Below are 56,633 nucleotides of genomic sequence, written 5' to 3'. Positions count from 1 at the left end.
GTGTTGTCGTCGAGTTGGGTGGCGCAGGGACTCGCGCACTGCGCGGCGGCTTTTCCTGAGCTCGCCGTGTCCGTCAGGGATCAGCCGCAAAGCAGTGTGCTAACCAGCGTGGAACAAGGCGAGGTGGACTTCGGCGTGGTTTCGATGGCCGAGCCGCTTGCCGGCGACCTGTTGCACGCGCAACTGGTTTTCACGACGCCGCTCCATGCGGTGATGCCACCTGCCCATCCGCTTGCCCGCCACGCGAGCGTTGCATGGAGCGAGTTGCACGAATGGGCGCTCGTCACGCTGAACGCCGACACGGGTGTGCGCGCCGCGCTCGAACTCGCCTTCAACACGAACGGCGTTAAACGACGGCCGGTGCAGGAACTCGGACATGTCGCGGCGGTGCTGCGCATGGTCGAACTGGGGCTCGGCATCGGCATATTGCCCATCGACACGCATTGGCCCGCAATAGGCGCATCATTGGTCAGCCGGCCGCTCGCGCCCGCGATGAATCTGGCGACACTGCTCGTGCATCGCCGCAACCGTTCCCTCCGACCCAACGCCGCGGCGGCCTGGGCACAGTTCTCCGCGACTTCACATGCCACCGGCGTGTCACCGTCCGCTTCGCAGATAGACGCGAAGCCGACCGTTGCGCGCGACGGCGCCGTCCTCCACGAGCCCTAGCGTCGTTTACCCGAACCGGCTCGCAAGCACTCAGCCCACGCAACATCCAAGCAAGGAGCTTCATGATGGAAACTGAAACCGACCTCAGGCGCCATGATTTGCTGATTGACGGCAAGCGTTTGCCGCCCGGCACCGGCGAGTATTCCGTCGATATCAACCCCGCCACCGAAGAGCCGATCGCGCTGGTTGCGCAAGGCAGCGCCGCCGACGTGGATGCCGCCGTGCGCGCGGCGCGCGCCGCATTGAAGGTATGGAACGGCATACGGACGGCTGAGCGGGCCCGCATTCTGATGCGTCTCGCAGGCCTGATGCGCGCGAATCTCAAGGAACTCGCCGCGCTCGAAAGCCTCGACGCCGGCAAGCCGATCGCGGCGGTGATGCGCCAGGACATCCCGGCCGCGATCGATACGCTCGAATACTACGCAGGCTGGTGCGACAAGATCAACGGTCAGGTCGTGCCGGTGCGCCCCGATGCATTGACCTACACGCTGCGTGAACCCGTGGGCGTAGTCGCCGCGATCGTGCCGTGGAATTTCCCGCTGATGATCGGCATGTGGAAGATCGCGCCGGCGCTCGCGTGCGGTTGCACGCTGATAGTCAAGCCCGCGGAGATCACGCCGCTGACCGCGCTGCGCATCGCCGAACTCGCACTCGAAGCGGGTGTGCCGCCGGGCGTGCTGAATATCGTCACCGGCAAGGGACGTGTGGTCGGCGATGCGCTGGTCGCGCATCCCGGCGTCGACAAGGTGACGTTCACGGGCTCGCCCTCCGTGGGGCGCGGCATTCTGCAAGGCGCGGCCAGCAATTTCAAACGCGTTACGCTGGAACTCGGCGGCAAGTCGGCCAACCTGATTTTCCCGGATGCCAGTCTCGACAACGCGGTGCGCGCCGCGGCGTCGGGGATCTTCTTCAATACCGGCCAGGTGTGTTCGGCGGGTTCGCGCATTCTCGCCCATCGCGACGTGTACGACGAAGTGGTCGAGCGTCTCGCCGCGCGTGCGAAGTCGATCAAGGTCGGCGATCCGTCGTCGCGCGAAACGTCGATGGGGCCGCTCATCTCCGCGGCGCAGATGAAGACCGTGCTGGGCTATGTCGAAACGGGCCGCGCCGAAGGGGCGTCGCTCGTAGCCGGCGGCGCGCGGGTGGGCGAGCGCGGCTTCTTTGTCGAGCCGACTGTGTTTGCCAACGTCGAGCATGAAATGCGCATTTCGCAGGAGGAGATCTTCGGGCCGGTGGCGAGCGTGATTCGTTTCAACGACGAAGCCGACGCGATAAGGATTGCCAATGGCACGTTGTATAGCCTCGCGGCGGGCGTGTGGAGTGCGGACATCGGCCGGGTGCATCGGGTTGCGCGCGATCTGAAGGCGGGGACCGTGTGGATCAACACATACGGCTACACCGATGTGCGCCTGCCGTGGGGAGGATCGGGCGACTCGGGATTTGGCCGCGAACACGGCGACGTTGCGATTGAGAACTTCACTGAACCCAAGGCGGTGTGGCTCGCTATCGATCAGTAGCGTTAAAAAAGGATCGAACGCGCGCGGCGTTCGATCCTTTCTTGTTTGCGTTTGACGGTATGCGAGAGAGAGAGCGAGTTTCTGATCGCTCTCTCTCTTTTGAGCCTCAAGCCCCCTGCAATGCCATCCGTTCACGCAGTTTGATGAGCGCCAGCACGACATCGATAGTCGGCGTGGGCTCCGCGACGAGGCGGCCCATTTCCTGCACGACCGTCAGAAGCGGATCGATCTCCATCGGCCGACGATTCTCCAGGTCGACCAGCGTCGAGGTCTTGTGCGCGCCGACCGCGCCCGCGCCATCGATACGCTTTTCCACGTCGACGCGAAAGTGCACGCCGAATTGATCCGCAATGCGCTTGGCTTCGAGCATCATCGTGCGCGATACCGCGCGCGTGCCGGGGTCGCTGGTGAGCACGTCGAGCGTGGCATGCGTCAATGCGCTGATCGGGTTGAAACACAGGTTGCCCCACAGTTTCAGCCAGATTTCGTCGCGGATATTGTCGCGAATCGGCGCCTCGAAACCTGCCGCCTGCATGATTTCGTGCAATTGTTGAATGCGCGGCGTGCGTTCTCCGCTCGGCTCGCCGATCGGGAATTTCTTGCCGTACACGTGTTTGATCACACCCGGTTCGACGATTTCGGCGGCGGGGTACAGCACGCAGCCGATCGCCCGTTCGGGCCCGAGCTTCGTCCATTGGCTGCCGTCCGGGTCGACGCTGGCGAGACGCGTGCCGGCGAATCGGCCGCCGTGCTGATAGAAGTACCAGTACGGAATGCCGTTGACGCCCGTGACGATGGCCGTGTGCTTGCCGAGCAGCGGCTGCATTGCATCGACTACGCCGGGCAGCGAATGTGCCTTTAGCGTAATGATCACGAAGTCCTGCACGCCGAGCTCGCGCGGATCGGACGTGCAGCGCACAGGCGCGCTGAACGTCTCGCCGTCCATGATCAGACGCGCGCCGTGCTCGCGCATTGCCGCGAGATGCGGACCGCGCGCGACGAAACTCACATCCGCACCGGCGCGTGCAAGTTGCACACCCATCAAGCCGCCGATCGCTCCCGCTCCGAAGACACAGATCTTCATGATGCCGCTCCTCTGATGATGAAAAGTCGCTTGCCCGATGCCGTATCTCGCCGTGCACGGTTTGCGGGTCATTGTTCGAGCATACGGGGGCGGGACGATTGCAGATAGTTAAAGTTTGTCGACGAATGCATTAGGGATGGGTTATGGATGACGCGACGCCAGAGAACGCGGGAAGGAAACTGTACTGAACCGGAAAGCAAGGCGGGAAGCGGACGAATGCCGCAATTGATTGGGAAATCTCTTAAGCCTAGGAAATTTACGTGGGCGCAGAATGCGACTTCTTTGAGAAGTTACGCATGCAGGCGACATCGCAAACAGAATGTTGAGAGTGGCGCCAGAAAGTCAAAGGTTGATGTGAGCTATCCCGTCGTGTTCTTGTGTGTGGCGCCCGTGTGGATAACTTTTCAACTGTTCAAAATACCGGCGAATGGCGGTCGCACGTGTTGCCACAAATTAGCCCTGTTAAACACATTGGCGTGGCTCTATTTATTTGCGGAGGATGCCCGCCGATGCGGAATCGGCAGCGGCGGACGCCTTTCCAAACACTTCCGCACTCTCCTTGCGACGACACCGACCGGGTATCGTTCGTTCAAGCGAAAAACATACAAACTGTCGCAACGAATCGTTTAAGGGGCGGGTGGTGTTGAGGCGGTTGCGGCACGTGCGCTTCAAACCAGCTTCCTTGTTGCGGGACATACGATCCTGGCTCGTACGTATGGCGGCTTCACGGCACGTTTGGGTTCTGTCGCATCATCTGCGTCCTGTGCGATGCGCTCGAGCGAAACGGCGTGATTGGCCGCGCCGAGTGCTCAATGTCCAACTCCCTCACCCCCGCCTCACCATCAAAAACCCCACCCCAATCGCCGCCAGAAATCCCCCACAGCAGCGATTAAACCACCGCCTTACCCTGGCACGCACCAGCCACTTCCCAAGATACATCCCGGCCCACGAATACAACGCAATAGCAAACCACTCCAGCACGAGAAAGCTCGCCCCGAGCACCGCAAACTGCGGCAACATTGGCTTCGCAATATCAACAAACTGCGGCAAGAACGCGGTAAACACGAGAATAGCCTTCGGATTGCCGGCGGCCACGAGAAACTCCCTTCGCGCGACCCGCCCAAGCGACGCCTCTTCCTGCTGCGTCGTGTCGATCGTAGGCGCATCGCTCCGCCAGAGCTGAATGGCCAACCAGATCAGATAAGCCGCGCCGGCCAGTTTGATCGCGAGAAAGAACCACTCCGAGGCGTGCAACACAACCGCAAGACCGGTTGCGGCAAGCACGAGCATCACGGCGAATGCGACCAGGCGCCCCATGCCGCCGACGAACGCGGTCATGAAACCGTGACGCGCCGCTACATTGATCGACAGTAGATTATTAGGCCCAGGCGCGAGATTGATCGCAAAGCAGGCAGGCAGGAAGAACAGCCAGGCGGTGATGGACATGACGGCTCGCACGAAGAACGCGGTTGCCACGGAGCGCGGCACGCTATTGCAAATTGTAGCGAACCCGGCCGACCCGATGTCGACGATGCGCTTAATTCACCGCTTTGACAAACCCCGGATCGCCGATCAAAGCGTCGACGCTCAACTTGACGGTATCTTCAATAGCAATGGTGCTGCTGGTGAACTTGGGCGACTTTTGCTTGACCGTCTTGGTGGTCGAATACACGACCTTCTGGGTCGCGGCGTCGGTCACCACATAACGCATTTTCAGCGTCCACAACGCCGGCGAGCGTGTGTCGTCCACAGTGAATTTCTCGATGCTGCCGCTGAGAACGCGCTCGCCTGCGTCGAGATGAAAGCCGGCGATCCGTAGACTGGTCACAATGCCGTTGCGCACGGTTTCATTGATATTGTCCTTGAGCACGATGCCCGTCATCGCCGTGTTTTCAATGCGGTTCGGCGACACTTGTCCGCTGCGAGCGGGCATATAGGCGAAGTCACGGGCAGGGGCCACGCTGAGCCAGCCGGTCGGATGCGCTACCGCGCGCGGCGAGCTATTCAGGCCGAACCAAGACCACGAGCAGGCGGAGAGCATCAACGGCAGCGCGATCGTCCCGCATCCCTTGAGCACGGTCGATGTCAAGGGTGAACGCGTGGAATTGAGCGACTGCGGCAGAGACGCGCTCCGATGCGGCGACTCAGTCGCTGTGCTGGAAAAAGCGGCGGTCGAGGTCAGAGGAGTTGCCCTTTTAAATTGAATCAAGCCGGGGAATAAACGACATGGTAACAGCGGCCCGGACCCGCGCATCTCTTATTCAGGGAGCGCTCTGCCTCTCGCAAGGAAGAAACACGTCAAGCCGTCAGAAGAACCCGGCTTTTCCTTGAGTCATATCCACCAACGCTCGCTGGGCATCATCGACCGCGTTGATGGGCAAACGGATCGTCATTTTCACCAGCATCGCGTAGGCGCTGTCCACGAGCGCATAGCCTTCGGCATCGATCCATCGGCGCACTTTCGCCTCGTCGGCGTAACTCACCTCGACGATCAGTGAAACCTGTGCAATCCGCTCGACGCGCGGCGCATCCAGCAGCGCCGAAGCGATCGCATCCGTGTACGCGCGCACGAGGCCGCCGGCGCCGAGCTTCACGCCGCCGTAATAGCGCACGACGGCGGCCAGCACGCCGTCCAGATCGTGATGCCGCAACACTTCGAGAATCGGCCGGCCGGCGGTGCCGGAGGGCTCGCCGTCGTCGGACATGCCGGACTGGCCGCCTGCCAGCAGCGCCCAGCAGACATGCGTCGCGGCAGGATGCTCGTCGCGCAGGCGCCGCAATTCGGCCATCGCGGCGTCGCGGTCGGCGACCGGTAGCGCGTACGCAATGAATCGGCTTTTGCGAATCTCGAGTTCCGCGCTCAACGGCGCGGGCAGGGTGTAAGTGGGCAAGGCAAAGACTTCGGTGAATGGAAACGCTGACCGCGCGCGGTCTTACGCCCGCCATGGTAACGGATCGACGGCTCGCTAAATGGACAATCTCCGAGACGGCCATGCACGGCTTGCGCGGCGGGTTTGCGGCGTGCGTTGTGCCGGCCCACTCGCTGCGCGTTTATCGCATAAGACACGACATGGCGATGCGCCGGACGGCACGCACGGCGCGCGCCAATCAGAAATCGCCCGTTCGTCTACAATCTTCCGCTGAACACGCGCGGCTGTCCGTCGAAACCCGCGCGTCAAAGGAGACGACATGCTTGACCTATCCACGTTAGGGACTTTCGTAGCCGTTGTACTCGGGCTTTTTCTGATTCCGGGTCCGGCGGTGCTGCTGGTGTTGACGCGCACCGTGCATGGCGGCCGCAAGGCCGGCATTCTCACCGGCCTCGGCATTGCGGTTGGCGATTTCATTCATACGCTGGGCGCCTCGGTCGGCCTCTCGGCGCTGCTGATGACCTCGGCGCTGGCCTTCAACGCGGTCAAGTTCGTCGGCGCGGCCTACCTCGTTTATCTGGGCATTCGCGCGTTGCGCGAGAAGCAGGCGAGCGCGCATATGCCGACCGTCGCGCCGGTGTCGGCCTCGAAAGCCTTCTTTCAGGCCATTCCCGCCGAAGTGCTGAATCCCAAGACCGCACTGTTTTTCCTCGCGTTTCTGCCGCAGTTCGTTCGTCCCGAACACGGTTCCACGTTTCTGCAGTTCACCACCCTGGGCCTCATCTTTGTCGGCATGAGCGCGCTCTACACGACGCTGATCGTGTTGACGATTCGTCCGCTGGGCAAATTCGTCAAGCGTCTGACATGGCTGACGCGTTGGCAGAACAAGATCATCGGCGTGCTGTTTATTTCGCTCGGCCTGCGCGTGGCCACGCAAACGCGTTGATCGATCCGCGCGGCCTCGCTTCGTCACAGAGGCAGCGAGGCCGCATTCCCGCTAGATATTGCGGCGCTGGCGCCTGAGACGGCCTTCGCGCGCGTACTCCATCTGACCTTCCGTGCGGACCGCGAGCCTTTCCTGCTCGGCGCGGCTCATCTGCCGCGTATCGTCGATGTCGCCGACACGCAGCACTTCTTGCGCAATCCTGATGCGCAGCGTCATCAACGGTTCGCCGCGTTCGACCAGCGTGCGGTCCGCGGTGCGCGCCTGCTGAACGCCGCAGTCGATCAGGTTGCGCAGTTCCAGCAGCGTGAGCCGCTGCCGCTGGATTTCGAGGATGAGCCGCTGGACGGCCTGCTCGTCGCGCGTGCGCCACCAGGCGCGCAGCTCGGCGAGCGTGGGAGGTTCGAAGGGTGGAAGGCGCATTGCTCAGACGAAAAAGTACTGTATATATGTACAGTATATCCCGTCTTTTTACGGAGACGCGTAGAGCGCGTTCGCGGGTTTACCGGCTCCGCGGGAGAGGGCGTGAATAGCTCAGGACAGCGCGAGCATGATGGACGTGGACACCACGATGATGAAAAGACACGCGGCGGTGAGAATGTCGTAGGGATAGTTCATGTTATGAGCATCTGACGTAGCGGTGTGAAGGGCCATCATAGGGATAAGCGCGCGGCACGACTGTTAAGCTTTGCAAGACCTAGGCGCTGTCCGGCTACGTATGACTGGAGGGAAAGATGAACGAGGCAGCAACGCGCGTGCCTACGCATGCACCGGAGATCGAGTTCTGGTTCGACTTCGGCAGCAACTACAGCTACCTCAGCGTCATGCGCATCGAAGCTGAGGCTGCGGCGCGAGGCGTGCGGATTCTCTGGCTTCCGTTCTTGCTGGGGCCGGTCTTTCGCGACCTCGGTTTCGACAATTCGCCGTTCGTGCTGCAGAAGGAGAAGGGCGCATATGTGTGGAAGGACATGGAACGGCAATGCCATAAATACGGCATCGCCCTGACGCGTCCCACCACGTTCCCGCGCGCGGCGCTTCTTGCAATGCGCGTGGCGCTGCTCGGCGCGGATCGCGAATGGATTGCCGCCTACTGCCGCAAGATCATGCAACTGAACTTCGCGCATGACCGCGATATCGGTTCAATGGAGGTGGTGAGCGAAGCGCTCGATGAACTGGATTTGCCGGCGCGGGAGATCATCGCCGAAGCGCAAAGCGACGCGAACAAACTGCGCTTGCGTGAACAGACCGCGGCAGCCGTGGCCCGAGGGATTTTCGGCGCGCCGACGTTCTTTGTCGGCGATGAAATGTTCTGGGGCAACGACCGGCTGGACGATGCGTTGGACTACTGCGCATCGCTCGCCACGCGCGGCTAACGTGACGAATGGTGACGAATGGTGACGAATGCGCGGCGCGCGATCGGCGCGCAAGCGTGTTATTCGTTGCCGTCCTGACAAAAACGCCGGCCCGGCACGTGCGAGACGACAGCCTGAGCGATTTCAAGCGGCGTACTCTCGGCGGGCACCACCCGGCGGCTCGATTCGGGCGTGTGCTTCATGGTCCATTCGACGAGCCGGTATGAGCGCCCCCAAGGATGCTGCAGCGGGTCCGAGACCTTGCATGAGTGAATCTGGCTGACCCATTCGTTGCCGGGCATGGTGCGCAGATGCTCGAATACCGTGTCTTCAACCATGGTTTGACTCCTTCTTCGCGGGCCTGCAGCCCATCTTCTGGCGCGTCGTCGACACCCCGGGGAAAAAGCGCCGCCGATGTTCTGGCGGCTTCAACAGGGGATGTTGTGCCTCATGGTTACAGCAAAGAATTAAGCCAGACTTAAGAAGGCGCAAAAGCGGATCGCGTAAAAGCGTGGTCGCCGCGATCGGGCCCTCAAGACCTCGCGAAATCCGCCGTTATTACAGCGATTGGGGGTCGCCAACCCCGCTTCGCCTTCGGGCCCGCACCTATAAAGTGACGAACCTCGCCCAAACGCCGCTTTCCGAGCGCCTTCGTTCGCTCGTCGATACCGTGCAGCACAACGAGCGCACGCTGCGGCGCTTCCAGAACGTCGAGTTGCGTTTGATCGGCGCTCAGGACTTCGCATCGTTTCTCGACACGCTGTTCACCCAGTTGCCGCGGGAATTTTCGCTGACGGGCGTGACGCTCTGGCTCGACGACCGCGCGCCGATGCTGCGCGAGCTGCTCGAACCGGTCGCCTTGCGCGCACTCGATCAGTCGAAGCTGCGCACCTCGCGCGAAGGCGGTCTTGCCGCACAAGGTCTGTGCGAGGAGGGCAGGCCGTGGCTCGGCAAGCCGCACGACATGGATGACGCGGCGCGACGCGCGTTCTTCGGCGACACCGAAGCACCGGCAAGCGCGATCCTGTTGCCGCTTGCCGCGGGCGACACCGTCAGCGGCTATCTCTGTCTCGGCAGCGACGACCCGGCGCGTTTCGGCCAAGGCATGGCCACCGACATTCTGGAGCGCTTCGCGAGCATCGTGACAGCGAGTCTCGACAACGTGGCGCATCGCGAGCGGCTCAAACAACTGGGCATGACCGATTCGTTGACGGGCCTCGCCAATCGCCGCTATTTCGACGAGCGGCTGCGCGAGGAGATCATGCGCGCCGTTCGCTATTGCGTGCCGGTGGCGTGTCTGTTCATCGATATCGACAGCTTCAAACGGATCAACGACACCTACGGCCATCAGACCGGCGACCGCGCGTTGGCGGCGGTGGCGGCTTGCGTGCGGCAACAGGTGCGCTTGGGCGATACCGTGGCGCGTTATGGCGGCGAAGAATTCGCCGCGCTGCTACAGGGCGACCGCGCGGATGCGCTCACGGTCGCCGAGCGTGTGCGCCTCGCGGTCGAGCGACTCGCTTTGCAGGACGATCATGGCGAGCGCATCGCCTTGACGGTGTCGATCGGTGTGGCGGCGCGCACGATCAGCGGCACGCCGACCGAGGCGGCCAAACTAGGCGGCGCGATGATGGAAGAAGCCGATCGCGCGATGTATCAGGCCAAACGCAACGGCCGCAATCGCATCGAGGCGCTGGTGAATGCGGGCGGCGAGCAGATGGCTCGTTGATGTGAGCCGCTGAAGCTCGCATCGAACTTGTGTGACCGGCTGCTCGGCGCGCATGCCGCTTAAGGTTCTCAAGTGCCTGGCGCATCCGGCGGCACACCCAGCAACTGCAGCGCTCCGCCCGTCACACCACTGAACACCGGACCGGCCACCGTCCCACCATAAAACGCCTTGCCCGCCGGGTCGTCGATCATCACGGCGACGATCAGGCGCGGGTCGCTCATCGGCGCCATGCCGACGAACAACGCGCGGTAGCGGTTTTTCGCGTAGGTCGCGCCGACCTGTTTGCGCGCCGTGCCGGTCTTGCCGCCGATCCGGTAGCCTTCCACTGTCGCCGCTCGTCCTGTGCCGCCCACGCCGGTCGCCATTTCCAGCATCGAGCGGATGGCGCGCGCAGTGGCCGGCGTCGTAACCGCCTGGCCCTTGTCGTCGGATTGCGCGGCCGCGCCCGCTCCATTGCGCAACAGACTCACGCGATGCATCGTGCCGTCGCCGGCATAGGCCGTGTAGACCTGCGCCATTTGCAGTAGCGACGTGGACAGTCCGTAGCCGTACGCCATGGTCGCCTGTTCGATCGGCCGCCAGCGTTTATACGGACGCACCTTGCCCGACGCCACGCCTGGAAAGGTCAGCTCGGGCCGCACACCGAGCCCGTATTCCTGATACTTGGTCCAGATCTTTTCTGCCGGCAGATTCAGCGCGAGCTTGGCGAGCGCGATATTGCTCGATTTCTGCACCGCTTCGGCGACGGTCATCACGCCATGATTCGAGGTGTCGTGGATGACGGCCGGCCCGATCTTGTACCAGCCAGGCGCGGTATCGATGACACTTTGCGGCCGCACCTTGCCCTCGTCGATCGAGAGCGCGACGACTACTGGCTTGATCGTCGAACCCGGCTCGAAGGTGTCGACCACCGCGCGATTGCGCAGTTGGCGGCCGGTCAGACGGGCGCGGTCATTCGGATCGAAGCTCGGGTAGTTGGCGAGCGCCAGAATCTCGCCGTTGCGCGCGTCGAGCACCACCACGCTGCCGGCTTCGGCGTGATGTTTGGCAATCGCGTCCTTCAGTTGCGCATAGGCGAGCTGCTGAATCCGCCGGTCGATCGTCAGGTGGATGGTCTCGCCGTTCTGCGCGGGCACGAGCGGCCGGGTCTCGGACACGACGCGGCCCAGACGGTCGCGGATCACTTCGCGCTGGCCGGGCACGCCGAGCAGTTGCTCGTTGGCCGCGAGTTCGACGCCTTCCTGGCCGTTGTCCTCGATATCCGTGAAGCCGACCACGTGCGCCGCCGATTCGCCTTCGGGATAAAAGCGCTTCGAATCGGCGATCTGCGTGATGCCGGCGAGGCCAAGCTTGGACAGATGCCCGGCGGTCTCGGCGTCCACCTGGCGCTTGAGCAGGACGAAGGTCTTGTCGCCGTTCAGACGCCGGCGCAGTTCCGCCAGCGGCAGATCGAGCAGCATCGAGAGCGGCGCGATCGCGGCTTCGTCGATCAGTTTGGGCGAAGCCCAGATCTCGTAAGTCGCGAGGCTGACGGCGAGCATCGAGCCATTGCGATCGACGATCCGCCCGCGCGTCGCGTCGAGTTCGATGGTGCGCTGATAGCGCTTTTGCCCTTGGTCGACGTAGAAGTCCTGGTTCACCACCTGCACCCAGAACGCGCGCCCCGCGAGCGAGGCGAACGCGCCGAACACCAGCAGGACGATGAATTTCGAACGCCACATCGGCAGGCGCGCGGCCAGCAACTGGTTCTTCGCGACGGGCGCGTAGGGGTCGTGCGGCTGCGATTTCTTCTTCTGGATCATTGGGTGCGGATAACGAACAGCTCGATTAACTTGCGCCGCCCGAATCGGCGGCGGTGAATACCTTGAGTTGCCAGCGGAATCGCACGGCCAGCATGCGCACCGCGAAACCGCCTGCGAGCACCACGACCGACGCCGGCCCCGGCGCCACGCCGCAGGCTTGCAAGGCCACATACACGGCGCCGGCGCCGAGGGCGATGCTGGCGTACAACTCCTGACGCAACACCAGCGGCATCTGGTTGCACAGCACGTCGCGCAACATGCCGCCGCACACGCCGGTGATCGCGCCGGCCAGCACGACAAGGGCGGGGCTTACGTCCAGCGTCGCGGCCACGTCGCAGCCGATCACCGTGAAGGCGATCAGGCCGATCGCGTCAACCGTGACGAAGAGCCTCTGCCAGTTGCGCAGCCACTTCGCGCACGCCGCGGCAACCGACGCCGCCCCGATTGTAATGAGAACGTAATCTGGATGCGAGATCCACGCAAGGGGATAGTGACCGAGCAGGACGTCGCGCACCGTGCCGCCGCCGAGCGCGGTGACGGTGCCGACGAGGCACAGACCGAAGCGATCCATGCCGCGGCGCATGCCCATGAGCGCGCCGGACATGGCTTCCGCGACGATCGCGAGCAGGTAGAGGAGATGGAGCAGCATGACGGCGAGCCTCGATGAACGGCGCTCGCGGACGGCTCCGACGTGGAGCGCATCTGCGCGGCGGGCGTTAAAAAAGCGGCCATTATCGTAAGCGTGCCGTTAGCATGAAAATGCCTTAAGCAAAATTCGGCGATGCCAAATTCGGCTTAACCTGGTTGCAGTTTGGCGCGTGGTAAGCGTTTGCTGAGCAAGGCGACACCAGGTGCGCCAGAGGTGGTCCAAGGTGGACCGAGGCGCGCGCGGGCGTAAAAAAAACCGCGCGGACTTAAAAAATCCGCGCGGCTCTTTCGTTCGATTAATGCGTCGACTCCGACGCGGCGTGTTAAAGAGGCGCTCCCTGCCTGTTGAGCGCCTTCTTTTTTGTGTGCTGCTTGCTCCGGTTTCGGCCGGTCTGAAAACGCTCAGGCCGGCAGCGCGAAGCTCGAAATCGCTTCGCGCAACACACCCACCTGGTCCTTCAGCGAATGTGCCGCGGCGGCCGCCTCTTCGACCAGTGCCGCGTTCTGCTGCGTGACCTGATCCATTTCGCCGACCGCGCGATTGACCTGCTCGATGCCCGCGCTCTGTTCGCGCGAGGCGTTGCTGATCTCTTCGAGAATCTCGTTCACGCGACGCACCGACTGCACGATCTCGCCCATCGTCGAACCGGCGTTGGCGACCAGCGACGCGCCAGCTTCCACCGTATTCGTCGAGGTCTCGATCAAGGCCTTGATTTCCTTCGCCGCCGTGGCCGAACGTTGCGCGAGGCTGCGCACTTCGGCCGCGACCACCGCGAAACCGCGACCCTGTTCGCCCGCGCGGGCCGCTTCGACCGCCGCGTTGAGCGCGAGAATGTTGGTCTGGAAGGCGATGCCGTCGATCACGCCGATGATGTCGCCGATCTGCCGCGAGCTGGCGGTGATCTCGCCCATCGTGCGGACCACGTCGTCGACCACGCGGCTGCCGCGCGTGGCGACATCCGCGGCCTGGCCGGCGAGGTGCGCGGCCTGCAGCGCGCTGTCCGCGTTCTGCTTCACGTTGACCGTCATCTGATCCATGCTCGACGCCGTTTCGACGAGCGCGGCCGCCTGTTCTTCCGTGCGTTGCGAGAGATCCGTGTTGCCGGCGGCGATTTCGGTCGCGCCGATATTGATGTTCTCGGTGCCGAGACGCACGCGCGATACCGTCTCGACGAGACCGGCCTGCATCGTCTGGAGCGCATGCAACAGGCTGCCGGTGTAATCCGACTGAACCGGCACGCGCGTGGCGAGATTGCCGTGCGCCATCAACTGCGCATGTTCCACGGCTACTTCGAGATCGCCGCCGAGCGTGCGGCGAATACTGCGCAGCACCAGCAGCATGACGGCGGTGGCGATCGCGCCGAGCGTGACGGTGATGGCGAGCCAGCGCAGCAGATTGGCGTAGAACGCGCTTTGCACGTCGTCCATATACATGCCGGTGACGAGATACCAGTCCCACGGCGCGAAGTGAATCGAGTAGCTGGTTTTGGCGACCGGTTTGTCGCTCCCCGGCTTGGACCACAGGTAGTCGACAAAGCCGCCGCCCTCGCGATTGCCCGCGTTGACGATATCGACGAACAGATGGTTGCCCGCCGGATCGGTGAACTGCGCGAGATTCTTGCCGACCATTTCCGGTTTGATCGGATGCATCAGCATGGCGGGCTGCGAATCGTTGACGGAGATGTAGCCGTCTTTGCCGTAGCGCATGGCCGCGAGGCTTTCCAGCGCCTGCTTCTTCGCTTCGTCTTCGGTAATGGTGTGCTGCTGCGCGAGCGCGTAGTAACGGCCGACGATGTGGTTGGCCTGGTCGATCAACGATTTCAGCTGATCGCGGCGGTCCGAGATCATCGAGGCACGGTTTTGCCATGCGCCGAAGCCGCCGATCAGGATCAGGCCGATCCAGAGGACGGCGATCATCGAGGCCAGTTTTCTGTTCAAAGTCATAGCGGTTTTTGCTTTCGCACAGTGGTCGGTCAGGGATTGGATTCGCTTGTGGCGAGTGGCTTGTCGCTGACTGTGTTTACGGCGCGGCGGCATGCGGTCCGCAGGGCAGGGGAAACCCGCTGTTAAACATTTTTATTCGTCTGACTAAAGAGACCTTTTACCGTTGGAACGGCATTTCTTATGTTTCGTTAAGTGGATTTAATAATTTTTTGATCATTCAATCAGGCTTTCTCGCTATTGCCAACTTAAAATGTCGGTGTTGATGAATCGGCATTAATAATTAAGGCTTTCCGTAATTAAAAAACGAATATTAAAACCTCAACATCGCCACAACTGTTGACGACCAAAACGAAGGGACGCACCGCCCATCAAAGCGCCGCCATACGATTGCGTCAGGATTCCACAAAACGCCAATAAAATCCAAGTCACGGTTCGCATTAGTGAATCGCAAAAAACGACACATTTTTCCACTTATCCGCAAATGGAGATAACCGCTGTCACGAAAAAGACGAATAAATAAAAATTCCGCTATAGTCGCCATTTTCCAGTCGTCAGTCGGGCAAAAGAAGAGCACCAATAAGCCCGCCACCAGGAGTACATAAAATGAACGCCCGCGAACCCGCTTTCGTCTCCGCTTCCCGCAGCGCGCGCCTGCGCCAGATGCTCGTCAGCAACGAACTCGAATTCATGATGGAGGCCCATAACGGCCTGTCCGCGCGGATCGTCCGCGAAGCCGGCTTCAAGGCGATCTGGGGCTCGGGCCTCGCGATCTCCGCGCAGTACGGCGTGCGCGACAACAATGAAGCAAGCTGGACGCAAGTCGTCGACACGCTCGAATTCATGGCCGACGCCAGCGATCTGCCGATCCTGCTCGACGGCGATACCGGCTACGGCAACTTCAACAACGTGCGCCGCCTCGTGCGCAAACTCGAACAGCGCGGCATTGCCGGCGTGTGTATCGAAGACAAGCAATTCCCCAAGACCAACAGCTTCATCAACGGCGAAGCGCAACCGCTCGCCGATATGGACGAGTTCTGCGGCAAGATCAAAGCCGGTAAAGACTCGCAGTCCGATGAGAATTTTTCGATCGTCGCGCGTGTTGAAGCGTTGATCGCCGGCTGGGGCATGGACGAGGCGCTGCGTCGCGCGGAAGCCTATCGCCAGGCCGGCGCGGATGCGATCCTGATTCACAGCAAGCTCTCGCGTCCCGACGAAATTCTCGAATTCGCGCGCGAATGGGCCGGCCGCGGTCCGCTCGTGATCGTGCCGACCAAGTACTACAGCACGCCGACCGAGGTCTTCCGCGAAGCCGGCATCAGCACGGTGATCTGGGCGAACCATCTGATCCGCGCGGCGACCTCGGCGATGCAGGCCGTTGCCAAGGAAATCCACGCGAGCGAAACGCTCGTCAACGTGGAAGACAGCATTGCCGCCGTCAACGAAATCTTCCGCCTCCAGGACGCCGACGAATACTCGGAAGCCGAAGACCGCTACCTGTCGAGCGGCCGTGCGGCCGGTTCCGCGGTCGTGCTCGCGGCGAGCCGCGGCAAGGGCCTCGAAGCCGTCACCGAAGACCGTCCGAAAGTGATGCTGCCGATTGCCGGCAAGCCGCTCTTGCGCTGGCTCGTCGATGCGTTCAAGAAGCAGGGCGTGAACGACATCACCGTGGTCGGCGGTTATCGCGCCGATGCGATCGACACGGCCGGCATCAAGCTCGTCGTCAACGAACAGCATGCGCAAACCGGCGAACTCGCGTCGCTTGCCTGCGCTATCGACAAGCTGGCCGGCGACACGGTGGTCTCGTACGGCGATCTGCTGTTCCGCAGCTATATCCTGCGCGATCTCGTGGAGAGCGAAGCGGCGTTCAGCGTGGTGGTCGATTCGTCGCTGACCGACGCGGAAAACGCCAGCGTGCGTGACTTCGCCTGGTGCTCGGCGGCCGATGACCGCGGTTTGTTCGGCAACAAGGTCGTGCTGCGTCACGTGTCGAGCGGGCAGGACGCCACGTCGGCCATCGCGTCGCAAACGCCGCATGGCCGTTGGGTCGGTTTGCTGAACGTGCGCGGTGAAGGCCGTGAGCGTTTGCAGGCGGTCATGAGCCAATTGCAGGCGCGCCCGGATTTCGCGTCGCTCGACATGCCCGCGTTGCTGAACGCGCTGATCGAAGCAGGCGAGTCGATCGAAGTGCAATACGTGCACGGCCACTGGCGCGGCGTGAACGACCTCGAGGACTTCCGCCGTGCGGGCGACTTCGCGCATGCACAAGCGCCGTTCGCGGCCGCGGTCGGCCGTGCGGGCAAAGGCGCGGCGGACGCAGCGAGCGGAGCCGCGCAATGATCGAGGCAGCACAGTTCGTCGAGGCGGCGCGTGAACGCGGCTTCGACTGGTATGCGGGCGTGCCGTGCTCGTATCTGACGCCGTTCATCAACTACGTGTTGCAGGACGAGTCGCTGCATTACGTGTCGGCGGCCAATGAAGGCGACGCCGTCGCGTTGATCGCGGGCGTCACGCTCGGCGCGCAAAACGGCCGGCGCGGCATCACCATGATGCAGAACTCCGGGCTCGGCAATGCCGTGAGCCCGTTGACCTCGCTCACGTGGACCTTCCGTCTGCCGCAATTGCTGATCGTCACGTGGCGCGGCCAGCCCGGTGTCGCTGACGAACCGCAGCACGCGCTGATGGGTCCCGTCACACCCGCGATGCTGGAGACGATGGAGATCCCCTGGGAAACCTTCCCGACGGAAGCCGACGCAATCGGCCCGGCTCTCGATCGCGCCATCACGCATATGGATGAAACCGGCCGCCCGTACGCGCTCGTCATGCAGAAGGGCAGCGTGGCGCCGTACGAGTTGAAGGACGGCGGCGCGAGCGAGCGCCGCGCACCCGTCACGCCGCAATCGCAGTTCACGAACGTGGCGGCGAGCGAACTGGCTTCGCGTCACGACGCGCTGAACAAGGTGATCGCGCACACGCCGCTCGACTCGACGGTGGTACTCGCGTCGACCGGCTTTTGCGGGCGCGAACTCTACGCGATCGACGACCGGCCGAACCAGTTGTACATGGTCGGCTCGATGGGTTGCGTGACGCCGTTCGCGCTGGGTCTTGCGCTCGCGCGTCCCGACCTGCACGTGGTCGCGCTCGACGGCGACGGCGCCGCGTTGATGCGCATGGGCGCGTTCGCCACCATCGGCGCGTACGGTCCGTCGAATCTCACGCACGTGCTGCTCGACAACGGCGCGCACGATTCCACCGGCGGTCAGGCGACGGTGTCGTCACAGGTTTCGTTTGCGGGCGTGGCCGCGGCGTGCGGTTATGCGTCGGCGGTCGAAAGCGACGACGCGAACGTGATCGACGCCCTGTTCGAAGCGGCGCCGCTCGACGGCCCGCGCTTCGCGCGTCTCATCATTCGCCGCGGCACGCCCGACGGGCTGCCGCGTCCCACCATCACTCCGCCCGATGTGAAGACGCGTCTGATGCGCCACATCGGCGCCGCTTAAAGTCAAGGAGCGCTCATGCTGCTGCTCAATCCCGGCCCGGTGACGCTCACCGAACGCGTTCGCAATAGCCTGTTGCAGACGGATCTGTGCCACCGCGAAAGCGAGTTTTTCGATTTGCAGGAAGAGGCGCGCACGCGCCTCGTCGATCTGTACGGTCTCGACGCGAGCGAATGGCAAGCGGTGCTGATGACCGGCTCCGGCACGGCGGCCGTCGAAAGCATGACCGCCGCGCTGGTGCCGCAAAACGGCAAGCTGCTCGTCGTGGAAAACGGCGTGTACGGCGAGCGTATTTCGCAGATCGCCACGCAGTACGGCATCGCGCATGAATCGCTGAAGCACGACTGGATGCAGGCGCCCGATCTCGCGAAGATCGCCGAACGCCTCGATGCGGATAAGGCCTTCACGCACGTCGCCGTGATTCATCACGAAACCACCACGGGCCGCCTGAACGATCTGGCCGCGCTCGGCGCGTTGTGCCGCGCACGGGGGCTGCGTCTGCTGGTGGACGGCGTGAGCAGCTTCGGCGCGGAAACGATCGATTTCGCCGACGCCAGTCTCGACGCGGTGGCCGCCACGGCGAACAAATGTCTGCATGGCGTGCCGGGCGCGTCGTTCGTGCTGGTGCGCCGCGCGGCGCTCGCGCAGGCGGCGAGCCGCACGTACTACCTCGATCTCGGCCGTCTCGCGAAGTTGCAGGATCAGCGCAACACGCCGTTCACGCCGTCGGTGCATGCGTACTACGCACTGGTCGAAGCGCTGCGCGAACTCGCCGACGAAGGCGGCTGGCGCGCGCGTCACGCGCGCTACGCGGCGCTGGCTGAACAGGCGCGGGCGGGTCTTGCCGAGCGCGGTGTCGGCAGCGTGCTGCCGCCGGAAGAGTCGTCGGTGGTGCTGCGCGCGTACCGCTTGCCGGCAGGCATTGCGTATCCGCAACTGCACGACGCGCTGAAGGCGCGCGGCTTCGTCATCTACGCGGGGCAAGGCGGTCTGTCGGCCGAACTGTTCCGCATTTCGACGATGGGCAACATTCACGCCGCCGACATCGACCGCCTGTTGCAGGGCTTTACCGAACTGATGCGCTGATTCGCGCGTCCGGTGGCTGGCCGCGCAACGCGGTCACACCGGGTCTTTGTCCGGCGGCCCATCGGGCCGCTGCGGTTCCTCGGTGTGATGGCCGGGCGACGGCGGCACTAGCGGATCGGCTTCCGGGTCGCGATTCGGATCGGCGTTGGGGTCGGGAATCGGACTGGTATGCATGTCGTAGCTCATGGCAGCACCTTTGAGTGGAGAAGAGGCCGGTGCGGCGACGGCGTCGAACTCGCGCCGGCCGTGCTCTTCAAGCGTAGGCCTTTCCGGCGCGCCGCGTCTCCTACTTTTTCACCCGACGACCCACGCTGAGCTGCCAGTAACGCTCAGTCGCGAAGATGTCGTCGTAATTGCCCGCGCCGAACGCGCGCAACTGGCTTTGGTAAGCGTTGACCGCCTCGCGTTTGAGTTGCGCGCGGCGCTGTGCATCGATCGTGTGGCCGGCGCTCGGACTGGCCGGCGTTGCGACGATGCCGCGCTGCGCGAGATCGGCGAGCCGCGCCTGCACCACGCCGGGCGTGCGCCGGTGAATCGCTTCCTCGTAACCGAACCAGGTCAGATGCGACAGGCGTGGCAGGATTTCACAGCAGGCTTCGAAGACGCGCACGTGATCGTCGTGATACAGGCCGAGCGGCATCAGCAACGTGTTGGCGGTGCTGCGGTAGATAGTTTCCTCGAGCGCCGCCGCCATTTTGCTGATCGAAGGCGAGTCCAGATACTGGCTGTCGCGAAACGGCATGCGCAGCGGAATCGCGTCGAGTACTTCGAGTGCGCGGTTGTCTTCCAGCGTGCGTTCGTGGATGGCCTGATGGGCGTCCGTGAAGCCCGACTTTTCATCCCACTCGGTATGCATCGGCTGTTCGGGTGGGGCGGCGAAGACCGTGCAGACCGCGGCGTCGGGATGGGCGGCGAGCAATGCGCCGCAACTGAAGACGGCGTCGTCGAAATGGGGCGAGACAATGAAAAGGCGTGGGCTGGTTTCGCTCATGGGACGTGTGATGGTTCGCAACGCGCGGGCCGTTGGCGAGGCCGTTCGAGGCTCGAGCGTCGCGCCGGTGCTTGGAAAAATGCGGCGTCACATCAGCTTAGGCGGAATCGTCGCGGCTTGCGCGGCGGGTTTATGGTGCGCAAGCCGCGTGCCTGATCGTGATGGTCGTGCTGATCGGGTCGAGGGTTCCCGTAGAGGCTCACCCTGGTGGGACGGAGGCTTCCTGAATTGGCTCACGATTCGAGGCAAAAAAGCTACGCTCCTTCCGCCGTCAACCCCGCCGCGCGGCTGAACGCCGCCACCATGCCCGCGACGATATCCTCGCGCAGCCGGCCGTCCATCATTTTCAGCGCATACGACGGATGCCACGTCGGCACGATCAGCCGCCCGCCGTGGTCGATAGTCTGCCCCAGATATTCGGACAGATTGACGTGCGCGCCCGTCAACGCCTTCAGCGCCGTCGCGCCGAGCGTGACGACCACGCGCGGCGCGATTTGCGTGAGTTCGTGTTCCAGCCAGTACTGGCAAGCTTCGACCTCGCGCCGCGCGGGCGTGCGGTGGACGCGCTGCTGCTCCAGCGTTTCCCACTTGTAATGCTTGACGGCATAAGTCAGATAGAGCGCCGCGCGTTCGAGGCCGGCGCGCGCGAGCACCGTATCGAGCAGTTGACCGGCGGGCCCGGTGAAGGGCGCGCCGTGCTGGTTTTCGTGCTCGCCGGGTTGTTCGCCGACCACCATGAGCGCCGCCTGAGCCGGACCGGCGCCCGCGACGGCCTGCTTCGCGTTGCGCCACAACGCGCAGCGCCGGCAGGTAGCCAGCGGGCCGGTGGGCTCGCGCAGCGGTGGCGTCACCGCCGAATATTCGAGCGGCGGCATCTCCGGAACGGTGACGGTGCCACTCTGCGCGCCGAGGCGGCTACGCTCGCGCGCAAGCTGTGCGGGCAGCGGCGGACCCACAGGCGGCGTTCTCCAGTAACGCAGCGGCACGGGCGCCGGCGCTCCATTGAAGGCGCTGGCGTAATACGCGAGCCAGAGCGCCTCGGTGGGTTCGCTGGTCGTGGCTTCGCCGGCCATGGCGCCGGGTGGTAACGCCTGGGTGGCTGGCGGATTCTGCTGCTGGCGCTCAGGACAAGAGGTCTCTCCGTCATCCGCTGCCGGCTGGCTGATTCGCAGCAACATGCCGTTCCAGAAAGCCGCGCCTCGCGGTGTCGCCAGCATCCAGGTGGAATCGCCCATGCGCTCGGCAAAGCGCTCGGCGGCCTGCGCCAGCAGATCATGATGCGGCTCGTACCAGCCGACGAATTCCGGCGGTCCCATGGACGGATCGCGCCGCCTGAACAGGGTGAGTGTCACCAGATCATTGGTTTCGTGCTCGACCGACTGGATGCGCTGATCGAGCAGCGCGCCGTCGGCGTCCTGCGGATCGAGGACGTGGCGCTCGCCGTGCGTCCAACGCCACAGGATGCGGTAGAGCAGGGACCAGCGGTCCGGCGCGCAAAAGCAGGCCGCCGTTTTCAGCCAGGCGAGCAGTTCGCGAGGAATGGCGGGCGTAGCGACGACCGGGGCGGCGGAGTTGCCGGGAGCGGCGACGCTGTTGATACCCGTGTCGACTGAATCGAATTCAACCCACTCGATCCGCTCCGGCTCGACGCCTTGCCGCAGCAGTTCCCGCGCCGCGCGGCGCCAGGCGGCAAAAGACGGTTCGATTGAAATGCGTTTCATGCGGACGCGCCGCGGCCATGCGCAACGTAACGCGCCAACCCATGCGGACAAAATACTGTATGGATGTACAGTATGCGCCTGAACACCAGTCCGGATCAAGCGTGTCACGTCACGACTGCCAGGCCAGGGTCACGCAACGACTACACGTTGCGCAAATCCTCCGGCGTGTCCACATCGCGCAAGATGCCCGCATCGTCGACGTCCAGCCGCGTCACGTGCTGCGACATGAGCAAGGACCTGGCGCCGGTATCGCCGTCGAGCGCCAGCAGCGCGTCGCGATGCTCGACGCCGAAGCCGACCGGATGTCCACGCTGCCCCTGGTAAAACGGCGCGACCAGCGATGCGCCGCCGTCCAGCGCGCGCGCCACGTCTTCGATCGTGCTGGTGGCGATGCGCGGCATGTCCGCGAGCGCGACGATCCAGCCCTCGGCGCTCTCACTGGCTTCGACGCCGGCGGCGAGACTTGCGCCCATGCCGCGTTCGGCGTCCAGCGCGAACACCACGTCGCAACCGGCATCGTTCAGGAGCCGCGCGAGCGCGTCCGAACCCGGCCGCACCACGGCCAGCACCCGCGTCACGACCCGCAGCAGCCGATGCGCGGATTCATGCGCGACCGGTGTGCCATCCGGCATGCGCGCGAGCAGTTTATTGTGCAGGCCGTCCGGGTCGAAGCGCGAACCGAAGCCGGCGGCGAGCAACACGCCAGTGGCGAGCGAGGCGTAGGCCATGGGCGGGCACCGATAGAAAGGATGAGATCGATTGTGCGATGCAACGCAGCCACAGGCAAGCGCCAATGTCGATTCACGGCGCGGGACTGCCAAGGCCACGCCGCGCTCGCTGCGAAGCAGAACGCCATGCGTGCACGGGCCCGATCCGCCTTGAAAGCAATGGCGAACATAGACATGAGCGCGTCCGCCACCGCATCCGCGCTAAGCGAACGCGCCAACGAACACAAACCCGAACGCGACCGCGTCGCCATGAAACGCACTGGCGAACGCGAGTGCGTCAAACCTGCATCGTCTGCATCACCTTGTCGAGCGTGATGGGCAGATCGCGCACGCGCACGCCGGTGGCGTGATACACCGCGTTCGCAATCGCCGCCGGCACGCCCGTAATGCCGATCTCGCCGATGCCGCGTACTCCGAGCGAGTTGATATACGGATCCGGCCGGTCGATAAAGCTAATGTCGAGCGACCCGATATCGGCATTCACCGGCACGTGATACTCCGCGAGATTCGCATTGGTGAAGCGGCCATAGCGCGTATCGAGCGAGGTCTCTTCCTGCAGCGCCGCCCCGACGCCCCACACGATGCCGCCCATCAACTGGCTGCGCGCCGTCTTCTGGTTGAGCACGCGCCCCACGTCGTACACGCCGACCACACGCGCCACGCGGATCGTGCCGAGATCGGCATCGACATGCACCTCCGCGAACACCGCGCCGAACGAGTGAAGCGAGTACTTCTGCTTTTCGTCGCCGGGCTTGACGGTCGCGCTCGCCTCGATCGGCTTGCCGCCCGAGCGCGCGATGATCGCCGCCGCCGGATCGCGCTTGCCCGGTTGCGAGCGGCTCATCACCCAACCGTTTTCCACGGTGATGTCGTCGAGCGCAATGCCATGCACGGGCGAGGCCTGATCGGCGAGCGCCAGCGCGATCAACTGGCTGCGCGCCTGGCTCGCCGCGTCGCGCACGGCCGGCGACACGCTCGCGGCCGATTGCGAGCCGCCCGACCCCGGCGCTCTGGGCAGCGACGAATCGCCGAGCGCGAAGCGAATGTTTTCCGGCGCGAAGCCGAGCGCGTCGGCGGCTACCTGAGTCATCACGGTGTAGGTGCCGGTGCCGAGATCCTGGGTGCCGGAGGCGACCATCGCGGTGCCATCCGGCAAAATTCGCGCGATGGCGCTGGCTTCGCTGCGATTGGCCGGATAGGTCGCGGTCGCCATGCCCATGCCGATCAGCGTGCCACCGTTGCGCATCGAGCGAGGGGCGGGCGTGCGCCGCGACCAGCCGAATTTCTCGGCGCCAATCTGATAACACTCGCGCAAGGACTTGCCCGACCACGGCTTGTTTTCCTGCGGGTCGGCCTCGGCGTAATTCTTGATGCGCAGCGCGAGCGGGTCCATCTTCAAGGCCGCCGCGAGTTCGTCCATGGCCGATTCGAGCGCGAACGAACCGGTCGTTTCACCCGGCGCACGCATGAAGGTCGGCGTGCCGAGATTGAGCGGCACGATGCGGTGTGTGGTCACCTGATTCGGCACCGCGTACAGCATGCGCGTGACCATGCAGCAGGTCTCGGTCCAGTCTTCGATCACCGAAGTGTTCGAGATGCTGTCGTGGCGCATTGCGGTCAGCGTGCCGTCGCGCCGCGCGGCGAGCACGAAGTGCTGCTCGGTGCGCGGACGCGCGCCGACCGGCCCGAACATCTGCGGCCGTTCGAGCACGAGCCGCACGGGCCGCCCGGTCTGCTTCGCCGCCATCGCGCACAACGACACATGCGACCACGACGAGCCCTTGCAACCGAAGCCGCCGCCCACGAACGGCGAAATCACGCGCACGTCGCCGGGCGACATGCCGAACGTCTTCGCGATTGCCTGCGCCGCGCCGCTGACGCCTTGCGTCGAATCGTAGAGCGTGAGTTGCGGACCGTCCCAGTGCGCCATCGTGGCGTGTGGCTCCATCGGGTTGTGATGTTCGATCGGCGTGGTGTAGGTCGCGTCCACGCGCACCGCGCCGCTTTGCAGACCGTCGTCGAAGCTGCCGCGTTGCGTGTCGGTCTGGCGGCCTTGCGGTTTGTCCGGCGCGTGCGCGTTCGGCTTGGCTTGCGCGAAGTCCACGGTCGCGGCGCTGCTCTGATACGCGATGCGCAACTGGCGCGCGGCGTCGGTGGCGTGTTCGAGTGTGTCGGCGACCACCACGGCGACCGGCTCGTTGCTGTAGTGAATCTGGTTGTCCTGCAGCAGCGACAGGCGGCGTCCGGCCGGCGGCGCCAACGTGGGCTTGCCACCGTTCGGCAGACGCGGCGCGTTCTGATATGTCATCACGAGCAGCACGCCGGGCAGTGACTGCGAGCGGCTTGCATCGATCGAGGCGATGGTGCCGCGCGCGATCGTGCTGGTGACGAGCACCGCATGCGCGAGACGTGCTTCAGGAAATTCGGCGGCATAGCGCGCTTCGCCGGTGACTTTGAGCAGACCGTCGGTGCGGTCGATGGGTTGACCGATCAGATTCATGCGACACCTCCCGCGCGGCCGGCGGCCTGGTTCACTGCGCGCACGATCGCGCGCTGCGCGAGCTGCACCTTGAAACGATTGTCGTGTTGCGGCCGCGCTTCACGTAAAGCGGCCGCGGCGGCGTTGGCCAGCGTCGCTTGCGTGAGCGGCTGGCCGTTGAGCATCTGTTCCGCGCTGCTTGCGCGCCAGGGTTTGTGCGCGACGCCGCCCAATGCGATGCGCGCGGTCTTCACGCGATCGCCATCCATCTGCAATGCGGCGGCAACCGAGACCAGCGCGAATGCGTAACTGGCGCGGTCACGCACTTTCAGATAGTGGGAGTTCGCGCTGAAGAGCGGCGGCGGAAGATCGACGGCGGTGATCAGTTCGCCCGGCTGCAAGGTGGTATCGACATCGGGCCGGTCACCAGGCAGCCGGTGGAAATCGGCGAACGCGATAGTCCGTTCGCCTGCGGGGCCGCTCACGCGCACTACCGCATCGAGCGCGGCAAGCGCCACGCTCATATCCGATGGATTCACGGCGATGCACTGCGGACTCGCGCCGAGAATCGCATGCGTGCGATTGTGGCCGTCGAGCGCCGCGCAGCCGCTGCCCGGCATGCGCTTGTTGCACTGAGTGAAGGCGGTGTCGTAGAAGTAGCCGCAACGCGTGCGTTGCAGCAGATTGCCGCCGACCGTCGCCATATTGCGCAGTTGCGACGATGCGCCCGCCAGAAATGCTTGCGAGAGCAACGGGTATTGCTCGCGCACCAGTGCGTGATTGGCGGCATCGCTATTGCGCACCAGCGCGCCGAGCCGGATGCCGCCGTCAGGCAGCGTCGTGACCGTATCGAGTCCGCGGATGTGCGTGATATCGATCAGCCGCATCGGCCGCGCTACGCCGCCCTTCATCAGATCGAGAAGATTGGTGCCGCCGCCGATGAATACCGCGCCCGGCTGCTGCGCCGCCCGCACTGCGCCGGCGACATCGCCGGCGCGTTCATAAGAGATCGCATCCATGCTGTCGCTCCGTCAGGCGTTGGGGTTGTTGCCGCCGCTGTTCTGGCCGCCGCCTTCATGCACCGCGCGTACGGCGGCCACGATGTTCGCGTAGGCGCCGCAGCGGCAAATATTGCCGCTCATGCGTTCGCGGATTTCATCGTCAGAGAGTTGGGCGGGACGGTTGCGCACATCGGCCGTGACGGTGCTGGCGGTGCCGTTGCGGAATTCATTCAAAAGGGCAGTCGCGGAACACAACTGCCCCGGCGTACAGTAACCGCACTGAAAGGCATCGTGTTCAATGAATGCGCGCTGCATCGGACTCAATGCGCCATTGGCGGCAAGCCCTTCAACCGTCGTGATGTTCTCGCCTTCATGCATCACGGCGAGTGTCAAACAGGAGTTGATGCGGCGGCTGTCGGCGAGCACCGTGCAGGCGCCGCACTGTCCGCGGTCGCAGCCTTTCTTCGTGCCCATCAGGCCCGCGTATTCCCGCAACGCATCGAGCAAGGTCACGCGCGGCTCGAGCTGCAGCGTGTACGCGCGGCCGTTCACCGTCAGCGTGACCGGGCGCGGCGGCACGGCTTGCTGAACCTGAGCCGGTGGCGCGGTTGGGGTTTGAGTCTGCGCGCGCAGATGCGGCGCCGCGCCGACCGTGGCGGCAGCAGCGGCCGATTGAAGAAAGCGGCGGCGTGAAGGTTTGGGTGGGGTGGCGGCTGAGACGTCGCCCGGATCCTGACTTTCGTTATGCTTGGACATGACGTTCTATTGACTCCATTGAAAGGTCAATGCAGGCTAGCGATGCGTCGGTATCCGAAGCGTCGCGATCCCTTGGACAGCGGGCAGCAAATTCGGTGCCGTTGCATTCACAACGGTATTAGCAAATATCGGAGACAAAAAACGTGAAGTCCATTTTCAGAGTCCAGCCTGCGCAACGACCGGTGCCGATGGTGCAAACCCTGGCGATCGTGATGGCCGTGGCGGTCGTGCTGACCGCCTGCCACGGCGGCGGTGACAGTGATTCGCCGCCGCCGCAAGCCAACACGCTGCCGGGTTTCATTACCGCTTCCTCGGTGAGAACCCAGGCCTACGACGGCAACACCGACGACCTGCTCACCGCGGGCCTCGGCAAAACCGGCCTCGGGTCGGCCACGGCGCCGGCCATTGCCAACGCTGCGCAACCTACCGCCGCCGAACTCCGGCGCCTCGCCATCTGGTCGAATTATCGGGCGCTCGTCGACATGACGGCGACCGGCGGCTATGGACGCTTCTGGGGGCCAAACGTCGACCTCAACGGCAACGACACGCTCGGCGAAGGCAAGATCGCCGGCAAGGAATACCTCGCTTACGCTGACGACGGCAGCGGCACACAGAACGTCACCATGCTGGTGCAGATACCGGCAAGCTTCAATGCGGATCAGCCGTGCATTGTCACGGCAACGTCATCTGGTTCGCGTGGCGTGTACGGCGCGATTTCCGCAGCCGGCGAGTGGGGCCTCAAGCGCGGTTGCGCGGTGGCGTACACCGATAAAGGCAGCGGCAATGGCGCGCATGAGCTGTCTTCCAACCTGGTCACGCTGATCGACGGCACGTTGCAGGATGCCACCGCTGCAGGCAAGAACAGTTTCTTCACGGCCAACCTGGGCAACACCGATCTCGCGACTTACAACAGCAAGTTTCCGAATCGCTATGCGTTCAAGCACGCGCACTCGCAGCAGAATCCGGAGCAGGATTGGGGCAAGGATACGTTGGAGGCGATCCAGTTCGCGTACTGGGCCCTCAACGATTCTTTCGGCACGCTGAACGGTTCGACCCGCACGGTGCGTTATGCAAGCGGCAGCATCACGACTATAGCGGCCTCGGTGAGCAACGGCGGCGGCGCATCGCTCGCGGCGGCGGAACAGGATACGTCCGGTTGGATCACCGCGGTCGTCGTGGGCGAACCGCAGATCAATTTGCGCTTGCCCGCCCAGGTGTCGGTGGCTCAGGGCGGCGTGCCGGTCGGAGCATTCGGCAAACCGCTCGCCGACTACATGACGCTTGCCAACATGCTGCAACCGTGTGCGGCGCTCGCGCCCGCCGCGGCCGGCGCGCCGTATCTGTCGGCATTGCCGGTCGCCACGACGACGGCGATTCGCACCGCGAGATGCGCGTCGCTGGCAACCGCTGGCGTAATCGCGGGTGGGAACTTGACGACCCAGGCGACCAACGCGCTCGCGCTTCTGCATCAGAACGGCTATCAGACCGACTCCGATCTGCTGCAAGCGCCGATGTGGGACTCGCAAGCGGTGCCGGCCGTCGCCGTGACCTATGCGGATGCGTACGCGAAAGCGAGCGTCACCGCCAACCTCTGCGACTTCAGCTTCGGCACGACGAGTTCGACGGGAACCGCCGGTGTGACGCCGGCCGTGTCGCCGATGCCCACGGTGTTCGGCAATGGCAACGGAGTGCCGCCGACCAACGGCATCAACCTCGTCTTCAACTCGGTCGGGGGCGCGGCGGACCACCGGCTGGCGACCGCCGACGCCAGTTACCAGGGTGCCTCCTGCCTGCGTACGCTGTGGACGAACGGTACGCTGACCAACAGCGTCGAGGCCATTCGCGTGAATGCGAATCTGCATGGCAAACCCACCATCATCGTGCAGGGCCGCGCGGATACACTGGTGCCGATCAATCACGCGTCGCGGCCGTATCTCGGCCTGAATCAACTGAGCGAAGGCGGCGCGAGCAAGCTATCGTTCTATGAAGTGACGAATGCCCAGCATTTCGACGCGTTCCTCGGCGTGGCGGGTTTCGATTCGCGCTTCCTGCCGCTGCATTACTACAACCTTCAGGCGCTCAATCTGATGTGGAGTCATTTGAAGAGCGGTACGCCGCTGCCGCCGTCGCAGGTGATTCACACGATACCGCGTGGCGGCGCGCCCGGCGCCGCGCCCGCGCTGACCACGGCCAATCTGCCTGCGATCGCGGCGAATCCGGGCGTCAATGCGATCACTGTGAGCAACGGCGCGGTGAACGTGCCGAACTGAGTCGCGCACAACGGAAGCACCGGCTCGCGGCTGCGCTTCACGCACGCGAGCCGGCGTGCGTGAAGCGCCGTCGGTGAGCATGGCTGATCGGGAATAAACGATGCTATAGCAGACGAAGTGAAGCGCGTTCAAAGGAGAGCGAATGCAGTTCGACTACAGGCATTTCCATATCGATTGCCGCGCCCGCCACGCAGACGACGGCCTCTACTATGCGAGAGCGAAGATCACTCGCGTACCGCAGAAAAAAGAGCACGTGCAGGCGCACGATTCCGGCGACATCGACGCCTTTCCCAGCCAGGCCGATGCCATTTCATGCGCCAGGTCCTGGGCGATCGAGTGGTGCGACGCGGCCGCGCAATAGGGCGCATTGCAGGGAGTGCAGGGAGGACATGCCGTGGCCAGGCTTCGAATCGCGACTTTCAACATCAACGGTATCCGCTCGCGCCTGCCGGCGCTGCTGCAATGGCTCGAACGCGAGGCGCCCGACATCGTCTGTTTGCAGGAACTCAAGGCGGTGGACAGCGCGTTTCCTGTCGAGCAACTGCGCGACGCCGGCTATAGCGCGATCTGGCAAGGGCAGAGCGCCTGGAACGGCGTGGCGATTCTGTCGAAAGGCGAAGCGCCGCTGGAGAGCCGCCGCGGCCTGCCCGGTTTCGAGGACGACACGCATAGCCGCTACCTCGAAGCGGCAGTCGGCGGCGTGCTGGTGGCGTGCCTCTATCTGCCGAACGGTAATCCGCAACCGGGCCCCAAGTTCGACTACAAGCTGGCGTGGTTCGATCATTTCATCGAGCATGCGGCGAAACTGTACAAGAGCGCCCATCCGGTCGTGCTGGCGGGCGACTTCAACGTGGTGCCCACCGACGAAGACATCTATAACCCGCGTTCCTGGCTGAAGGACGCGCTGCTGCAGCCCGAGAGCCGCGAGCGTTACCAGCGGCTGCTCGCGCAAGGCTGGACCGACGCGCTGCGAACGCATTTCGGCGACGAACGGGTCTATACGTTCTGGGACTATTTCCGCCGGCATTGGGATACCAACTCCGGATTGCGCATCGACCATCTGCTGCTGAGCGCCGACCTCGCGCCGCGCTTGCGCGATGCGGGCGTCGACCGCTGGGTGCGGGGCGAGCCGCACGCGAGCGATCACGCGCCCACGTGGGTCGAACTGGAGATGAGTGCGGGGCGCCGCAAGAAAAGCGGCGCATAGGAGTGTAAAAGCGGCGTATAGCGGGCGCATAAGCGCGAAACGGGCGATCGCTCATCGCGGATCGCCCGGCGATCAACCGCGTCGAAAATCAACGGCGATAGTCGCGTCCAGCGGCACCGTGTGCCCACAGCGCACCGGCCACGAAGCCGGCGAGCGCGACCACCGCGATCGCGGTGAAGGGGCTTTCCGCCGTGGTTTCACGCACGAGGCTCGTGGTGCTCGCGGCTAGTTGCTGGGCTTTGCCGCTGAGTTCTTTCGCCTTGCCGGCCAATTGCGTGCCGGTATCGCCCAATACATCGCCGACCGCGCCCTGAACCTTGCCCGCGACTTCCTTCACTGCGCCTTCCGCTGAGTTAGCTGCCGAATTGGTGTCCATACGTTTTTGCTCCCATTGTCATATTTACGTGTGAGCCATTGCGATCGCAACGCGGCCACACCAGGGTGTCGCGCAGGCCGCGCCGAGAAGCGCGGCTTACGTCCACCAGACAGGGCGCAAGAAGCGCGCCCGACGGAAAAAGCAAAACCGGTGGCGCCGGACTGGAGCGTCAGTGCCGCCGCCGGGAATTGATCCCCACGAATACGGCCATCAGCATAAGGAAGCCGCCGAACAGCAGCGCCGAATTCACCACGGCGTGCGTAAACCCGAGTCGCTCGACATTGATGAACGGATAGGGGTAGAAATCCGACAACGTTCCGCGCCAGAAGGTCACGCCGAGATAGGTCAATGGATACACCAGCCACAACAGACAATGCCGCAGCTTCAGGTGAAAACGCGGCACGAACAGCACCCAGTAAAGCGCGGCGAGCATAGGCAAGACACTGTGGAGCGATTCGTTGAGCAGGAGCCGGAATGCCGTAGGTGTCCAGTAACCTCGCAACAGCAGGTTGTAGGCGATCCCGACAAACGCCATGTACACCACCACGGCGGTGACGACGGTGGGTTGCCGGAAAAATCGCGCGGGCGTCGACCGGTGGCCACGCAACGCCACGCAGGTAAAGCAGATCGCGCAGGCGAGAACCGTCAGATTGGTGAGGTAACTGCTCATGCGGGCGAAGCCGTCGAGCACGGTCAGCCCGCGGGCGAGCGTGCGATCGATCGTGACCTCGGCTTGCGCGACGATGGAGATCCACGCAATGACGGCGATGATCGCCGCCAACGTCACCGACGGAACACTAGGCGTATGCAGCGGAAGCTCGGGCTCCCGTTGCTCGGAAAGGGCAGGGCGCATGCGTTCGATTCTATACACACTGCATGGGCTTTGCAGTGTGCGCTATGGCTCTGCAGTGTGCGCTATCGAGCGCACGCGCTGAATCGATCATGCGGAGGGCCGGAAAAATACTACGGCGTGCTACGCGAACCGGTCACCGGCTGCATGCGCCCGACCACGGCGGGAATGGTCGAACTCGCCGGAGTGGCTTCGTCGATCGCGGTGCGTCCGCCGTCGTGGAAAAACGCCAGTTCCGCGGCTTTGTTCAGCACCAGGATGCTGATGCGACGATTGGTCGGCTCGTCGGCGACATGGCTGTTCAGCGGCAAGACGTCCGCCAGCCCGCGCACCTGCAGCAGCTTTTCGCCATGCATGCCGCCGGCGACCAGCGAGCGGCGCGCGGCGTTGGCGCGTTCGGACGACAGTTCCCAGTTCGAATAGCCTTCCGGGCCCGCGGTGTACGGCACCGCATCCGTATGGCCGGCAATCGAAATGCGGTTGTCGACGTCGTTGAGCGCGGCGCCGATCTGCGTGAGGATCGTCACCGCGTAGGGCTGCAGCTTCGAACTGCCGGAAGGGAACATCGGCCGGTTCTGCGAATCGACGATCTCGATACGCAGCCCTTCGTTCGTGATCGAAATGCGGATCTGATCCTTGAACGCCTTCAATGCGGGGCTTTGCTCGATCAACGTAGTGAGCTTCGCCTTCAGTTGTTCGAGACGCGCCGCATCGGACGGCGCCACGGTCGGCGCGACGGTGGCGGGCGGAGTGGGCTGGGTCTGGCTCTTCTTGCCGTCGCCGGGCCGTGTATCGGAGATGTCGCGGCCGCCGCCTTGCACCACGCTCGGACGCGCGGCGGCGGTGCCTTCGTTGCCGCCGAGCAGGCTCGACAGGGGCGTGTTGAAATAGTCCTCGATACCCTGCTTGTCGTACTTCGACGTGGAGCCGAGCAGCCACATCAGCAGGAAGAACGCCATCATCGCGGTGACGAAGTCGGCGTAGGCGATCTTCCATGCGCCGCCGTGATGGCCGCCGTGGTCATCGCCCCTTCTCGAACGGCGCACGATCACCGGCGCCGGCGCCTGTTCCTCCTGCGAGGCGCGCGATCTTCTTTCGCTCATCATGCCGCTCCGCGTCAGGCCGACTTCGGCATCTTGGTGGCGCGCACGGCGTCGTCGAGTTCCTGGAAGCTCGGACGGTCGGCGGTGAACAGCACCTTGCGGCCGAACTCCACGGCGATCGGCGGCGCGTAGCCGGACAGCGACGCGAGCAGCACGGCCTTTACGCACTGGTACGGCTTGGCCTCAGCGCGGCCCTTCGCGTTGAGCAGATCGGCCACGGGGCCGATAAAGCCATACGCGAGCAGAATGCCGAGGAACGTGCCGACCAGCGCGCCGGCAATCATCTCGCCGAGCACGGCGGGCGGCGCGCCGACCGAACCCATGGTATGAACGACGCCCATGACCGCCGCGACGATCCCGAAGGCGGGCAAGCCGTCGGCCATTTTCTGAATGGCGTTGGCCGCGACCGACGCTTCCGCGTGATGTGTGGCCAGCTCCTCGTCCATCAAGTCCTGCACTTCGAGCACGTTCACATTGCCGCCCGACATCATGCGCAGATAGTCGACGATGAAATCGAGCAGATGATGGTCCTCCAACACGTGTGAATACTTCTGGAAGATCACGCTTTCTTCCGGCGCGGTGACGTCCGTTTCGAGCGACATCATGCCTTCCTTGCGCGCCTTCTGAAGCAGTTCATAAAGCAGCGCGATCAGCTCTAGATATTTTTCCTTGGTGTAGCCGCCGCCTTTAAAACATGAGGGAATCGCCTTGATGGTTTTCTTCAGCGTGGAAGTCGGATTGCTCACGACAAATGCGCCGATTGCCGCACCGAAAATACAGAGTAATTCGAACGGCTGAACAAGCGCCGGCAGGTGCCCACCCACGCCGACAAAACTCCCGATCACAGAACCGATCACTACAACCCAGCCGATTGCGACAAACATACTCTCTCCGATTATCTTGCGCGACGCACGGCCGATCAGAGCAGGTCCTATTTCAAGGCCTTTTCTTGTGCGTCATAAAATTTTTGCATGTATGGGTAAACGGCTGGATTCGTTGTTGCTGAAGTGCTCGGCTGGGTGAAACACTAAAAATTTCACCAATCGGTTAGTTTATTGAATGGGTGCCGGTAAATTTGTCCGCTCATTGCGATCGTTGCAATTGCAACTTGTATTCGCCCAGTCCGGTAAAACCCCCGTGTCAATCTGCCGCTGATGCAAAACGGATACGTAACCTTTTTACCGATCGGTCTGCTAGCATGACGAACAGTTTGTATCGACGGCCATTCCCCGGGGACACCTCGCCACAGTGCCCCCGTCGACCACGAATACCGGCAGCGCTAGCGACTCACCCGGAGAACAATGCCGCATGCGGAATCTGACATCTGCTGCTCGATATTGGCTGGTTCGCAAGGCGGCCGCCTGCATGACGGGTCTCGGCCTGCTGTTCATTTCCACTCTCAGTCACGCTCAGGAGTTTTCGCTATTCGGCGGCGGCTCGCGCGCGAGCAGTATCAACACCTATACGTGGGCCTTCAACTATCAGGAAGGCCTGGGGCAATATTTCGCCGCGAGCTTCACGTGGCTCAACGAAGGGCACATTCCCGATCATCATCGCGACGGGCAGATGATCCAGTTGTGGGCGCGCCTTCCCGTGGGCAGCCCTCAGTTCGTCGTGCAAGCGGGCGTCGGCCCATACCGCTACTTCGATACGACCACCGCCGAGCAGGGCGGCAGTTATTCCAACACCCACGGCTGGGGCGTGGTGTACAGCGTGCGCGCCGCGTATTACGCGTCGAACCGGTGGATCACGCAGTTCCAGTTGAATCGCGTGCACGTTCAGCGTGGACCGGATTCGACCGGCGTGATGTTCGGCGTCGGCTATCAGCTCGACGCGCCTGGTTCGCCCGGTCCGCGCGACTGGGCGATCGGCAGCACGCACAAGGTCACCAATAACGAAGTGGCGGTGTATCTCGGCAAAACCATCGTCAATTCGCCCAGCTCACCGAACGCAGTGGGCGGCGCGATCGAGTACCGGCGCGGCCTTGCGAAATATCTCGACGTGACGGTCGGCTATCTTCACGAAGGCAGTACCAAGGTGGCGCGCCGCGACGGGCTAACGAGCCAGTTGTGGGCCACACGCGCGTTCCTCAACGACAAGGTTTCGTTGGCGGTCGGCTTCGGCGCCTACTATGCGATCGACGAGAACGAACATAGCGAGACGCCCGGTCCGGGCGCCGGGACGTTCTCCGGCCTCATCACGATTGCGGGCTCGTATCGCATCACCGAGCACTGGGATGCGCGGCTCGCATGGAACCGCGTCATGACCCGTTATGATCGTGATTCGGATGTGATATTCGGTGGCGTGGGCTACCGTTGGTGAAGGCTTACTCGACCCACGCAGGATGTTGTCGTGCCAGCAGAAGCAGTCTCTCGAGCCGCTAATCAAGACCCGGAAAAACGGAGAAGAGCATGAAAGCCAGCACCATCGCCGAACGGGAGGCCCGGGGCCGCGCCGCCCGCGAGCATTCGAAACGGTCGAGCCATAAGGCGGTAGGCGAGTTGCATCGCAACCCGATCGAGTTGCTCAAGCAAAGCAGCGAGGGCCGGGTGCAGAACCTCGTGCCGCTGCGCTATGGGCGCATGGCCGCCTCGCCTTTCACGTTTTTTCGCGGCACCGCGATCCTGCAGGCGCACGATCTCAGCCAGGTGCGCGACTCCGGCCTGACCATGCCGATCTGCGGCGACGGGCACTTGATGAATTTCGGCGGCTTCGCTACGCCCGAGCGGCAACTCGTCTTCGATCTGAACGACTTCGACGAGGTGTCGATCGGGCCATTCGAGTGGGACCTGAAACGTCTGACCGCAAGCTTCGTCGTCGCCGCGCGTCACATGCGCCTGAGCCGGGGCGCCGCTGAAAACCTGGTGATGACGGCGGTCACCGAATACCGCGACCGCATGGCGCAGTACGCGCAATGCGGCGCGCTCGAACTCTGGTACGACCGGATCACCTTCGACCGTATGGCGGAAACGGCGTTGACACCGGAACGCCGCCGCACCGTAAGGCGCGGCATGGAAAAAGCTGCGAGCCGGACGCACGAAAGCCTGCTCGAGAAAATGGCCGAGCACGACGGCGACCACTGGACGATCCGCGATGCGCCACCGGCGCTGTTTCATATGCTGGGCGCCAACACCCTGTTCACCGCGGAAGAGACCGAAGCGTTCCGAGGCGCGAACTGGCGCAAGTTGCTCGAACGCATGTGGGGCGAGTATCTGAAGACGATGTCGCATGACCGGCGCGAACTGCTCAGTCATTTCACCGTGCAGGATCTGGTGTTCAAGGTGGTGGGCGTGGGCAGCGTCGGCACGCGCTGCATGGTGCTGCTGTTGGTCGATCACATGGGCAAGCCGCTGTTCCTGCAGCTGAAGGAGGCGCGGCCTTCGGTGATCGCGCAGTTCTACAAATCGCCGGTCATCAAGCACGAAGGTGAACGCGTCGTGCAAGGACAGCGCATGCTGCAGGCCGCGAGCGACGTCTTTCTCGGCTGGGCGACGGGGCCGCTCGGGCGGCAATTCTATTTCCGCCAGCTGCGCGACATGAAGCTCTCGGCGAACATCGAGTTGTTCGACATCGACCTGCTGGAAGGCTATGCGCGGCTCTGCGGCTGGATCATGGCGCGCGCGCATGCCAAGGCGAGCGGGCAGGCGATCGAAGTCAGCGCGTATATCGGCCGTGGCGACCAGTTCGCGGAAGCGCTCACCGGCTATGCCGCGACCTACGCGGATCAGGTGGAGCGCGATTACGACGTGTTCCTGAAGGCGTGCCGCAGCGGACAACTCGAGGCGCGCACGGACGAAGACATGGCGGCGGATTTCCGCGTGTAGCGGCGGTGTTGGCGCGGCTCTCCGCGTTGGACTGCATGCGAGCCGTGTAACGCGCATGGACTGAGCGGCCTACGCGCGTACGCGTGTGCGCGCCTCAGTCTCTGCTGTCTACGCGCGCCTCGCGCAACGTCACGAAATGCAAGCGCCGTTGCCGAGCGGCGTCGATCACACGCGGCAGCACCGCGAGGATCAACGGCGTGCCCTCGATCGTGAGCGCGGCGTTGCCGTCGTGGAGTAGCAGAATGTCGCGCGGCGCGAGGCCGTCGAGCAGCCGCCGCGTCACCACCCCGGGATCGCGCTCGCGCGTGTCGTAGCCGCGCCGTGTCCACGCTGCGAGCCGCAGATCGAGCTTGCGCAAGACCGGTTCGAGAAAGATGTTTCGCAGCCCCGCCGGCGCGCGGAAGAACATCGGCCGTTCGCCGCTTAGGGCTTCGAGCGTGCGTTGCGCGGCGTCGATCTCGCGCGTGAGGGCGCCCGGCAACGTCACGGAAAACGTGTGGACGTGAACCTGCGAATGGTTTTCGAGCGCATGGCCGCGCGCGACGATCTCGCGTGCGAGTTCCGGATAACGCTGCGCCTTCGCGCCGATGCAGAAGAACGTGGCGCGCACGCCGAAGGCGTCGAGCAGATCGAGCACTTGCGGCGTGACGAGGGGATCGGGACCGTCGTCGATGGTCAGCGCGATCGCGTCGGCGTTGCGCGCGGACGCGGGCAGGCGGGTCCAGTTCGGACCGAGCAGCGAGGTGCGCGGCAACAGACCGGCCACCGTGAAAATGGCGTGATTCACAAAGATCGCGGCGAGCCACCAGGGCCACGCGGCGGGCGCGACCAGCCATCCTGCCAGCACGAATACGTGCCATGCGGCGGTGGTGGTGAGCATCGCGGGATAGCCGGTTTGCGGCCAGCGGCGTGGCGGCACGTGGTGGACGCCATGCGGCGGCGTGGGGAGTTCTTTCATAAAGCGTGCTTCCTGTCTTCCTTCCTCCTTCCTGGGAAGGCCTTGAATCGCGCGCGCGGCGCGCAACAGCAAACGATACCATTGATGCGCGCCGCGACGCGCCCGCGGACAGGAACGGCAAATAATGAAAGCGCGCTGAAAGACGTTATGCTTCGCGACGGCCGGGCCTTCAGGGCGGCCGCTCGTCCAACTCACTGTGCCTAATTCGCCGGTTCGTGCCGGTCATGCGTCCATGCGTTTGCGTCACATCGAAATTTTTCACGCCATCATGCGCACGGGGTCGCTGTCGAAAGCGGCGGAACTACTGTGCGTGTCGCAGCCCGCCGTGAGCAAGGCGCTCGCGCACGCCGAGCGTAGCCTCGGTTTCGCTTTGTTCAACCGCGTGCATGGCCGCTTGCAGCCGACGCGTGAAGCGGAGCTGCTGTTCTCCGAATCGCAGAAGCTGCACGCGAATCTCGACGGCATTCGCCATCTGGCGCGCAATCTCGCGCTGCAACCGGAGGGGCACCTACGCATCGGCTGTCTGCCGAGTCTCGGGCTGAGTCTGATTCCGCCGGCGGTGCAGGCGTTTCGCCGCGACTTTCCGCGCGTGTCGCTGAAGATTCAGACACGGCATACGGAGGAGTTGCTCAACGCGTTGCTCACGCGCGATCTCGATCTCGCGATCGCGTTGAATCCACCGGCGCGGCCCGGCATCACCGCGGTCGAGCTGGGCCGCACGGCGATCGTCTGTGTCTGTCCGCCCGACGATCCCGACGCGCGGCAGCCGATCGATCTCGCGGCCTTCCTCGCGCGCGACTGGATCAGCATCGGCAATACCGATCCGCTTGGCGAACTGATCGGCAATGCGCTCGAAGCGCAGGGCCTCGATGAAAGCGTCGCCGCCGTCGAAGCGCAGACCTGGTATGTGGCGCGCGCTCTCGCCGCACGCGGCATCGGCTATGCGCTGCTCGACGAACTGACGGCGCGCAGCGGCGCGGAGCCGGTCGCGATCCGGCCGGTGACGCCCGCGCTGTCGGCGGGCGTGTTCGCGCTGTGGCGCGACGGCGGCATGGACTCGCAGGCCGGCAACGCGTTTCTCGACGTGTTGCGCGCGCCCTTCGCCTGAGCCGTCCCTCGGGTTCGAGCTCTTAACCCTGGGTTATGGAGCCGTGCATCTGCTCATTTGCTGCGCGCATTTCGTCGCGCCACACTCATGTGGATGAATCTTCGAAGGCGTGATGTTTATGCGGGTATGTGTACTTGGTGCGGGCGTGGCGGGTTTGACGAGCGCCTATCAACTGGCGCGAGACGGCCACGAGGTAACGATTCTCGAAGGCCGCGACGGTGCGGCGCTCGAAGCGAGCTTCGCGAACGGCGGCCAGTTGAGCTATAGCTATGTCGCGCCGCTCGCCGATCCATCGGTTCTGCCGCATCTGCCCGCATGGCTGCTGCGAAGCGATTCCGCGTTGCGTTTCGTGCCGCGTCTCGATCCGCAGCAGTGGCGCTGGTGCCTGTCGTTTCTGCTCGCCTGCCGCGGCGAACGCGCGCGTCAAACCGCCATTGAGATGCTGCAACTGGGCGCGTTGAGCCGCGCTACGCTGCACGATCTCGTGCAACGCGAAGCGATCGACTTCAACTACGTGCGCAACGGCAAACTCGTCGTGTACCGTGACGCGAATGCGTTCGATGCGGCACGTCGCAAGATGGCCTATTTGCAAACGGCAGGCTCCGATCAGCGTGCGCTCGACGCCGCCGCCTGCGTGGCGCTCGAACCCGCGCTCGAACGCGCGCAGCCGTTGCTGGCGGGCGGGATTCATACGCCGTCGGAAGAGGCGGGCGATTGCCACCGCTTCAGCGTCGCGCTCGCCGACGTGCTGAAAACGCGCTACGGCGTGACGATTCACTACGAGACGCCGGTTCACTCGTTCGTCACCGAGCGCGGCTCGGCGGTGGCCGTGCGCACGCCGCAAGGCGAATGGCGCGCGGATGCCTTCGTGGTCGCGTTGGGCAACGGCAGCGCGCCGTTGTTGCGCGAGCTCGGCATGCGGCTGCCGATGTATCCGCTCACCGGCTATAGCCTCACCATTCCGGGCGCGCCCGGCCAGGCGCCGCGCGTGAGCGTGACCGATCTGCATCGCAAGCTGGTGTACGCGCCGCTTGGCGAGCGTTTGCGGATTGCGGGCATGGTCGAAATCGCCGGCATGCATGTCGCGCAACGCGAGCGGCGTCTGGCCTTGCTCAAGCGCCAGGCGCAGGAGATTTTCCCGGATGCCGGCGACTACGCGAAGGCGCAGACATGGTGCGGCCATCGGCCGGCCACGCCGGACAGCAAGCCACTCATCGGCGCCACGCCTTATCGCAATCTGTGGCTCAACACAGGACACGGCGCGCTCGGCTTCACGCTGGCGTGCGGCAGTGCGCGTGTGATCGCCGATGCGATCGCGGGCCGCACGCCGCCGCTCGACCTCGGCGCCTATGCATGGCAGCGCTAGCGCACAGTGCGTTGCATTACGCCGTCTTTACAGAACCACCACAACACGCCGCTTCGGCGCCACGAAAGGAGACCTCATGAAACTCGCTGTAGCCCTCACCACGATCGCCATCGCCACGACGCTTGCCGGCACCGCGCGGGCCGAAGAGACTAGCGCCACGCTGAAAAAAATCCGCGACACCGGCGTGATTTCGCTCGGCGTGCGCGAATCGTCGGTGCCGTTCTCTTACTACGATGAACAGCAGCAGGTGATCGGCTACTCGCAAGCCTTCGCGCTGAAGATCGTCGACGAGGTGAAAAAGGAACTGAACCTGCCGAATCTGAAAGTGAAGGAAGTGCCGATCACGTCGCAAAACCGCATTCCGCTGGTGCAGAACGGCACCGTCGATATCGAATGCGGCTCGACTACGCATACCAAAGACCGCGACAACCAGGTGGCGTTTTCGAACAGCTTCTTCCAGTACGGCGTGCGCATGATCGTGAAGAAAAGCTCGGGCGTGAAGGACTTTCCCGATCTCGCCGGCAAGACCGTGGTGACCACGGCGGGCACTTCCGAGGAACGCCTCTTGCGGCAGATGAACAACGACAAGGGCATGAACATGCGCCTGATCAGCGCGAAAGACCACGCGGAATCGTTCCTCAATGTGAAGACCGGCCGCGCCGTGGCATTTGTGATGGACGATCCGCTGTTGTATGGTGCTAAAGCCAAAGAGGCGGACGCGGACGACTACCTGATCACCGGCACCTCGCCGATGTCCGAAGTGTATGGTTGCATGTTCCGCAAGGAAGACCCGAGGTTCAAGAAACTCGCCGACGGCGTGATCGCCCGGCTGCAAACCTCGGGCGAGGCCGCGACCATGTACCAGAAGTGGTTCACGCAGCCGATTCCGCCGAAGGGCATCAACCTGAACTATCCGCTGTCGGCGGATATGAAGTCGCTGTTCGCGAACCCGAACGACCGCGCGCTGGATTGAGCGCTCGCTGGGCGTTTCCCGTGGCGCTTTCCACGCCGTCCGGTCCGGCAAGTTCGTGTGCAGCGGTCCGCATCATGCATCAACTGCACAAACGAGGAGACGTGCCGTGACGGAAACGGGAGTCAAGAAGGTCGCGCTGGTGACGGGCGCGGGCAGCGGGATCGGTCGCGCGTGCGCGCTCAAGCTGCTGGAACACGGTTATAGCGTCGTACTGGCCGGCCGTCGTCAGGCGCCGCTCGATGCCGTCGTTCAGGAGGCGCAGCCACTCGGCGGCGACGCGCTCGCCGTGGCGTGCGACGTCACCAACGCCGATAGCGTCGCCGCGTTGTTCGAGACGATCCGCGCGCGCCGCGGCCGGCTCGACGTGCTGTTCAACAACGCAGGCCGCAACGGTTCGCCAGTCGATATCGACGAACTCGATATCGACGAATGGCGCTCGGTGGTCGACACCAATCTCACCGGCGTGTTCCTTTGTACGCGCGCGGCCTTCGGTCTGATGAAAACGCAGAGCCCGCGAGGCGGGCGCATCATCAACAACGGTTCCATCTCGGCGCATGCGCCGCGGCCCAATAGCATTGCCTATACCGCGACCAAGCACGCCATCACCGGCCTCACGAAAGCCGTGTCGCTCGACGGCCGCAAATACGACATCGTGTGCGGGCAGATCGACATCGGCAATGCGGCGACGGAAATGGCCGAACGCATGGCGCGCGGCGTGCCGCAGGCCAACGGCGAAATCGCGGTCGAGCCGCTGATGGACGTTCAACACGTGGCGGACGCCGTGCTGCACATGGCGGAGCTGCCGCTCTCGGCGAACGTGCAGTTCATGACGATCATGGCGAGCAAGATGCCGTTCGTCGGGCGGGGGTGACGGCTGCGCGCGCGCCCGACGCAAAGAGCAAGCGGCGCGAGATCAACTTATACTGATCGCTTCCCGCCTCGATGGAAAGCGATTCGCCGTGCCCCGAGCCACACCCAAGGACGACCCGCAACCGGTGCCGCCCGTGCAGCCCGATCTCGACGACTGTTGTCATAGCGGCTGCAATCCGTGTGTTTTCGATCTCTACGACGACGCGCTCGAACGTTATCGAACTGCGCTCGCCGAGTGGCAGGCGCGGCAAGCGCAGCAGACGCCACATACGGCAACGCGGCAGAGCAAGCCGCGTTCGCACCGTTGAACGGCGCTCGAGATTTAGCCTTGAGACCGCCGCAGCCCTTCACCATGCCCCGTCATGACCGACCTTCAGTCCGCGCCTCACGAACCCCTGAATGATTCGCACACGCTGGACGACCTGCATCGCTTCGTGCAGCGTTATCCGCGGCTGTTCGTGCTGACCGGCGCGGGCATCAGCACCGACTCCGGCATTCCCGGCTATCGCGACGACAAAGGCGAGTGGAAACGCTCGCCGCCCATCACGGTGCAGGAGTTTCTCGGCACGCTCGCCATGCGCCAGCGCTACTGGGCGCGCAGCATGGTCGGCTGGCCGGTGGTCGCGCACGCGCAGCCCAACGCCGCGCATACCGCGCTGGCCCGGCTCGAAGCGGCCGGCCACGTGCCGACGCTGGTGACGCAGAACGTCGACGGCCTGCATCAGCGGGCGGGCAGCCGCGAGGTGATCGAACTGCATGGTGGCATCGATGGGGTGACGTGTCTGGACTGCGGCATGCAACACTCGCGCGCGTCGATCCAGCAGACCCTTGAAGCCGACAATCCCGCGCTGCTGAACGTGACCGCCGAAACCGCCGCCGATGGCGACGCGCATCTCGAATGGCACGATCTCGGCGGCTTCCGCATTCCGGCGTGCTCGAACTGCGGCGGCTTGCTGAAGCCGGCGGTGGTGTTCTTCGGCGAAAGCGTGCCGAAGGAGCGCGTGGAGGCGGCCTCGCAGGCGCTCGACGCGGCGGACGCCGTGCTGGTGGTCGGCTCGTCGCTGATGGTCTACTCCGGCTATCGCTTTTGCGTGTGGGCGCAGAAGCAGGGCAAGCCGGTCGTCGCGATCAATCTGGGGCGCACGCGCGCCGACCCGCTGTTGTCGCTGAAAATCGCCGCCCCGTGCGCCGCCGCGCTGACCGCGCTGGCCGGCCGGCTGGCGCTGGATTAAACCGGTCACACCGATAAAAAAAGGAATGCCGATGTTGACGACGATCGCACAGCTCGAAGCCCTCTACGGTCAGCCGCACGAGCGTGCCGTGCGCAAAGAGATTTCATCCATCAACGAGGACTATCGCGCATTCATCGAAGTCGCGCCGTTCGGCGTGCTCGCGACCGCCGGACCGGAAGGCCTCGACTGTTCGCCGCGCGGCGACGCGCCGGGCTTCGTGCGCATCGTCGACGAACGCACGCTCGCGCTGCCGGACCGGATCGGCAACAACCGCCTCGACAGTCTGCGCAATATCATCGTCGAGCCGCGGCTCGCGCTGCTCTTCATCATTCCCGGCGTCGGCGAAAGTTTGCGCGTGAACGGCCGCGGCCGTATTACCAACGATCCGCACTGGCTGGACAGTTTCGCCGTCGAAGGTAAACTGCCGCGCACCGTGCTGCTGATCGACGTGGACAGCGTCTATTTTCACTGCTCGAAAGCGTTGGTGCGCTCGAAACTGTGGGACCCGGCGCGGCACGTCGAACGTTCGCGGCTGCCGAGCGCGGGCGAGATTCATCGGCGCATCAACGGCGTGCAGTTCGACGCGGCCACCTACGATCGCGAACTCGACGAACGCGTGCGCACGACCCTGTACTGAAACTGAAACCGAAGCTCAACCGAACCTGAACATGACAGATTCCCAATCGGCGTTGCGGCAACATTCGCCATCCGCTGAACGCAACCGCGAACCGATCCTCGCGGTGTTGCGTGCGGCGCTGCCGGTCACCGGCCGCGTGCTCGAAATCGCGAGCGGCACCGGCCAGCACGCGATCTGGTTTGCCCGCGCCATGCCCGGACTCGACTGGCAACCGAGCGACGCCGATGCCAGCGCGCGTGATTCGATCGCCGAGTGGACCGCGCACGAGGGGCTCGCGAACGTGCGCGCGCCGCTCGCGCTCGACGTGCATCAGCCGGACTGGCGCGTGGACACGCTCGACGCCGTGGTGTGCATCAACATGATTCACATCTCGCCCTGGAGCGCGGCGCAGGCGCTGTTCGCGGGCGCGAGCCGCCGTCTCGTCGATGGCGGTGTACTGTATCTGTACGGTCCTTACAAACGCGGCGGAGCGCATACTTCTCCGAGCAACGATGCATTTGATCAACAGTTGCGCGGCCGCGATCCGGAATGGGGCGTGCGCGACATGGAAGCCGTGGTGGCGTTGGGCGCTTCAGTCGGACTCGTGTGCGACGAGCCGATCGCGATGCCGGCCAACAATTTCAGTCTGGTGTTCAGGAAAAGCGTGGACGCGGCGCGGGTCTGACGAACGTCAATGCAGGTTAAGCGCGGGTTGGACGCGGATTCAACGCACTGAAAAGCGCCGCCCGGTGTCCGCCAACGAGCGGCAAGCTGGCATTTCTTTTATTCTTTCACCCTCGACGTCGCACTGACGTTCTTTCCGGCGCGGCGTCACGACATTTTTTGGACTCTGGAGAATTCACATGGGCAAACAGGCAATCGGCGTGGTGGGGCTAGCGGTCATGGGCCGGAATCTGGCGCTCAACATCGAGAGCCGCGGCCACGCGGTATCGGTGTACAACCGTAGCCGCGAGAAAACCGACGAACTCATCGCCGAATATCCGGACAAGAAGCTGGTGCCGGCTTTCACGTTGGAAGAATTCGTGGAGTCGCTGGAAAAGCCGCGCCGCATTCTGCTGATGGTCAAGGCAGGCGAAGGCACCGACGCCACGATCAACCAGTTGAAACCGCTGCTGGACAAGGGCGACATTCTGATCGACGGCGGCAACACGCATTTCACCGACACCATCCGCCGCAACCAGGATCTCGCGAAGTCAGGTCTGCACTTCATCGGCACGGGCGTGTCGGGCGGCGAAGAAGGCGCGCTGAAAGGTCCGTCGATCATGCCGGGCGGCCAGCGCGACGCGTACGACCTCGTGGCCCCGATCCTCACCGAAATCGCCGCGAAGGCGCCGGACGGCGAGCCGTGCGTCGCTTACATGGGGCCGGACGGCGCGGGCCACTTCGTGAAGATGGTGCACAACGGCATCGAATACGGCGACATGCAACTGATCGCGGAAAGCTACGCGGTGCTCAAGCAGGTGGTCGGGCTGTCGAACGAAGAACTCGGCAAGGTCTATACCGAGTGGAATCAGGGCGAACTCGACAGCTACCTGATCGAAATCACCTCGAAGATTTTCAGCAAGAAAGATGACGAGACCGGCAAGGATCTGGTCGACGTGATTCTCGATCGCGCCGCGCAGAAAGGCACCGGCAAGTGGACCAGCCAGAACGCACTCGATCTCGGCGCGCCGCTGCCGCTAATCACGGAAGCCGTGTTCGCGCGCGTGCTGTCGTCGCTGAAGACGCAGCGCGTGGCAGCAAGCAAATTGCTGGAGGGGCCGCAGGCCAAGCCGCTCGGCGTCGAACGCGACGCCTTTATCGAATCGGTGCGCCGCGCGCTGTATTTCAGCAAGGTGATTTCGTACGCGCAAGGCTTCGCGCAACTGCGCGCCGCCTCGGAAGAGTACAAGTGGGATCTGGACTACGGCACGATCGCGAAGATTTTCCGCGCCGGCTGTATCATCCGCGCCCGCTTCCTGCAAAAGATCACGGACGCTTATACGAAGGACAAGGCGATTGCCAATCTGCTGCTCGATCCGTATTTCCGAGACATCGCCAGGAATTATCAGGCGGCGTTGCGCGAGGTCGTGGTGGCAGCGGTCAACGCGGGCGTGCCGGTGCCGGCGTTCGCGTCGGCCATCGCGTATTTCGACGCGTATCGTTCGGAACGCCTGCCGGCGAACCTCGTGCAGGCGCAGCGCGATTTCTTCGGCGCGCATACGTTCGAGCGTATCGACAAGCCGGGCAGCTTCCACGCGAACTGGAGCTGAGCGTTTGAATCGCCGTCCGGCGCGCCCTTGCAGCAAGGCGCGCCGGCCTGTGAAAGCGCTTCAAACCCAGTTGATGAATTATTGCTGAAAGCCAGCGGACAGGTAGCGCGGCGGTTCGGTCCGTCTGCTACTGTTGCGAAATTCGAAATAGAGTTTCGTCGTTTTAGGGGTTTCCCCTAGGTGTCGACACTCCTAAACTTCTATTTAAGCGCTACGGCACAACAAGCCCACAGCGAATTAAAAAACAAGTTCTGGAGGTTTACATCATGAAGGCTCTTATCTCTGCAGTTGTCGTCGCCGCCGCTCTGGCCGCTCCTGTCGCTTCGTTTGCTCAATCGAATCAGCCGGTGACGCGCGCTCAAGTCCGCGCTGAACTGGTTCAGCTGGAAAAGGCCGGTTACAACCCGGTTGGCGATCACTTCGATTACCCGGCTAACATCCAGGCCGCCCAGGCACGTGTCGATGCGCAAAACGGCACCGCCCAGGCTGTGAACAGCGGCTACGGCGCACCGATCGCCGGCAGCTCGCAAGCTGGCCGTCCGGTGAGCAGCAACGACCGTAACTCGGTTTACTTCGGCAACTAATTTACGCCGAAGCTGATGGAAATGCCGCCTGGCTCATAGGCGGCAAGCAAATAAAAACGCCGTCCGGATTGCCGGGCGGCGTTTGTCGTTTACGGCGCGGCGCGGGCGCCGGCATCCGACACGATGTCGGTGCGCGCTCGTCGACCCGCGATCCTCAACGATTGGGCAAATGCGGAATCGCTTCGTTGCTCGTCAGATTGAGCTGATGAATCTGCCGATGCGCCTTGTTCAGATGCGCCTGCGCGGCCACGCGCTGCGCTTCCAGTTGCGACACCTCTTTGCGCACCTGATGCTGCCGGTTCGACACCGCCTGCTCGTGCGTGCCGCGCCTTTGCAGATCGCTGCGCAGCCGCTCGGCCTGCACCTCGGAGCGCGCGATCATGCGCGCGAGCTGTTCGTTCTGCGCTTCGAGTTGGGCGCGGCGGGTTTCGCCGTCCGCGAGCCGCGTCGCCTGCTCCTCGAAATGATGGAAGGCGGTTTGGGCGGCTTCGAGATCGGTGGCTTTCAGTGCGCGCCACAGCGAGCCGTCCTCATACAGGGCGACGTAGTAGGTCAGTTCCTTCGCATGGAAGAGCAGGCTGACCGAATAGTCGAAGCTGCGGAATACGCGAAACGGCGCCAACGCTTCCTCTTCGGCGAGCCATTCGACTTCGGCGATGTCGGCAATCTGCACGCCGCGCACGCCGACCTGTGCCGGCACCACCGGCACCGGCCGCAAGGTGCTCACCGGACGAACCGGCCTCGGTTCCGCGTCCAGCGCCGCGGAGCCGGCGGACGAGTCGTCGGCCGCTGCCGGTTCGTTGTCGTCGGACGAGGCGGGATCGGAGGCGCTCGCGCGCACGTCATGCACGAGATGCGACGGGCCTGCCAGCACGTGGCGGCGGTTCAGGAGACTTTTCACGGCGGTCCTCCGGTTGAGTCGCCCGAAATCCGCAAACGGCGCCGACAGTGAAGCGTGCCGGTTAGTCTGGCAGGCGAGCGGTGAGCGAAACATGGCGGACCGGCGGCGTTGGTGAACGGACGCCGGGGGTGCGCGGCAATACGGATGCAACCCGGATGCAATCCGCGTGCGTGGCTCTAATGCAGCGTGCGATGCCGGCGGCCTATTTCATCGAATAATGCGCGGCTCGGTTCGAGGGCGAGCAGCCAGGATTCGTCGTAGCCGCTCAGATTGTCGAGCGCCTCGCGCAGCCGCTCGATCGCCAAAGCAGGAATCTCGACGCTCGCCTCCACGCCGCTCGACAATCCCGCAATGCTGGCCAGTTGGACGAGGGCGTCGGCGGCTTCGGCCACGTCGGCGGCGAAGACCAGGTGCGTGTTCAGCAACTCGACCAGACCAGGCGACGCCGCGACATCGTCGACGTGGAGTTGCACGGCCAGAAAAGTGGCTTTGTTCATTCTCAACTCCCTCGCAGAATCAGTCGTTTTGCTTACGGCGCGTCGCGGCAGCATGACTGAGTATAGGCGAGGGCTCAAAGGATTCAATGCTCACACAAATCGGCCGCGCGGCCTGCTGACGACGGGCGAGCGGGCTAGCGCACCTATAATGGGGCCAGCCCGGAGGTGGTTCGCCCAAGGCCTGGCGGCCCGCTATGCACAATGGATCGCATGACTGGCCGGTGTCGTTTTTCTCAACTGCCTCGTGACCATGAAGATCATTCGCAGCAAGAATTTCACCGCGACGCGCGCTTGGGGCGCGCTCGATATCGCCAACATGGGCGGCATCACGACGCGCCTGCATTGGACCGATCAGCCTTATAAATGGCACGTCAACGACGGCGAGGAAGTGTTCGCCGTGCTCGATGGCCGCGTCGAGATGCGCTATCGCGAAGGTGGCGTCGAACAGTCGGCCATTCTGGAGACGGGCGACGTGTTCTACGCAACGGTCGGCACCGAACATGTGGCGCATCCGATCGGCGCGGCGCGCATTCTGGTGGTCGAGGCGGAAGGCAGCGTCTGAATGTTGGCGGACGGCCGATGCCATGCCGGCGCGGTTGTCGCCGCGCACGGCGGCATAATGGATAACCGTCGCCGCGCCCTCGAGACGAGCGGCACGGCAAATGCTTGGGCATCGATTGAATCCGATTGATTGAACAAAGTGTCGAGGAAAATCACATGACAAGACCATGGCAATTGACGGGGACCCGGTTGCTGGCAGCGGCCGCACTCAGCGTGATGTTCAGCGGCTGTACGACGATGCCGTGGGAGAGCACGCCGTTTTACAGCAGCACGCCTTCCGGCCCGACCACGCTCAGTACGGTTCCGGTTCCCGCCGGTTTCTACCGGGTCAATCCGGGCGACACGATCGGCGGGATTGCTTCGGCATATGGCCGCAAACCGCAGGAGGTCGCGGCGTGGAACGGCCTTGCGGCCAATGCCGCCGTTACGCCGGGCCAAGTGCTGCGAGTCTCTCCGCCAATGGCCTCGGGCAGTGTCGTGACGCCGCCGGTTGCCGTCGGGCCGACCGGTCCCGCTACGCCCGGCGCGCCCCCGGCATCCGCCGGACCGCAGCAAGGCGTGTTGCAATGGCCGGTCCGCGGCCCGGTGCTGAGAACCTTCGCGCCGGGTAAATCGAACGGCATCGTGATTGGCGGGCGTGCGGGCGATCCGGTCAAGGCAGCCGCTACCGGCCGCGTCGTCTATGCCGGCTCGGGTATCGAGGCGTACGGCCCGCTCATCATCATCAAGCACGACGACTCGCTGATCACCGCCTACGGGCAGAACAGCACGCTGCTCGTCAAGGAAGGCGACGCGGTCGCGCAGGGGCAAACCATCGGTGAAGTCGGAGTGGATAGCCGCGGTGTCGCGTCGATCCAGTTCGAGGTCCGCCAGAACGGCCAGCCGGTCGATCCGCTCGCGTGGCTGCCCAAGTCGGGCGGCTGAAGCTTCTTTTTAGCGCGATTTCAGCGCCGCGTTAATTGAATATACTGTGTGGCTAAACTGCCGGCGCCGTGTCCGCCCGTCGATACCGACGGCGCGGTGCGTCGACCGGCTGTCATAGGCTGTCATTCACAGGCGCACAGGAACACACAATGATCGATTTACGCAGCGATACCGTAACCCGTCCAACGCCGGCGATGCTCGCGGCCATGACGGCCGCCGAAGTCGGCGACGACGTCTGGGGCGACGACCCCACCGTGTTGCGTTTGCAGGCCACGCTCGCCGAACGCACCGGCAAGGAGGCCGGCCTGTTCTTCCCGAGCGGCACGCAAAGCAACCTGGCGGCCTTGATGGCGCACTGCGCGCGCGGGGACGAATACATCGTCGGCCAGTTGGCGCACACCTATAAGTATGAAGGCGGCGGCGCGGCGGTCCTCGGCAGCATCCAGCCGCAGCCGCTCGAAAATGCCGCGGACGGCTCGATCCCGCTGGAGAAGATCGCCGCCGCGATCAAGCCCATCGACAACCACTTCGCGCGTACGCGGCTGCTGGCGCTGGAAAACACCATCGGCGGCAAGGTGTTGCCGGCGGGGTACGTTGCCGAGGCGGTGCAACTTGCGCGTCAGCACGGCCTGTCCGCACATCTCGACGGCGCGCGTGTCTATAACGCGGCGGTCGCGTCGGGCAAGCCGGTTGCGGCGTTGTGCGAGCCGTTCGATTCGGTCTCGGTCTGTTTTTCGAAGGGATTGGGCGCGCCGGTCGGCTCGGTGCTGGTCGGCAGCCGCGCGCTGATCGACGTGGCGCACCGCTGGCGCAAGGTGCTGGGCGGCGGCATGCGTCAGGCCGGCGTATTGGCGGCGGCGTGTCTCTACGCGCTGGATCACAACGTCGAGCGCCTCGCCGACGACCACGCGCATGCCGCGCATCTGGCAGCAGGTCTGGAAGCCATCGACCAGGTCAAAGTGCAGTCGGTCGCCACTAATATGGTGTTTGCGCAGTTTCCGCAGCAGCACTGCGCGCCGCTCGAAGCATGGCTCAAGGAGCGCGGCATTCTCACGCAGATGCTGTATGCGTCGCGATTCGTGACGCATAAGGACGTGTCGCGTGGGGATATCGATACGTTTATCGCCGCGGTGAAGGGGTATTTCGCGGCGCGGTGATGTTTGGGCGGAGCGCGGTCGAACTTAAGTTTTTAAACGGCCGCGCTCGCAAAAGTCTGGGCGCAAAGTTGGTCGGCAATGCGAGGTGAAGACTGAGGCACGGGAACGCCGCGTATCAATGCCGCTGGCAACAGCCGCAAAGCCGGATCGCAAGACGAGGCGCCGAACAAAAGCAGCAACGAGAATCAGCAAAACAAAGCGGACGCACTGTCACCCCAGCGCGCCCGCTTTTTTCATTTCATCGACGCTTTCGCATGCGCCCCCGACCGATGCGACGGCGCCAGCAAACGCAGGCCGCTCGCGAGGCTCGCCGCGCCCGCGAAGAAAGCGCCGGTGCTCAGCGCCAGCGTCGGCCCATGCCGCCCGGCAATCCCGAAGCTCAACGCGACGAGCGCCGCGCCGGTGGTCTGCCCAAGCAGCCGCGCGGTCGCGACAATGCCGCTTGCGCCGCCGCTGCGCTCGGGCGGCGCGCTCGCCATCAACGCCTTCAGGTTCGGCGACTGGAAGAAACCGAAGCCCGCGCCGCAAATCGCCATGCGGATGCCGATGTCGAGAACGTGCGGATGCACCGGCAGGAGCGCCAGCGACGCCATCCCCGCCGACATCACCGCGAGACCGATCGCGCCGAGCAGTCCCGGCGGATAGCGGTCGGACAGGCTGCCCGCCAGCGGCGCGGCCAGCGCGACCACCACGGGCCACGGCGTCATCAGAAAGCCGGTTTCGACCTGGCTGCGATGCAGCACGTCCTCGAAGTAGAACGGCAGCGAGACGAACGCCAGCCCTTGCGCGGCGAACGAGCAAACCGCCGTCACCGCCGACAGCGCGAACACCGGCCGCTTGAACAGATCGACGGGCAGCATCGGCGCCGGATGGCCCGCTTCGCGGCGAATCAGCAGCAGACCGAACACCACGGCAATCGCCGCCGCGCTCAGCACCAGTTGCGTCGAGGCGCGCTGGGCCGCCTCGCCGAGCGCGAAGATCAACGCGGCGAAGGTGATGACGTTCAGGAGCGCCGCGACCGGATCGAAGTTGTGCTTGCCGCGCTCGGTGTGCGGCAACGCCGGCCACGCGAAGCCCAACGCCAGCAGGCCGAGCGGCACGTTGACCGCAAACAGCCACGGCCACGCGGCCACGGACAGAATCAGCGACGCCACCGTCGGCCCGACTGCGAACGACACGCCGACGATCAGCGCGTTGGTGCCCAGACCGCGTCCGAGCCGGTGCGGCGGAAACAGATAGCGGATCAGCGCGGTGTTCACGCTCATGATCGCGCTCGCGCCGAGGCCTTGCAGGACGCGCGCGGCGGCCAGCAGCGGCAGCGTCGTCGCTAGCGAGCACGCCAGCGAAGCCAGTGTGAAAAGCGCAATGCCGCCGATATAGATCCGCCGATGCCCGACGATATCGCCGAGCGCGGCGAGCGGCAGCAGCGTCGCGACCATCGCGAGCTGATACGCATTGATGATCCACACCGACGCCGCCGGTGCCGCATGCAGGTCCGCGGCAATGGCGGGCAGCGCGGTGTTGGCGATGGCGGTATCGAGCGTGGCGAGCGCGACGGCGAGCATGATCGCGGCCATCGCGCGGCGGTTGGCGGCGGACATCGGAACGTCCGCGGGGAAGGGCTGGGCGGCGGTGGCGCTGGGTTTGTCGGACAAGGCGGTGGTTCGTCGGGTTGAGCATGCCCGCGCGCAGCCGGACGAGTCGAGGCGCGCGGCGCGGGAGTGGCAGGAGTTGCGAGGCGTGTGGCGCGTTGGCCCGAATCCAGCGTTTGACGCGTTTCAGGCGGGGCGCGCAACGAATGTAGTGATTGTTACAGAGACGCGGAAATCGTGCTGGGACCTGGGCGGAGAGGGTGCTGATCACGCGGTCATTAATGCAACTAACGGTCAAGCCCGCCGCCATCCGCGAACTGCTGCGCGCTCGCGGTGTCACATGCCATTCCGGCACAATCGCTTAGCAGACGAGGCGCTTCCATTTGACCACGCACCGGCCCATCGGCTCGTTCATCCGCGCGTCACGCGGCGAAAAAATAATGGCATTGCCTTCCATTCAATGCGCAGTGGACGCTTCGCAATCGTTTGCCTGTTTTGCGCAACCGATGCACGCGCGCAGTGCCACGCACACGTGGCTTGCACCTCGCGCGTGCGAAAAAACGCCGCGCCGGCTGATGTCGGCGGGCATGGCATGTGCGTAACCAAGCGCTCGCGCTCGCCAGTGTCCGGTGGTCGTAGAATGTCGTACTCTGCTTCTTAACCCGCCTGACCGGCACGCGCCTCCCGCCCGTCATCTGTGCGGTTCGCGTATGTCGCGTCTTTTTTCCCGGAGGCTTCGATGACAGCCGTCGATCTGGAATTCGACCAGCTCAACAGTACCGTCGACGCGCTACGGCGCTCAATTTCCAATCGCATGATGTACGGCGTCGGCAAGGACGCCGTCACCGCGCATCCGCATGACTGGCTGCACGCCGCGGCGCTTGCCGTGCGCGACCGGCTGGTCGCGCGCTGGATGAAGACCACGCGCCTGCAATACGAACAGGACGTGAAACGCGTCTACTACCTGTCGATGGAATTCCTGATCGGCCGGACGTTTACGAACGCCTTGCTCGCTCTCGGCATTCATGACCAGATGAAGGAAGCGCTCGCGAGTCTCGGCGTCGACATGGATGCGCTGACCGATATCGAGCCGGACGCCGCGCTCGGCAACGGCGGCCTCGGCCGGCTGGCGGCCTGCTTTCTCGATTCGATGGCGACGCTCGGCATTCCGGGTTTCGGCTACGGCATTCGTTACGAATACGGCATGTTTCGTCAGCAGATCGTCAACGGCGAGCAGGTCGAAGCGCCGGACTACTGGTTGCGCGCGGGTAATCCGTGGGAGTTTCCGCGGCCCGAGATCAAGTACATGGTGCACTTCGGCGGCCGCACGGTACAGCGTGGCGAGCATGTCGAATGGATTGACACAGAGCACGTGAACGCCACCGCGTACGACACCGTCATTCCGGGTTACGCAACCGACGCGACCAACACGCTGCGCCTGTGGTCCGCGCGCGCGACGGAAGAACTCGATCTCGGCGCGTTCAATCGTGGTGACTACCGCAACGCGGTCGACACGAAGAACATGTCGGAGAACGTCTCGCGCCTGCTGTATCCGGACGACTCGACACCGGCCGGCCGCGAGTTGCGTCTGCGGCAGGAATACTTTTTCGTCTCGGCGACCATGCAGGATCTGATTCGCCGCTATCAGCGCACGCACAGCACGTTCGGGCGCTTCTCCGAAAAAGTGGCGGTGCATCTGAACGATACGCACCCCGTGCTGGCGATTCCCGAGCTGATGCGTTTGCTGGTGGATGTCCACCATCTGCAGTGGGACAAGGCATGGAAGCATGTCACGCAGATCTTCTCGTACACGAATCACACGCTGATGCCCGAAGCGCTCGAAACGTGGGACGTGGAGATGCTCGCGCGCCTGTTGCCGCGGCACCTCGAGATCATCTTCGAGATCAACGCGCAATTTCTCAAGCACGTCAGCGAGCAGTCGGGTCATGACGCCGAGATGATCCGCCGCATTTCGCTCGTCGACGAATACGGGCAGCGGCGCGTGCGTATGGCGTATCTGGCGATCGTTGCGAGCCACAAGGTGAACGGCGTCTCGAAGCTGCATTCGCAACTCATGACGCGCGATATCTTCGCCGACTTCGCGCGCATCTATCCGGACCGCTTTACCAACGTGACCAACGGTATCACGCCGCGCCGCTGGCTCGCGCAGGCGAGCCCGTCGCTGTCGTCGCTGATCGATCAGCAGATCGGCAAGCATTGGCGCAGCAATCTGTTCGAACTGGAGCAACTGCGCAACCTGCGCACGGACAGTCGCTTTATCGAGGCCTTCCGCGAAGCGAAGCGGCAAAACAAATTGCGGCTCGTGCACCGTCTCGCGCATCACACGAAACTGCATTTCGATCCGGATGCGCTGTTCGATCTGCAGGTCAAGCGCATTCACGAATACAAGCGGCAACTGCTCAACGTGCTGCACGTGATCGTGCGCTACAACCAGATTCGCGCGAATCCCGAGCGCGACTGGGTGCCGCGTGTGGTGATGTTCGCCGGCAAGGCCGCGTCCGCTTACCGGATGGCGAAGACGATCATCAAGCTGATCGGCGACGTCAGCGAGAAGGTCAATCACGACCCGCTAGTGGGCGACCGCCTGAAAGTGGTGTTCGTGCCGAACTACGGCGTGAGCGTGGCGGAGTTGATCATTCCGGCCGCCGATCTGTCGGAGCAGATTTCGATGGCCGGCACGGAGGCATCGGGCACCGGCAACATGAAGCTCGCGCTCAACGGCGCGTTGACGATCGGCACGATGGACGGCGCGAATATCGAAATCTGCGATGCGGTGGGCCGCGAGAACATCTTCATCTTCGGCCACACCGCCGACGAAGTGGACAACCTACGCGCCACCGGCTACCGGCCGCGGCAAATCTACGAAGAAAACGCGGAACTGCGCACGGCGCTCGACCAGATCCGCACGGGCTTCTTCTCACCGGATGATCCGCTGCGCTTCTCGGATATTTTCCACACGCTGGTCGATTGGGGCGATCACTACATGGTGCTCGCCGATTTCGCCGCGTTCGCCAAGGCGCAGGACGAGGTGGACGCGCGCTTCGTCGACAAGCGCGCGTGGGCCGAAAGCGCGATCGAGAATGTGGCGGGCATGGGTCAGTTTTCGTCGGATCGCACGATCGGCGAATATGCACGCAATATCTGGCATGTGAATCCGCTGAATATCGAATAGCAGACGCTTGCCTCGTTTCAGTCTCGGAGTGGAAAGGCCGTGCGATTGTTGATGAATCGCACGGCCTTTTTTTACTGGCTGCAGCCAGTGTGGCTACTGCGCGAACTGCTCGACGCCGTTCGCGGCACGCAGGCCCATCTGGCCATGCGGGAAGTCGAACAGCACGTCGATATTCTGCATGCCCATCAGGCCGATCACGATGCGGTCGGCGCCCGGTTTCGCCTTGACGATCGTCACTTGCGCGCCTTCATAGCGATGCACCCATTTGCCCGTGCCGACCGCCGCGTTGTAGTTGCCCTGATTGAGCACCTTGCCCGCTTCGTCGTCGCCGGTCCAGTTCGGCGCCTTGTCCATTTCGACGCGGATCATGTCGGTGCTCGCCGTGGCGAACACCAGCGGCGCGCAAAAGGTCATCTTGTCGCCGACGTTCACGCAACCTCTCGGCCATTGCGCGGTGCCGTCTTGGGGGACAGTCAACGGCACCATCGTGTAGTCCTTCGTGATCGCGCTCGACGGACTCAGCACCAGGTAAGGTTTCGCAAAGTTCGAGTGCACCAGATAGCGCTGACCGATATTGCCGGGCAACGCGCGCAGCGGTTGCGTGCAGCACGTGTCATCAGATTGCGCCGCGCCAACGCCGAACAGACCCGAGAACGCCCAGCCGAATTCACCGGTGTAGCCGTCCATGCCTACGCAGCGCCGGGCGTTGGGCTGACAGTTCACCATTTCGACGGCTTGTACGTCGATCTGCGCCGGCTTCGTGCCCGCGAGACTCATCGGCAGTTTCACGGCCGCGCCGGAAACTTGCGCGCCGTTCGCCAACGGCAGCGAACTCGATGGACCGGCGCTCGGATAATTCGTGGCCGGCAAGACGGACTTCAGCACGCGCACGCCCTGCGTGCCCGTGTCCAGTGCGACATACACCGGCTTGCCATCGAGCTGGATCGGCAGGCCGAGGCGCGCGTGACCTGCGTCGACGCGCTCCACTTGCAGCGGAATCAGCAGACCGTCCTGGCCGCCGTTGATCAGGGAGGCGGTTGGCGCGGGCGGCGTGGGCGTGGGGAAGGTGACGGCGCAGCCGCTGAGTGCGGCGAGCGCCCCGGTCACGACAAGCGCGGCCGCGCTGGAATGACGCAGGGCGAGGCGTAAATGCCGGCGCGCGGTATCGAGAGACGACAGGAACATAGATCACACGCTTTGCGAAAAGGCGGGTCCCTGACGAAGGCGAGGCATCGCACGCTGTGAGGCGGACAGCACGAGCGGCAATCTCGCTGGATTGGCCGTGGCGCGGGCGCTGAAACCGGGACGCTTGCGAACCTGCGGAAGGGAACACGCGATAACAGGAGCGGCGACTCTACATGGCCGCTCGAGTGCAATTGCAAAG

52 protein-coding genes and 1 pseudogene (1 of these 53 only partly in view) are annotated in these 56,633 nt (G+C 64.0%); 28 read left to right on the top strand and 25 right to left on the bottom strand.

All coding sequences use genetic code 11. The features are described from left to right. Positions 1 to 669, top strand: the 3' portion of a protein-coding gene (locus tag P0D80_RS05730; protein ID WP_408281919.1) for a LysR family transcriptional regulator. It extends 303 nt beyond the left edge of the window; 669 of the gene's 972 nt are visible here — the last part of the coding sequence; its start codon lies off the left edge, out of view; the stop codon is at positions 667 to 669. A gap of 65 nt (positions 670 to 734) precedes the next feature. Further along, complete coding sequence (locus P0D80_RS05725; protein ID WP_408281917.1) at positions 735 to 2,186, top strand: aldehyde dehydrogenase family protein; 1,452 nt, start codon at positions 735 to 737, stop codon at positions 2,184 to 2,186. 106 nt (positions 2,187 to 2,292) lie between these two features. On the opposite strand, the gene P0D80_RS05720 is transcribed toward P0D80_RS05725, so the two are convergent. After that, positions 2,293 to 3,270 (bottom strand): 2-dehydropantoate 2-reductase, encoded by a 978-nt coding sequence (locus P0D80_RS05720; protein WP_408176946.1) that lies wholly within the window; start codon positions 3,268 to 3,270, stop codon positions 2,293 to 2,295. Positions 3,271 to 3,771: 501 nt separating this feature from the next. On the opposite strand from P0D80_RS05720, the pseudogene P0D80_RS05715 reads away from it, so the two are divergent. Continuing rightward, positions 3,772 to 3,900: pseudogene (locus P0D80_RS05715) on the top strand (AraC family transcriptional regulator); the annotation flags it as partial. A gap of 195 nt (positions 3,901 to 4,095) precedes the next feature. Here the strand turns inward: P0D80_RS05715 and P0D80_RS05710 are convergent. From P0D80_RS05710 to P0D80_RS05700, 3 genes are all read right to left on the bottom strand, one after another. After that, the gene (locus P0D80_RS05710; protein ID WP_408281915.1) at positions 4,096 to 4,716 is read right to left on the bottom strand and encodes a LysE family translocator; all 621 of its coding nucleotides are present in this window, start codon (positions 4,714 to 4,716) and stop codon (positions 4,096 to 4,098) included. Between the two features lie 91 nt (positions 4,717 to 4,807). Then, positions 4,808 to 5,347, bottom strand: a complete 540-nt coding sequence (locus P0D80_RS05705; protein ID WP_408281964.1) for a hypothetical protein — start codon at positions 5,345 to 5,347, stop codon at positions 4,808 to 4,810. A gap of 229 nt (positions 5,348 to 5,576) precedes the next feature. Next, on the bottom strand, positions 5,577 to 6,161 hold the full coding sequence (locus P0D80_RS05700) for an IMPACT family protein (RefSeq protein ID WP_132382102.1): 585 nt from the start codon (positions 6,159 to 6,161) through the stop codon (positions 5,577 to 5,579). 298 nt (positions 6,162 to 6,459) lie between these two features. Between P0D80_RS05700 and P0D80_RS05695 the strand changes: the two genes are divergently transcribed. Continuing rightward, positions 6,460 to 7,086 carry a LysE family translocator gene (locus P0D80_RS05695; RefSeq protein ID WP_132382104.1) on the top strand — a complete coding sequence of 209 codons (627 nt, stop codon included), beginning with the start codon at positions 6,460 to 6,462 and terminating at the stop codon, positions 7,084 to 7,086. Between the two features lie 51 nt (positions 7,087 to 7,137). Here P0D80_RS05695 and P0D80_RS05690 read toward each other — a convergent pair whose 3' ends face one another. Beyond that, complete coding sequence (locus P0D80_RS05690) at positions 7,138 to 7,506, bottom strand: hypothetical protein (RefSeq protein ID WP_408281913.1); 369 nt, start codon at positions 7,504 to 7,506, stop codon at positions 7,138 to 7,140. Between the two features lie 311 nt (positions 7,507 to 7,817). Between P0D80_RS05690 and P0D80_RS05685 the strand changes: the two genes are divergently transcribed. After that, positions 7,818 to 8,456 carry a 2-hydroxychromene-2-carboxylate isomerase gene (locus P0D80_RS05685; RefSeq protein ID WP_408281911.1) on the top strand — a complete coding sequence of 213 codons (639 nt, stop codon included), beginning with the start codon at positions 7,818 to 7,820 and terminating at the stop codon, positions 8,454 to 8,456. 59 nt (positions 8,457 to 8,515) lie between these two features. Here P0D80_RS05685 and P0D80_RS05680 read toward each other — a convergent pair whose 3' ends face one another. Further along, positions 8,516 to 8,773 (bottom strand): DUF2866 domain-containing protein, encoded by a 258-nt coding sequence (locus P0D80_RS05680; protein WP_132382110.1) that lies wholly within the window; start codon positions 8,771 to 8,773, stop codon positions 8,516 to 8,518. Between the two features lie 275 nt (positions 8,774 to 9,048). Between P0D80_RS05680 and P0D80_RS05675 the strand changes: the two genes are divergently transcribed. After that, on the top strand, positions 9,049 to 10,164 hold the full coding sequence (locus P0D80_RS05675; protein ID WP_408281910.1) for a GGDEF domain-containing protein: 1,116 nt from the start codon (positions 9,049 to 9,051) through the stop codon (positions 10,162 to 10,164). A gap of 68 nt (positions 10,165 to 10,232) precedes the next feature. On the opposite strand, the gene P0D80_RS05670 is transcribed toward P0D80_RS05675, so the two are convergent. The 3 genes from P0D80_RS05670 to P0D80_RS05660 form a co-directional block, all read right to left on the bottom strand. Next, on the bottom strand, positions 10,233 to 11,966 hold the full coding sequence (locus tag P0D80_RS05670; protein WP_408281909.1) for a peptidoglycan D,D-transpeptidase FtsI family protein: 1,734 nt from the start codon (positions 11,964 to 11,966) through the stop codon (positions 10,233 to 10,235). 25 nt (positions 11,967 to 11,991) lie between these two features. After that, on the bottom strand, positions 11,992 to 12,615 hold the full coding sequence (locus P0D80_RS05665; RefSeq protein WP_408281906.1) for a trimeric intracellular cation channel family protein: 624 nt from the start codon (positions 12,613 to 12,615) through the stop codon (positions 11,992 to 11,994). A gap of 401 nt (positions 12,616 to 13,016) precedes the next feature. Then, on the bottom strand, positions 13,017 to 14,558 hold the full coding sequence (locus P0D80_RS05660) for a methyl-accepting chemotaxis protein (RefSeq protein ID WP_408281903.1): 1,542 nt from the start codon (positions 14,556 to 14,558) through the stop codon (positions 13,017 to 13,019). Between the two features lie 603 nt (positions 14,559 to 15,161). Between P0D80_RS05660 and aepX the strand changes: the two genes are divergently transcribed. Genes aepX through P0D80_RS05645 form a run of 3 tightly spaced genes read left to right on the top strand, consistent with a single transcriptional unit; the run spans position 15,162 to position 19,138 of the window. Further along, positions 15,162 to 16,895 (top strand): phosphoenolpyruvate mutase, encoded by a 1,734-nt coding sequence (aepX, locus tag P0D80_RS05655; protein ID WP_408176954.1) that lies wholly within the window; start codon positions 15,162 to 15,164, stop codon positions 16,893 to 16,895. Further along, the gene (gene aepY / locus P0D80_RS05650) at positions 16,892 to 18,055 is read left to right on the top strand and encodes a phosphonopyruvate decarboxylase (RefSeq protein WP_408176955.1); all 1,164 of its coding nucleotides are present in this window, start codon (positions 16,892 to 16,894) and stop codon (positions 18,053 to 18,055) included. The genes aepX and aepY overlap by 4 nt, the downstream gene beginning before the upstream one ends. Before the next feature lie 15 nt (positions 18,056 to 18,070). Next, positions 18,071 to 19,138: a 2-aminoethylphosphonate aminotransferase gene (locus P0D80_RS05645; RefSeq protein WP_408281901.1), complete on the top strand. Its 1,068-nt coding sequence runs from the start codon at positions 18,071 to 18,073 to the stop codon at positions 19,136 to 19,138. A gap of 33 nt (positions 19,139 to 19,171) precedes the next feature. Here P0D80_RS05645 and P0D80_RS05640 read toward each other — a convergent pair whose 3' ends face one another. The 7 genes from P0D80_RS05640 to P0D80_RS05610 all read right to left on the bottom strand — a co-directional run bounded on the left by P0D80_RS05640 (position 19,172) and on the right by P0D80_RS05610 (position 26,814). Then, positions 19,172 to 19,324 (bottom strand): hypothetical protein, encoded by a 153-nt coding sequence (locus tag P0D80_RS05640; RefSeq protein WP_165614491.1) that lies wholly within the window; start codon positions 19,322 to 19,324, stop codon positions 19,172 to 19,174. Between the two features lie 100 nt (positions 19,325 to 19,424). Further along, on the bottom strand, positions 19,425 to 20,129 hold the full coding sequence (locus tag P0D80_RS05635) for a PIG-L deacetylase family protein (RefSeq protein ID WP_132382126.1): 705 nt from the start codon (positions 20,127 to 20,129) through the stop codon (positions 19,425 to 19,427). Positions 20,130 to 20,383: 254 nt separating this feature from the next. Further along, positions 20,384 to 21,850, bottom strand: a complete 1,467-nt coding sequence (locus tag P0D80_RS05630) for a UdgX family uracil-DNA binding protein (protein WP_408281898.1) — start codon at positions 21,848 to 21,850, stop codon at positions 20,384 to 20,386. Between the two features lie 140 nt (positions 21,851 to 21,990). Beyond that, complete coding sequence (locus tag P0D80_RS05625) at positions 21,991 to 22,578, bottom strand: nucleotidyltransferase family protein (protein WP_408281896.1); 588 nt, start codon at positions 22,576 to 22,578, stop codon at positions 21,991 to 21,993. Positions 22,579 to 22,855: 277 nt separating this feature from the next. Beyond that, complete coding sequence (locus tag P0D80_RS05620; RefSeq protein WP_408281895.1) at positions 22,856 to 25,078, bottom strand: xanthine dehydrogenase family protein molybdopterin-binding subunit; 2,223 nt, start codon at positions 25,076 to 25,078, stop codon at positions 22,856 to 22,858. Continuing rightward, entirely contained in the window at positions 25,075 to 26,076 is a 1,002-nt protein-coding gene (locus tag P0D80_RS05615; RefSeq protein ID WP_408281893.1) for an FAD binding domain-containing protein, read from the bottom strand. The genes P0D80_RS05620 and P0D80_RS05615 overlap by 4 nt, the downstream gene beginning before the upstream one ends. Before the next feature lie 12 nt (positions 26,077 to 26,088). Beyond that, positions 26,089 to 26,814 (bottom strand): 2Fe-2S iron-sulfur cluster-binding protein, encoded by a 726-nt coding sequence (locus tag P0D80_RS05610; protein WP_408176963.1) that lies wholly within the window; start codon positions 26,812 to 26,814, stop codon positions 26,089 to 26,091. Between the two features lie 188 nt (positions 26,815 to 27,002). Here P0D80_RS05610 and P0D80_RS05605 point away from each other — a divergent pair, with 188 nt between their 5' ends. From P0D80_RS05605 to P0D80_RS05595, 3 genes are all read left to right on the top strand, one after another. Next, positions 27,003 to 29,084, top strand: coding sequence for a D-(-)-3-hydroxybutyrate oligomer hydrolase (locus tag P0D80_RS05605; RefSeq protein WP_408281963.1), 2,082 nt, complete (start codon positions 27,003 to 27,005; stop codon positions 29,082 to 29,084). A gap of 142 nt (positions 29,085 to 29,226) precedes the next feature. Next, on the top strand, positions 29,227 to 29,445 hold the full coding sequence (locus P0D80_RS05600; RefSeq protein WP_408176964.1) for a hypothetical protein: 219 nt from the start codon (positions 29,227 to 29,229) through the stop codon (positions 29,443 to 29,445). 33 nt (positions 29,446 to 29,478) lie between these two features. Then, a complete protein-coding gene (locus P0D80_RS05595) occupies positions 29,479 to 30,291 on the top strand; it encodes an exodeoxyribonuclease III (protein WP_408176966.1) in 813 nt (270 codons plus the stop codon). Between the two features lie 88 nt (positions 30,292 to 30,379). Here P0D80_RS05595 and P0D80_RS05590 read toward each other — a convergent pair whose 3' ends face one another. The 4 genes from P0D80_RS05590 to motA form a co-directional block, all read right to left on the bottom strand. Then, on the bottom strand, positions 30,380 to 30,667 hold the full coding sequence (locus tag P0D80_RS05590) for a CsbD family protein (RefSeq protein WP_132382142.1): 288 nt from the start codon (positions 30,665 to 30,667) through the stop codon (positions 30,380 to 30,382). Positions 30,668 to 30,836: 169 nt separating this feature from the next. Beyond that, positions 30,837 to 31,520 carry a Pr6Pr family membrane protein gene (locus tag P0D80_RS05585; RefSeq protein ID WP_408176967.1) on the bottom strand — a complete coding sequence of 228 codons (684 nt, stop codon included), beginning with the start codon at positions 31,518 to 31,520 and terminating at the stop codon, positions 30,837 to 30,839. 110 nt (positions 31,521 to 31,630) lie between these two features. Next, positions 31,631 to 32,620, bottom strand: a complete 990-nt coding sequence (gene motB / locus P0D80_RS05580) for a flagellar motor protein MotB (RefSeq protein WP_408281891.1) — start codon at positions 32,618 to 32,620, stop codon at positions 31,631 to 31,633. Positions 32,621 to 32,634: 14 nt separating this feature from the next. After that, a complete protein-coding gene (gene motA, locus P0D80_RS05575; protein WP_408176969.1) occupies positions 32,635 to 33,504 on the bottom strand; it encodes a flagellar motor stator protein MotA in 870 nt (289 codons plus the stop codon). Positions 33,505 to 33,928: 424 nt separating this feature from the next. Here motA and P0D80_RS05570 point away from each other — a divergent pair, with 424 nt between their 5' ends. Beyond that, positions 33,929 to 34,942 carry a hypothetical protein gene (locus P0D80_RS05570; protein WP_408281889.1) on the top strand — a complete coding sequence of 338 codons (1,014 nt, stop codon included), beginning with the start codon at positions 33,929 to 33,931 and terminating at the stop codon, positions 34,940 to 34,942. An 89-nt stretch (positions 34,943 to 35,031) separates the two neighbouring features. Further along, positions 35,032 to 36,444, top strand: a complete 1,413-nt coding sequence (locus P0D80_RS05565) for a DUF2252 domain-containing protein (protein WP_408281887.1) — start codon at positions 35,032 to 35,034, stop codon at positions 36,442 to 36,444. 94 nt (positions 36,445 to 36,538) lie between these two features. Here the strand turns inward: P0D80_RS05565 and P0D80_RS05560 are convergent, their stop codons facing one another. Further along, on the bottom strand, positions 36,539 to 37,402 hold the full coding sequence (locus P0D80_RS05560; protein ID WP_408281885.1) for a polysaccharide deacetylase family protein: 864 nt from the start codon (positions 37,400 to 37,402) through the stop codon (positions 36,539 to 36,541). Positions 37,403 to 37,634: 232 nt separating this feature from the next. Between P0D80_RS05560 and P0D80_RS05555 the strand changes: the two genes are divergently transcribed. The 10 genes from P0D80_RS05555 to P0D80_RS05510 all read left to right on the top strand — a co-directional run bounded on the left by P0D80_RS05555 (position 37,635) and on the right by P0D80_RS05510 (position 46,424). Next, complete coding sequence (locus P0D80_RS05555; RefSeq protein ID WP_408281883.1) at positions 37,635 to 38,510, top strand: LysR family transcriptional regulator; 876 nt, start codon at positions 37,635 to 37,637, stop codon at positions 38,508 to 38,510. Positions 38,511 to 38,628: 118 nt separating this feature from the next. Then, positions 38,629 to 39,876 carry a D-amino acid dehydrogenase gene (locus tag P0D80_RS05550; RefSeq protein WP_408281881.1) on the top strand — a complete coding sequence of 416 codons (1,248 nt, stop codon included), beginning with the start codon at positions 38,629 to 38,631 and terminating at the stop codon, positions 39,874 to 39,876. A 76-nt stretch (positions 39,877 to 39,952) separates the two neighbouring features. Next, on the top strand, positions 39,953 to 40,849 hold the full coding sequence (locus P0D80_RS05545; protein ID WP_408281879.1) for a glutamate/aspartate ABC transporter substrate-binding protein: 897 nt from the start codon (positions 39,953 to 39,955) through the stop codon (positions 40,847 to 40,849). A 106-nt stretch (positions 40,850 to 40,955) separates the two neighbouring features. Beyond that, positions 40,956 to 41,720: an SDR family oxidoreductase gene (locus tag P0D80_RS05540; protein WP_132382162.1), complete on the top strand. Its 765-nt coding sequence runs from the start codon at positions 40,956 to 40,958 to the stop codon at positions 41,718 to 41,720. Positions 41,721 to 41,808: 88 nt separating this feature from the next. Then, the gene (locus P0D80_RS05535) at positions 41,809 to 42,027 is read left to right on the top strand and encodes an oxidoreductase-like domain-containing protein (RefSeq protein ID WP_132382164.1); all 219 of its coding nucleotides are present in this window, start codon (positions 41,809 to 41,811) and stop codon (positions 42,025 to 42,027) included. 54 nt (positions 42,028 to 42,081) lie between these two features. Beyond that, entirely contained in the window at positions 42,082 to 42,951 is an 870-nt protein-coding gene (locus tag P0D80_RS05530; protein ID WP_408281877.1) for an NAD-dependent protein deacetylase, read from the top strand. Positions 42,952 to 42,982: 31 nt separating this feature from the next. Continuing rightward, positions 42,983 to 43,588: a pyridoxamine 5'-phosphate oxidase family protein gene (locus P0D80_RS05525; protein WP_408281875.1), complete on the top strand. Its 606-nt coding sequence runs from the start codon at positions 42,983 to 42,985 to the stop codon at positions 43,586 to 43,588. Between the two features lie 31 nt (positions 43,589 to 43,619). Then, complete coding sequence (locus tag P0D80_RS05520) at positions 43,620 to 44,252, top strand: DUF938 domain-containing protein (RefSeq protein ID WP_408281874.1); 633 nt, start codon at positions 43,620 to 43,622, stop codon at positions 44,250 to 44,252. 178 nt (positions 44,253 to 44,430) lie between these two features. Continuing rightward, on the top strand, positions 44,431 to 45,840 hold the full coding sequence (gnd, locus tag P0D80_RS05515; RefSeq protein WP_408281872.1) for an NADP-dependent phosphogluconate dehydrogenase: 1,410 nt from the start codon (positions 44,431 to 44,433) through the stop codon (positions 45,838 to 45,840). A gap of 266 nt (positions 45,841 to 46,106) precedes the next feature. Beyond that, entirely contained in the window at positions 46,107 to 46,424 is a 318-nt protein-coding gene (locus P0D80_RS05510) for a DUF4148 domain-containing protein (RefSeq protein WP_132382174.1), read from the top strand. Between the two features lie 154 nt (positions 46,425 to 46,578). On the opposite strand, the gene P0D80_RS05505 is transcribed toward P0D80_RS05510, so the two are convergent. Further along, positions 46,579 to 47,325 carry a DUF2968 domain-containing protein gene (locus P0D80_RS05505; protein WP_408281870.1) on the bottom strand — a complete coding sequence of 249 codons (747 nt, stop codon included), beginning with the start codon at positions 47,323 to 47,325 and terminating at the stop codon, positions 46,579 to 46,581. 176 nt (positions 47,326 to 47,501) lie between these two features. Then, complete coding sequence (locus P0D80_RS05500; RefSeq protein ID WP_132382178.1) at positions 47,502 to 47,822, bottom strand: hypothetical protein; 321 nt, start codon at positions 47,820 to 47,822, stop codon at positions 47,502 to 47,504. A 250-nt stretch (positions 47,823 to 48,072) separates the two neighbouring features. Between P0D80_RS05500 and P0D80_RS05495 the strand changes: the two genes are divergently transcribed. From P0D80_RS05495 to ltaE, 3 genes are all read left to right on the top strand, one after another. Then, on the top strand, positions 48,073 to 48,384 hold the full coding sequence (locus P0D80_RS05495) for a cupin domain-containing protein (protein WP_408176984.1): 312 nt from the start codon (positions 48,073 to 48,075) through the stop codon (positions 48,382 to 48,384). A 155-nt stretch (positions 48,385 to 48,539) separates the two neighbouring features. Beyond that, positions 48,540 to 49,307: a peptidoglycan DD-metalloendopeptidase family protein gene (locus tag P0D80_RS05490; RefSeq protein ID WP_408281869.1), complete on the top strand. Its 768-nt coding sequence runs from the start codon at positions 48,540 to 48,542 to the stop codon at positions 49,305 to 49,307. Between the two features lie 149 nt (positions 49,308 to 49,456). Continuing rightward, the gene (ltaE, locus tag P0D80_RS05485) at positions 49,457 to 50,464 is read left to right on the top strand and encodes a low-specificity L-threonine aldolase (RefSeq protein WP_408176988.1); all 1,008 of its coding nucleotides are present in this window, start codon (positions 49,457 to 49,459) and stop codon (positions 50,462 to 50,464) included. A gap of 233 nt (positions 50,465 to 50,697) precedes the next feature. Here ltaE and P0D80_RS05480 read toward each other — a convergent pair whose 3' ends face one another. Continuing rightward, positions 50,698 to 52,065 carry an MFS transporter gene (locus P0D80_RS05480; RefSeq protein WP_408177225.1) on the bottom strand — a complete coding sequence of 456 codons (1,368 nt, stop codon included), beginning with the start codon at positions 52,063 to 52,065 and terminating at the stop codon, positions 50,698 to 50,700. A 730-nt stretch (positions 52,066 to 52,795) separates the two neighbouring features. On the opposite strand from P0D80_RS05480, the gene P0D80_RS05475 reads away from it, so the two are divergent. Then, on the top strand, positions 52,796 to 55,249 hold the full coding sequence (locus tag P0D80_RS05475) for a glycogen/starch/alpha-glucan phosphorylase (RefSeq protein WP_408281867.1): 2,454 nt from the start codon (positions 52,796 to 52,798) through the stop codon (positions 55,247 to 55,249). Between the two features lie 93 nt (positions 55,250 to 55,342). Here P0D80_RS05475 and P0D80_RS05470 read toward each other — a convergent pair whose 3' ends face one another. Then, positions 55,343 to 56,434: a hypothetical protein gene (locus P0D80_RS05470; protein WP_408281866.1), complete on the bottom strand. Its 1,092-nt coding sequence runs from the start codon at positions 56,432 to 56,434 to the stop codon at positions 55,343 to 55,345. Positions 56,435 to 56,633 lie beyond the last annotated feature (199 nt).

This window comes from Paraburkholderia sp. RL17-373-BIF-A, from assembly GCF_046030175.1.
Classification (GTDB): Bacteria; Pseudomonadota; Gammaproteobacteria; order Burkholderiales; family Burkholderiaceae; genus Paraburkholderia.
Note: the sequence above shows the minus strand (reverse complement) of the source record. Positions and strands in the feature narration are given on the sequence as shown.

Excerpts from the sequence above, each read along its gene's own strand:
- P0D80_RS05725 (WP_408281917.1), top strand. The coding sequence starts at position 735 with ATGGAAACTGAAACCGACCTCAGGCGCCATGATTTGCTGATTGACGGC.
- P0D80_RS05720 (WP_408176946.1), bottom strand. The coding sequence starts at position 3,270 with ATGAAGATCTGTGTCTTCGGAGCGGGAGCGATCGGCGGCTTGATGGGT.
- P0D80_RS05710 (WP_408281915.1), bottom strand. The coding sequence starts at position 4,716 with ATGTCCATCACCGCCTGGCTGTTCTTCCTGCCTGCCTGCTTTGCGATC.
- P0D80_RS05695 (WP_132382104.1), top strand. The coding sequence starts at position 6,460 with ATGCTTGACCTATCCACGTTAGGGACTTTCGTAGCCGTTGTACTCGGG.
- P0D80_RS05690 (WP_408281913.1), bottom strand. The coding sequence starts at position 7,506 with ATGCGCCTTCCACCCTTCGAACCTCCCACGCTCGCCGAGCTGCGCGCC.
- P0D80_RS05685 (WP_408281911.1), top strand. The coding sequence starts at position 7,818 with ATGAACGAGGCAGCAACGCGCGTGCCTACGCATGCACCGGAGATCGAG.
- P0D80_RS05680 (WP_132382110.1), bottom strand. The coding sequence starts at position 8,773 with ATGGTTGAAGACACGGTATTCGAGCATCTGCGCACCATGCCCGGCAAC.
- P0D80_RS05670 (WP_408281909.1), bottom strand. The coding sequence starts at position 11,966 with ATGATCCAGAAGAAGAAATCGCAGCCGCACGACCCCTACGCGCCCGTC.
- P0D80_RS05665 (WP_408281906.1), bottom strand. The coding sequence starts at position 12,615 with ATGCTGCTCCATCTCCTCTACCTGCTCGCGATCGTCGCGGAAGCCATG.
- P0D80_RS05660 (WP_408281903.1), bottom strand. The coding sequence starts at position 14,558 with ATGACTTTGAACAGAAAACTGGCCTCGATGATCGCCGTCCTCTGGATC.
- aepX (WP_408176954.1), top strand. The coding sequence starts at position 15,162 with ATGAACGCCCGCGAACCCGCTTTCGTCTCCGCTTCCCGCAGCGCGCGC.
- aepY (WP_408176955.1), top strand. The coding sequence starts at position 16,892 with ATGATCGAGGCAGCACAGTTCGTCGAGGCGGCGCGTGAACGCGGCTTC.
- P0D80_RS05645 (WP_408281901.1), top strand. The coding sequence starts at position 18,071 with ATGCTGCTGCTCAATCCCGGCCCGGTGACGCTCACCGAACGCGTTCGC.
- P0D80_RS05640 (WP_165614491.1), bottom strand. The coding sequence starts at position 19,324 with ATGAGCTACGACATGCATACCAGTCCGATTCCCGACCCCAACGCCGAT.
- P0D80_RS05635 (WP_132382126.1), bottom strand. The coding sequence starts at position 20,129 with ATGAGCGAAACCAGCCCACGCCTTTTCATTGTCTCGCCCCATTTCGAC.
- P0D80_RS05630 (WP_408281898.1), bottom strand. The coding sequence starts at position 21,850 with ATGAAACGCATTTCAATCGAACCGTCTTTTGCCGCCTGGCGCCGCGCG.
- P0D80_RS05625 (WP_408281896.1), bottom strand. The coding sequence starts at position 22,578 with ATGGCCTACGCCTCGCTCGCCACTGGCGTGTTGCTCGCCGCCGGCTTC.
- P0D80_RS05620 (WP_408281895.1), bottom strand. The coding sequence starts at position 25,078 with ATGAATCTGATCGGTCAACCCATCGACCGCACCGACGGTCTGCTCAAA.
- P0D80_RS05615 (WP_408281893.1), bottom strand. The coding sequence starts at position 26,076 with ATGGATGCGATCTCTTATGAACGCGCCGGCGATGTCGCCGGCGCAGTG.
- P0D80_RS05610 (WP_408176963.1), bottom strand. The coding sequence starts at position 26,814 with ATGTCCAAGCATAACGAAAGTCAGGATCCGGGCGACGTCTCAGCCGCC.
- P0D80_RS05605 (WP_408281963.1), top strand. The coding sequence starts at position 27,003 with ATGGTGCAAACCCTGGCGATCGTGATGGCCGTGGCGGTCGTGCTGACC.
- P0D80_RS05600 (WP_408176964.1), top strand. The coding sequence starts at position 29,227 with ATGCAGTTCGACTACAGGCATTTCCATATCGATTGCCGCGCCCGCCAC.
- P0D80_RS05590 (WP_132382142.1), bottom strand. The coding sequence starts at position 30,667 with ATGGACACCAATTCGGCAGCTAACTCAGCGGAAGGCGCAGTGAAGGAA.
- P0D80_RS05585 (WP_408176967.1), bottom strand. The coding sequence starts at position 31,520 with ATGCGCCCTGCCCTTTCCGAGCAACGGGAGCCCGAGCTTCCGCTGCAT.
- motB (WP_408281891.1), bottom strand. The coding sequence starts at position 32,620 with ATGAGCGAAAGAAGATCGCGCGCCTCGCAGGAGGAACAGGCGCCGGCG.
- motA (WP_408176969.1), bottom strand. The coding sequence starts at position 33,504 with ATGTTTGTCGCAATCGGCTGGGTTGTAGTGATCGGTTCTGTGATCGGG.
- P0D80_RS05570 (WP_408281889.1), top strand. The coding sequence starts at position 33,929 with ATGCGGAATCTGACATCTGCTGCTCGATATTGGCTGGTTCGCAAGGCG.
- P0D80_RS05565 (WP_408281887.1), top strand. The coding sequence starts at position 35,032 with ATGAAAGCCAGCACCATCGCCGAACGGGAGGCCCGGGGCCGCGCCGCC.
- P0D80_RS05560 (WP_408281885.1), bottom strand. The coding sequence starts at position 37,402 with ATGAAAGAACTCCCCACGCCGCCGCATGGCGTCCACCACGTGCCGCCA.
- P0D80_RS05555 (WP_408281883.1), top strand. The coding sequence starts at position 37,635 with ATGCGTTTGCGTCACATCGAAATTTTTCACGCCATCATGCGCACGGGG.
- P0D80_RS05550 (WP_408281881.1), top strand. The coding sequence starts at position 38,629 with ATGCGGGTATGTGTACTTGGTGCGGGCGTGGCGGGTTTGACGAGCGCC.
- P0D80_RS05545 (WP_408281879.1), top strand. The coding sequence starts at position 39,953 with ATGAAACTCGCTGTAGCCCTCACCACGATCGCCATCGCCACGACGCTT.
- P0D80_RS05530 (WP_408281877.1), top strand. The coding sequence starts at position 42,082 with ATGACCGACCTTCAGTCCGCGCCTCACGAACCCCTGAATGATTCGCAC.
- P0D80_RS05525 (WP_408281875.1), top strand. The coding sequence starts at position 42,983 with ATGTTGACGACGATCGCACAGCTCGAAGCCCTCTACGGTCAGCCGCAC.
- P0D80_RS05520 (WP_408281874.1), top strand. The coding sequence starts at position 43,620 with ATGACAGATTCCCAATCGGCGTTGCGGCAACATTCGCCATCCGCTGAA.
- gnd (WP_408281872.1), top strand. The coding sequence starts at position 44,431 with ATGGGCAAACAGGCAATCGGCGTGGTGGGGCTAGCGGTCATGGGCCGG.
- P0D80_RS05510 (WP_132382174.1), top strand. The coding sequence starts at position 46,107 with ATGAAGGCTCTTATCTCTGCAGTTGTCGTCGCCGCCGCTCTGGCCGCT.
- P0D80_RS05500 (WP_132382178.1), bottom strand. The coding sequence starts at position 47,822 with ATGAACAAAGCCACTTTTCTGGCCGTGCAACTCCACGTCGACGATGTC.
- P0D80_RS05495 (WP_408176984.1), top strand. The coding sequence starts at position 48,073 with ATGAAGATCATTCGCAGCAAGAATTTCACCGCGACGCGCGCTTGGGGC.
- P0D80_RS05490 (WP_408281869.1), top strand. The coding sequence starts at position 48,540 with ATGACAAGACCATGGCAATTGACGGGGACCCGGTTGCTGGCAGCGGCC.
- ltaE (WP_408176988.1), top strand. The coding sequence starts at position 49,457 with ATGATCGATTTACGCAGCGATACCGTAACCCGTCCAACGCCGGCGATG.
- P0D80_RS05480 (WP_408177225.1), bottom strand. The coding sequence starts at position 52,065 with ATGTCCGCCGCCAACCGCCGCGCGATGGCCGCGATCATGCTCGCCGTC.
- P0D80_RS05475 (WP_408281867.1), top strand. The coding sequence starts at position 52,796 with ATGACAGCCGTCGATCTGGAATTCGACCAGCTCAACAGTACCGTCGAC.
- P0D80_RS05470 (WP_408281866.1), bottom strand. The coding sequence starts at position 56,434 with ATGTTCCTGTCGTCTCTCGATACCGCGCGCCGGCATTTACGCCTCGCC.